At 73.1% G+C, this 57,186-nt stretch carries 44 protein-coding genes and 1 tRNA gene; 24 read left to right on the forward strand and 21 right to left on the reverse strand.

The genetic code is table 11. The annotated features are described in order from the left end of the window. Positions 1-101: 101 nt before the first annotated feature. From ACTMS2_RS25945 to ACTMS2_RS25955, 3 genes are all read left to right on the forward strand, one after another. Complete coding sequence (locus tag ACTMS2_RS25945) at positions 102-905, forward strand: TIGR03084 family metal-binding protein (RefSeq protein ID WP_441177751.1); 804 nt, start codon at positions 102-104, stop codon at positions 903-905. A 277-nt stretch (positions 906-1,182) separates the two neighbouring features. After that, positions 1,183-2,760, forward strand: a complete 1,578-nt coding sequence (locus ACTMS2_RS25950) for a GMC family oxidoreductase (RefSeq protein WP_357723136.1) — start codon at positions 1,183-1,185, stop codon at positions 2,758-2,760. A 34-nt stretch (positions 2,761-2,794) separates the two neighbouring features. Further along, complete coding sequence (locus tag ACTMS2_RS25955; RefSeq protein WP_441177752.1) at positions 2,795-3,979, forward strand: acyl-CoA dehydrogenase family protein; 1,185 nt, start codon at positions 2,795-2,797, stop codon at positions 3,977-3,979. A gap of 515 nt (positions 3,980-4,494) precedes the next feature. On the opposite strand, the gene ACTMS2_RS25960 is transcribed toward ACTMS2_RS25955, so the two are convergent. The 5 genes from ACTMS2_RS25960 to ACTMS2_RS25980 form a co-directional block, all read right to left on the reverse strand. After that, positions 4,495-6,126 (reverse strand): DHA2 family efflux MFS transporter permease subunit, encoded by a 1,632-nt coding sequence (locus ACTMS2_RS25960; RefSeq protein ID WP_441177753.1) that lies wholly within the window; start codon positions 6,124-6,126, stop codon positions 4,495-4,497. Then, positions 6,110-7,201, reverse strand: coding sequence for a carboxymuconolactone decarboxylase family protein (locus ACTMS2_RS25965; RefSeq protein WP_441177789.1), 1,092 nt, complete (start codon positions 7,199-7,201; stop codon positions 6,110-6,112). The genes ACTMS2_RS25960 and ACTMS2_RS25965 overlap by 17 nt, the downstream gene beginning before the upstream one ends. A gap of 178 nt (positions 7,202-7,379) precedes the next feature. Then, complete coding sequence (locus ACTMS2_RS25970; protein WP_441177754.1) at positions 7,380-9,014, reverse strand: FAD-dependent oxidoreductase; 1,635 nt, start codon at positions 9,012-9,014, stop codon at positions 7,380-7,382. After that, positions 9,011-9,580, reverse strand: a complete 570-nt coding sequence (locus ACTMS2_RS25975; protein ID WP_088999814.1) for a DUF5987 family protein — start codon at positions 9,578-9,580, stop codon at positions 9,011-9,013. The genes ACTMS2_RS25970 and ACTMS2_RS25975 overlap by 4 nt, the downstream gene beginning before the upstream one ends. Before the next feature lie 323 nt (positions 9,581-9,903). Further along, positions 9,904-10,965: an SDR family NAD(P)-dependent oxidoreductase gene (locus tag ACTMS2_RS25980; RefSeq protein ID WP_441177755.1), complete on the reverse strand. Its 1,062-nt coding sequence runs from the start codon at positions 10,963-10,965 to the stop codon at positions 9,904-9,906. A gap of 190 nt (positions 10,966-11,155) precedes the next feature. Here ACTMS2_RS25980 and ACTMS2_RS25985 point away from each other — a divergent pair, with 190 nt between their 5' ends. From ACTMS2_RS25985 to ACTMS2_RS26025, 9 genes are all read left to right on the forward strand, one after another. Then, entirely contained in the window at positions 11,156-12,229 is a 1,074-nt protein-coding gene (locus tag ACTMS2_RS25985; protein WP_441177756.1) for a carboxymuconolactone decarboxylase family protein, read from the forward strand. A 113-nt stretch (positions 12,230-12,342) separates the two neighbouring features. Beyond that, positions 12,343-12,921, forward strand: coding sequence for a hypothetical protein (locus ACTMS2_RS25990; protein WP_231926041.1), 579 nt, complete (start codon positions 12,343-12,345; stop codon positions 12,919-12,921). Then, on the forward strand, positions 12,879-13,517 hold the full coding sequence (locus ACTMS2_RS25995) for a copper resistance CopC family protein (RefSeq protein WP_441177757.1): 639 nt from the start codon (positions 12,879-12,881) through the stop codon (positions 13,515-13,517). Before ACTMS2_RS25990 ends, ACTMS2_RS25995 begins: the two co-directional genes overlap by 43 nt. A 117-nt stretch (positions 13,518-13,634) precedes the next feature. Then, on the forward strand, positions 13,635-14,630 hold the full coding sequence (locus ACTMS2_RS26000; protein ID WP_441177759.1) for a DUF1702 family protein: 996 nt from the start codon (positions 13,635-13,637) through the stop codon (positions 14,628-14,630). A gap of 217 nt (positions 14,631-14,847) precedes the next feature. Beyond that, positions 14,848-15,810, forward strand: a complete 963-nt coding sequence (locus ACTMS2_RS26005) for a DUF1702 family protein (RefSeq protein ID WP_441177760.1) — start codon at positions 14,848-14,850, stop codon at positions 15,808-15,810. A 73-nt stretch (positions 15,811-15,883) separates the two neighbouring features. Then, positions 15,884-21,706, forward strand: a complete 5,823-nt coding sequence (locus tag ACTMS2_RS26010) for a type I polyketide synthase (RefSeq protein ID WP_441177761.1) — start codon at positions 15,884-15,886, stop codon at positions 21,704-21,706. A 3-nt stretch (positions 21,707-21,709) separates the two neighbouring features. Further along, positions 21,710-22,150 (forward strand): acyl-CoA thioesterase, encoded by a 441-nt coding sequence (locus ACTMS2_RS26015; RefSeq protein ID WP_088999821.1) that lies wholly within the window; start codon positions 21,710-21,712, stop codon positions 22,148-22,150. 20 nt (positions 22,151-22,170) lie between these two features. Further along, on the forward strand, positions 22,171-22,704 hold the full coding sequence (locus tag ACTMS2_RS26020; protein ID WP_441177762.1) for a flavin reductase family protein: 534 nt from the start codon (positions 22,171-22,173) through the stop codon (positions 22,702-22,704). Next, entirely contained in the window at positions 22,701-24,062 is a 1,362-nt protein-coding gene (locus ACTMS2_RS26025) for a cytochrome P450 (RefSeq protein WP_441177763.1), read from the forward strand. The genes ACTMS2_RS26020 and ACTMS2_RS26025 overlap by 4 nt, the downstream gene beginning before the upstream one ends. A 268-nt stretch (positions 24,063-24,330) precedes the next feature. Here the strand turns inward: ACTMS2_RS26025 and ACTMS2_RS26030 are convergent, their stop codons facing one another. Continuing rightward, on the reverse strand, positions 24,331-25,107 hold the full coding sequence (locus ACTMS2_RS26030; protein WP_363626466.1) for an AraC family transcriptional regulator: 777 nt from the start codon (positions 25,105-25,107) through the stop codon (positions 24,331-24,333). Between the two features lie 400 nt (positions 25,108-25,507). Between ACTMS2_RS26030 and ACTMS2_RS26035 the strand changes: the two genes are divergently transcribed. From ACTMS2_RS26035 to ACTMS2_RS26050, 4 genes are all read left to right on the forward strand, one after another. Next, complete coding sequence (locus tag ACTMS2_RS26035) at positions 25,508-26,203, forward strand: MerR family transcriptional regulator (protein ID WP_284040366.1); 696 nt, start codon at positions 25,508-25,510, stop codon at positions 26,201-26,203. Positions 26,204-26,654: 451 nt separating this feature from the next. Continuing rightward, complete coding sequence (locus tag ACTMS2_RS26040) at positions 26,655-28,559, forward strand: CRTAC1 family protein (RefSeq protein WP_441177791.1); 1,905 nt, start codon at positions 26,655-26,657, stop codon at positions 28,557-28,559. Further along, on the forward strand, positions 28,556-29,611 hold the full coding sequence (locus ACTMS2_RS26045) for an enediyne biosynthesis protein (RefSeq protein ID WP_441177764.1): 1,056 nt from the start codon (positions 28,556-28,558) through the stop codon (positions 29,609-29,611). Before ACTMS2_RS26040 ends, ACTMS2_RS26045 begins: the two co-directional genes overlap by 4 nt. Positions 29,612-29,706: 95 nt before the next feature. Continuing rightward, a complete protein-coding gene (locus tag ACTMS2_RS26050) occupies positions 29,707-30,648 on the forward strand; it encodes a hypothetical protein (protein ID WP_441177765.1) in 942 nt (313 codons plus the stop codon). Between the two features lie 46 nt (positions 30,649-30,694). On the opposite strand, the gene ACTMS2_RS26055 is transcribed toward ACTMS2_RS26050, so the two are convergent. From ACTMS2_RS26055 to ACTMS2_RS26085, 7 genes are all read right to left on the reverse strand, one after another. Further along, the gene (locus ACTMS2_RS26055; protein ID WP_441177766.1) at positions 30,695-32,350 is read right to left on the reverse strand and encodes a CotH kinase family protein; all 1,656 of its coding nucleotides are present in this window, start codon (positions 32,348-32,350) and stop codon (positions 30,695-30,697) included. Further along, complete coding sequence (locus tag ACTMS2_RS26060) at positions 32,350-33,027, reverse strand: DUF4956 domain-containing protein (protein ID WP_441177767.1); 678 nt, start codon at positions 33,025-33,027, stop codon at positions 32,350-32,352. The genes ACTMS2_RS26055 and ACTMS2_RS26060 overlap by 1 nt, the downstream gene beginning before the upstream one ends. A 7-nt stretch (positions 33,028-33,034) precedes the next feature. Further along, positions 33,035-33,955 (reverse strand): polyphosphate polymerase domain-containing protein, encoded by a 921-nt coding sequence (locus tag ACTMS2_RS26065; protein WP_441177768.1) that lies wholly within the window; start codon positions 33,953-33,955, stop codon positions 33,035-33,037. 165 nt (positions 33,956-34,120) lie between these two features. After that, positions 34,121-34,789, reverse strand: coding sequence for a lysoplasmalogenase (locus tag ACTMS2_RS26070; RefSeq protein ID WP_441177769.1), 669 nt, complete (start codon positions 34,787-34,789; stop codon positions 34,121-34,123). Then, complete coding sequence (locus ACTMS2_RS26075) at positions 34,786-35,637, reverse strand: sterol desaturase family protein (RefSeq protein ID WP_441177770.1); 852 nt, start codon at positions 35,635-35,637, stop codon at positions 34,786-34,788. The genes ACTMS2_RS26070 and ACTMS2_RS26075 overlap by 4 nt, the downstream gene beginning before the upstream one ends. Continuing rightward, complete coding sequence (locus tag ACTMS2_RS26080; protein WP_441177771.1) at positions 35,634-36,359, reverse strand: FadR/GntR family transcriptional regulator; 726 nt, start codon at positions 36,357-36,359, stop codon at positions 35,634-35,636. The genes ACTMS2_RS26075 and ACTMS2_RS26080 overlap by 4 nt, the downstream gene beginning before the upstream one ends. A 120-nt stretch (positions 36,360-36,479) precedes the next feature. After that, positions 36,480-36,554 (reverse strand) — tRNA-Glu (locus ACTMS2_RS26085). A gap of 71 nt (positions 36,555-36,625) precedes the next feature. On the opposite strand from ACTMS2_RS26085, the gene ACTMS2_RS26090 reads away from it, so the two are divergent. Both ACTMS2_RS26090 and ACTMS2_RS26095 read left to right on the forward strand, forming a co-directional pair. Next, positions 36,626-37,177 carry a PadR family transcriptional regulator gene (locus ACTMS2_RS26090; RefSeq protein WP_441177772.1) on the forward strand — a complete coding sequence of 184 codons (552 nt, stop codon included), beginning with the start codon at positions 36,626-36,628 and terminating at the stop codon, positions 37,175-37,177. A 26-nt stretch (positions 37,178-37,203) separates the two neighbouring features. Further along, positions 37,204-38,925 carry an acyl-CoA dehydrogenase gene (locus ACTMS2_RS26095; protein ID WP_441177773.1) on the forward strand — a complete coding sequence of 574 codons (1,722 nt, stop codon included), beginning with the start codon at positions 37,204-37,206 and terminating at the stop codon, positions 38,923-38,925. A 61-nt stretch (positions 38,926-38,986) separates the two neighbouring features. Here the strand turns inward: ACTMS2_RS26095 and ACTMS2_RS26100 are convergent, their stop codons facing one another. From ACTMS2_RS26100 to ACTMS2_RS26135, 8 genes are all read right to left on the reverse strand, one after another. After that, positions 38,987-40,429 carry a hypothetical protein gene (locus ACTMS2_RS26100; protein WP_441177774.1) on the reverse strand — a complete coding sequence of 481 codons (1,443 nt, stop codon included), beginning with the start codon at positions 40,427-40,429 and terminating at the stop codon, positions 38,987-38,989. Positions 40,430-40,599: 170 nt separating this feature from the next. Then, on the reverse strand, positions 40,600-41,991 hold the full coding sequence (locus ACTMS2_RS26105) for a pectate lyase (protein WP_441177775.1): 1,392 nt from the start codon (positions 41,989-41,991) through the stop codon (positions 40,600-40,602). A 74-nt stretch (positions 41,992-42,065) separates the two neighbouring features. Next, positions 42,066-43,451, reverse strand: coding sequence for a pectate lyase family protein (locus ACTMS2_RS26110; RefSeq protein WP_441177776.1), 1,386 nt, complete (start codon positions 43,449-43,451; stop codon positions 42,066-42,068). Between the two features lie 171 nt (positions 43,452-43,622). Then, positions 43,623-44,867 (reverse strand): Gfo/Idh/MocA family protein, encoded by a 1,245-nt coding sequence (locus tag ACTMS2_RS26115; RefSeq protein ID WP_441177777.1) that lies wholly within the window; start codon positions 44,865-44,867, stop codon positions 43,623-43,625. After that, positions 44,864-46,354 carry a mannitol dehydrogenase family protein gene (locus ACTMS2_RS26120; protein ID WP_441177779.1) on the reverse strand — a complete coding sequence of 497 codons (1,491 nt, stop codon included), beginning with the start codon at positions 46,352-46,354 and terminating at the stop codon, positions 44,864-44,866. The genes ACTMS2_RS26115 and ACTMS2_RS26120 overlap by 4 nt, the downstream gene beginning before the upstream one ends. Next, entirely contained in the window at positions 46,345-47,649 is a 1,305-nt protein-coding gene (locus tag ACTMS2_RS26125; RefSeq protein ID WP_441177780.1) for an enolase C-terminal domain-like protein, read from the reverse strand. The genes ACTMS2_RS26120 and ACTMS2_RS26125 overlap by 10 nt, the downstream gene beginning before the upstream one ends. Further along, complete coding sequence (uxaC, locus tag ACTMS2_RS26130) at positions 47,646-49,070, reverse strand: glucuronate isomerase (RefSeq protein WP_441177781.1); 1,425 nt, start codon at positions 49,068-49,070, stop codon at positions 47,646-47,648. The genes ACTMS2_RS26125 and uxaC overlap by 4 nt, the downstream gene beginning before the upstream one ends. Positions 49,071-49,100: 30 nt before the next feature. Next, positions 49,101-50,429: a Gfo/Idh/MocA family protein gene (locus ACTMS2_RS26135; RefSeq protein WP_441177782.1), complete on the reverse strand. Its 1,329-nt coding sequence runs from the start codon at positions 50,427-50,429 to the stop codon at positions 49,101-49,103. A 239-nt stretch (positions 50,430-50,668) separates the two neighbouring features. On the opposite strand from ACTMS2_RS26135, the gene ACTMS2_RS26140 reads away from it, so the two are divergent. Genes ACTMS2_RS26140 through ACTMS2_RS26165 form a run of 6 tightly spaced genes read left to right on the forward strand, consistent with a single transcriptional unit; the run spans position 50,669 to position 56,570 of the window. Further along, on the forward strand, positions 50,669-51,796 hold the full coding sequence (locus ACTMS2_RS26140; RefSeq protein ID WP_441177783.1) for a LacI family DNA-binding transcriptional regulator: 1,128 nt from the start codon (positions 50,669-50,671) through the stop codon (positions 51,794-51,796). A gap of 19 nt (positions 51,797-51,815) precedes the next feature. Next, positions 51,816-53,165, forward strand: coding sequence for an ABC transporter substrate-binding protein (locus tag ACTMS2_RS26145; protein WP_441177784.1), 1,350 nt, complete (start codon positions 51,816-51,818; stop codon positions 53,163-53,165). A gap of 27 nt (positions 53,166-53,192) precedes the next feature. Continuing rightward, positions 53,193-54,173, forward strand: a complete 981-nt coding sequence (locus ACTMS2_RS26150) for a carbohydrate ABC transporter permease (RefSeq protein WP_441177785.1) — start codon at positions 53,193-53,195, stop codon at positions 54,171-54,173. After that, a complete protein-coding gene (locus tag ACTMS2_RS26155) occupies positions 54,170-55,066 on the forward strand; it encodes a carbohydrate ABC transporter permease (RefSeq protein WP_392567298.1) in 897 nt (298 codons plus the stop codon). The genes ACTMS2_RS26150 and ACTMS2_RS26155 overlap by 4 nt, the downstream gene beginning before the upstream one ends. Continuing rightward, complete coding sequence (locus tag ACTMS2_RS26160) at positions 55,063-55,701, forward strand: hypothetical protein (RefSeq protein WP_441177786.1); 639 nt, start codon at positions 55,063-55,065, stop codon at positions 55,699-55,701. Before ACTMS2_RS26155 ends, ACTMS2_RS26160 begins: the two co-directional genes overlap by 4 nt. Next, positions 55,698-56,570: a PmoA family protein gene (locus ACTMS2_RS26165; RefSeq protein ID WP_441177787.1), complete on the forward strand. Its 873-nt coding sequence runs from the start codon at positions 55,698-55,700 to the stop codon at positions 56,568-56,570. Before ACTMS2_RS26160 ends, ACTMS2_RS26165 begins: the two co-directional genes overlap by 4 nt. Positions 56,571-57,186 lie beyond the last annotated feature (616 nt).

The following is a 57,186-nucleotide window of genomic DNA, read 5'->3' on the forward strand; positions in this document are numbered from 1 at the left end:
CGTCCCGAGCGGCGAGCGGACATCCACCGGCAGCCTGCGACCACCGTGGCGGCTCGCGGTGCCGCGCACTCCTCGTCTGGCCCCTCAGGAAGGACAGAGACGTGACCGCCTCCCAGAACGTGATAGCCGCCCTGACGGCGGACGGCGAAGAGCTCGACAGCCTGGTCGCCGGCCTCGACGCCGACGGCTGGGCGCTGCCGACGCCCGCCCCCGGCTGGACGATCAGCCACCAGGTGGCCCACCTCGCCGCCACGTTCCGCCTCGCCGGGCTCGCCGCCGGCGCCCCGGCCAGGTTCACCGCGATGCTCTCGCAGCTCGGCGCCGACTTCGACGCCAACGTGGAGCAGGCGTTGGCCGAGTTCCTGGCGGACCCGCCGGAGGTGCTGCTGACCCGGTGGCGGGCCGAGCGCGACAAGGCGATCGAGGCCCTGGCCGCCGTACCGCCGAAGCAGATGGTGCCCTGGCTGGTCAACCCGCTGCCGCCCGCGGTCCTCGCCAGCGCCGGGATGATGGAGCTGTTCGGGCACGGCCAGGACATCGCCGACACGCTGGGCGTACGCCGCCAGGTCACCGACCGGATCCGCCACCTCGTCGCGTTCGCCGTGCGGGTCTGGGACTTCGGTTACCTGGCCCGGGGCCTGACGCCGCCGGACGAGGAGTTCCGCTTCGAGCTGACCGCCCCGTCCGGAGCCCGGTGGGACTTCGGGCCGCTCGACGCCGAGCAGCGGATCACCGGCCCGGCCCACGACTTCTGCCTGCTGGTCACGCGGCGCCGGCACCGCGACGACCTCCGGCTCACCGCCTCCGGCGCGCTGGCCGACCACTGGCTGGACATCGCCCAGGCGTACCGGGGACCGGCCGGGGCCGGTCGTGCCCCGGGCCAGTTCGCCCTGGCCGGTCGCTGACCGCCTCCTGCCCCGGCAGCCCGCCGTCGTCGCCCCGGCCGTCCCGGTCCGGGGCGACGCACGCCCGACGCGTCCTCGACGACGCCCGTCGCGACGGCGACCGTTTGTCGTCGCCGTTGCCGAAATGGCCGTCCCGCCGCCTCCTTTCCCCATCGCGACAGGGCCGGAACAAACAATTCGGACGATCGGACGGACGTCCCGCAGGAAAGCATTCTCGGAGGCGAACTCGGCGGCCCGTCGGCTCATCCTTGACCCAGCGCATTCTAAGGAGGAGTGAATGTACGACTATGTCGTCGTCGGCGGAGGAACCGCCGGTTGTGTGCTCGCGGCGCGGTTGAGCGAGAATCCGGAGGTGACGGTCTGCCTCATCGAGGCGGGGCCGGCGGACAAGGCGCCGAACATTCACATCCCGGCCGCCTTCGGCAAGCTCTTCCGCACCCACCTCGACTGGGACTACGACACGCACGACGAGCCGTTCCTCGACCGCCGTCGCGTCTACCTCCCGCGCGGGCGGGTGCTCGGCGGCACCAGCTCGATCAACACGATGGTCTACATCCGGGGGAACCGGCTCGACTTCGACGGCTGGCGGCAGCCGGGCTGGAGCTTCGACGAGCTGCTGCCGTACTTCAAGCGCTCGGAGGACAACGAGCGGGGCGAGTCGACGTACCACGGGGTCGGCGGCCCCCTGGCCGTCTCCGAGGGCCGGGCGAACAACCCGATGTCGAAGGCGTTCGTGGAGGCCGCGGCCGAGGCCGGGCACGCCGTCAATCCGGACTTCAACGGCGCCGAGCAGGACGGGTTCGGGTTCTTCCAGGTCACCCAGCGGGACGGCCGCCGTGCGAGCGCCGCGACCGCGTTCCTGCACCCGGCGCTCGACCGGCCGAACCTGACGGTCGAGACGAACCTCCAGGTGCACCGGGTCCTGTTCGACCACGGGCGGGCCGTGGGGGTCGTCGGTCACCGCCTGGACGAGGAGATCACGGTCCGGGCGGACCGCGAGGTGATCCTCGCCGGCGGCGCCTACAACAGCCCGCACCTGCTGATGCACTCCGGCGTCGGCCCCGCCGACCTGCTGGGCGCGCTCGGCATGCCGGTCGTGCTCGACCAGCCGGCGGTGGGCCAGGGGCTCCAGGACCACGCCCTGGTGCCGCTGATCTTCACGCACTCCCACCCGATCAGCCTGCTCGTCGCCGGGGCACCGGCCAACGTGGAGCAGTTCATGGCGGAGGGCCGGGGACCGTTGACGTCCAACGGCCCGGAGTCCGGCGGGTTCGCCCGGACCCGGGACGACCTGCCGGCTCCCGACGTGGAGTACCTGGGCGCGCCCGTCATGTTCGCCGACAGCGGCCTCGGCACGCCGACCCACCACGCCTTCTCGTACGGTCCGTCGATCCTCACCCCGCGCAGCCGGGGCTACGTCACCCTGGCCTCCGACGACCCGACGGCGAAGCCGAAGATCGTGCACAACTACTTCGCGGACGAGGCCGACATGCAGGTCGCGATCGACGGGGTACGGATCGGTCTGGAGATCTCCCGGCAGAGCGCCCTGAAGCCCTACACGGAGGCGGCCTACCAGCCGCCGGCGTCGGAGTCGGACGACGACCTGCGCACCTACGTCCGCCAGTACGCGCACTCCATCTACCACCCGGCCGGCACCTGTGCCATGGGCACCGTCGTCGACGCCGAGCTGCGGGTACGCGGCGTGGACGGGCTGCGGGTGGTCGACGCCTCGGTCATGCCGACGCTGATCCGCGGCAACCCGAACGCCGCGGTGCTCGCCATCGCCGAGAAGGCGGCCGACCTGATCAGCGGGGCCCCGCCGCTGCCCGTGAGCACCGCCGCGCTCGCTGCCTGACCGTAACGACACGACTATCTCGAAGGAGGACCGGGTGGAGGTCACCCAAGCACCGTCCAGGACCGAACTGGTCAAGCGGGCCACCGAGCTGGTGCCGCTGCTACGCAAGCACGCCAGCTGGTCGGAGGAGAATCGACGCCTGCACGACGAGGTGGTCGACGCGATGGCGGAGGCCGGCTTCTTCAAGATGCGGGTGCCCACCCGGTACGGCGGATACGAGTCCGACACCCGTACGCAGGCGGAGGTCACGGCCGAACTGGCCCGTGGCGACGGCTCGGTCGGCTGGACCATGTCGGTCTGGACGATCCCCGGCTGGATGGTGGGCATGTTCCCGGACGCGGTCCAGGACGAGGTCCACGCCACGCCTGACGTCCGGGTGTGCGGCACGCTGAGCCCGTCCGCGATGGCCACCCCCAAGGAGGGCGGCCTGGTGGTCAACGGCCAGTGGGGCTTCATCAGCGGCGCCCAGCACAGCCACTGGCAGGAGATCATCGCCATGGCGCCGACGCCGGACGGCGCCGGGCTCTGGCCGGTGATGGCGCTGGTGCCCATGTCGGACCTGGAGATCGTCGACGACTGGTACACGGCGGGCATGCGCGGTTCGGGCAGCGTCACCACCGTCGCCCGGGACGTCTTCGTGCCCCAGGAGCGGGTGCTTCCGCTGCCGGCGGTCCTGCAGAACCAGTTCGCCTCCGTCCTGAACGCCGACCTGCCGATGTACCGCACGACGCTGCTCGGCGTGGCCGCCGCCTCCTCCGTGGGCACCGTGGTCGGGCTGGCCAGGGCGGCCCGGGAGGTCTTCTTCGAGCGGCTGCCCGGCCGGAAGATCACCTACACCGAGTACGACAGCCAGCGCGAGGCCCCGATCACCCATCTCCGGGTCGCCGAGGCCGTCATGAAGATCGACCAGGCGGAGTTCCACGCCCACCGGGTCACCGGGCTGGTCGACGACAAGGGCCTGTCCGGCGAGCCCCTGACGCTGGAGGAGCGGGCCCGTTCCCGGGCCGACGTCGGCGCCGTCTGCCAGCTCGGCAAGGAGGCCGTGGACATCTTCAACATGGCCAGCGGCGGCTCGTCCATCTACAACAGCGTGCCGATCCAGCGCATCGCCCGCGACACGCAGGTCGTGAACATGCACGCGCTGATGCTGCCGGAGACCAACTACGAGCTGTACGGCCGGGTCCTCTGCGGTCTGGAGCCCAACTCGCCGTACATCTGACGCACGGGCCCGACCGGTGCACGGCGCGGGCGCGGCGGACGACGAGGTCCGCCGCGCCCGCGCCGCTCGTGTCGGGTCCGCCGCGGTGGCGCCCGCCGAACCCGTCGTCCGGGTCCGGCGGGCGCCCTTTCCGTGCGCCCTGGAAGCGTTAGAAGTGGCGGCCGGAGACCGCGCCTGCGGCCTTTCCGGCTTCACGAACGACGGCTTCGCCTCACACGTGCGCGAATGCGGCGGGGATTCGTGTGAACGGGGTGGGGCTCGGCGGTTTCGCGCGACGGCGGACCGGACCCCGGAAACGCCGTCCGTGCGCCATTTCCGCGACGGCGATTCGTCGACCGCCGCGTCAGACAGCGCCACCGTGGAAGGGGATGGTGCGCGACGTCGTGCGCCTGGGGACGGCCACGCCTCCCGCCCCGCGCGCGCTCGACCTCACCACGGGAAGAACCGTCGGGCTCCCGGCCCGACGGTTCTCCCTGACAGTTTCCGGCCCGGCTGCGGCTCGCCGCGACCGGAGGTCACACCTCGTGAGATGGCGACCGTCGCAGGCGCAGCGCGAACAGGCTGCCGAGCAGCAGGACGCCCACCACCACGCCCAGCGCCGGCCGCACGGCCGGCAGGAAGGCGTCGGCGAAGGCGGCCTGCGCCGCCTCCCGGTACCGGTCGGCGAGCTCCGGCGGGGTCCCGGCCGGCACGACGAAGCCGCCGGCCTGGCCGGCGCCCAGCTTGACGCCCTCGCCGGCGGCCCCGCCGAATCCGTGCAGGAAGTCCGCCCGGGCCTCGGGAGGCAGCTGCGCCGCGCCCGCCCGGGCGGCCTCGGGCAGGGCGTCGGCCAACCGGTGTTGCAGGACGGCCCCGACGACCGCCGCGCCGAGCGCCCCGCCGACCTGGCGCGCCGTGTTGAGCACGCCCGCGGCGGCGCCGGCCAGGTGGGCGGGGACGTGGCGCATCGCCTCGGTGGTGGTCGGCGCGATGGACGCCCCCATGCCGACGCCGACGGCGATCAGCGGTACGACGAACGTGCCGGCCGTGGAGTGCGGCGTGACCAGCAGTGCCATGCCCAGCACGCCGAGCGCGTACACGGTGAGCCCGCCGGCGAGCAGCCGCCGGCCGCCGAGGCGGTCGGTGAGCCGCCCGGCGACCGGCGCGACGGCGCTGAGCACCACCGTCCAGGGCAGCGCGGCGAGGCCCGACTCCAGCGGGCTCATGCCGAGCAGCGCCTGCGTCTCGATGACGAAGACCAGCAGGAAGCCGTACAGCCCGAAGGAGCTGACGAGCGTGATCACCGTCGCCGGACCGAAGTTGGCGAGGCGGAACAGCGCGGGCGGGACGAGCGGCTCCCGCTGCCGGCGCTCGCGCAGCGCGAACACCACCGCGCACACCGCCGTGGCGACCAGGATCGCCGGGATGCCGACGGGCCCGTGTACCGTGCCCCAGTCGTGCCGTTCGCCCTCGATGAGGGCGTACATGAGGCCCACCAGCGCGGCCGTGGCCAGGAGCACGCCGACCACGTCGAGGTGACGCGGCCGGCGGGTACGCAGGTCGGGCACGAGCCACCAGGCCAGGGCGACGCCCGCCGCGCTGAGCGGCACGTTCAGATAGAAGATCCACTCCCAGCCGAGCTGGGTGATCACGAGGCCGCCGAGGGTGGGGCCGCTGACGGCGGCCACGCCGGCGACGGCGGTGAAGATCCCGAAGGCGGCGCCCCGCCGCGAAGCCGGGAAGATGCCGGAGATCAGGACCAGCGCCTGCGGCAGCAGCGCGGCGGCGCCCACGCCCTGCACCACCCGCGCGGCGATGAGCTGCTCCGGTGACTGGGCGGCGCCGCAGAGCACCGAGGCCACCGCGAACACCGCCATGCCGGCCATGAAGACGGTACGCGGACCGAACAGGTCGCCGAGGCGCCCGGCGACGATCAGCAACGACGCCAGCGCCAGCAGGTAGCCGTTGAGCACCCAGAGCATGCTGTCGATGCCGGTGTCGAGGGACCGCATCATGTCCGGCACGGCCGTGTTGACGATGCTCGTGTCGAGCAGGATCAGGAAGTTGCCGAGGCACAGCACCAGCAGGGCCGCCCACGGGTTGACGGGCCTCGCCCGCGGCGGCGTCACCGGGTCGACGGCCCGCCCCGGGTCACGCCTCGCCCGCACGCGAGGCCTCCTCCCCGACGGCGGCGTCGGCGCCCGGCCCGCCGGCCGGGGGTGGCCCGAGGCCGCCACCGGACAGCCGCGCCCCGATCCGGCGGGCCGCGGCCAGGCTCGCCCAGGCCGTGACCGCGACCAGCGCGGCGTCGTCGGCGCCGCCGTCGCGACAGGCGGCGATGTCGGCGTCGGTGACCCGGTACGGCGCGAGCGCGGTCAGCAGCGCCAACCGGGCGGCGGGTCGCTCGGGCGGCGACAGCTCGGCGACCACGGCGTCGAACCACCGCCCGCCCGGCTCCGGGGGCGGCGGGTCGGCCACGCAGGCCAGGACCCGCCGCCGGACGTGCTCCGGCAGGGCGGCCGCGCCGGCGTGACGAACGGCCTGGCCGGCCCGGGCGAAGGCGGCGGCCACGTGCGGCTGCCCGACGGCCCAGGCCAGGTCGGCCTCCGGTGGCGCGGGCGGCAGCAGCTCCAGGGAACGACCGGGGGGCCGGCCGGAGCGGGCCAGCGCCCCCATGATGCGGGCGGCCGTGCGCCGGACGCCGGCACGGACCCCGGCCGGCGTGGGCGGCAACGGGGAGTCCTGGAGGAAGACGCTCACCATCCGGTTCAGGTAGTGGAAGGCCACCGCCACGCCGATCAGTTCCGGTCCGTGCTCGGCGGGGAACGGCGGGGGCCGGCGGCGCGCGGGGCTGTCGTCCCCGCTGTGCCGGGCCCAGTCGGCCAGGGCCCGCAGCCGGGGGTCGCCGATCCCGCCGACCCCGGCCGTCAGCCACCCGCCCGCGTCGCCCAGCAGCCCGGCCGCCGTCGCGCCGTGCACCTCCACGCAGTACGGGCACCGGTTGCTCTCGGAGACGGCGGCGGCGACCACCTCCTTCGCGTCGCGGCCGACCAGCCCTTCGGCGAGCAGCGTCTCGCGCAGCATCAGCCAGCACGCGCGCAGCACGTCGGGGGCGGGGGAGTGCAGCAGCACCGGGGGCGCGAGGACGCCGAAGTCGTCGGCCATCTGCCCGTAGACCCGCGCGACGGGCCCGTCGGCGGCGTCCGGGGCGACCGGCGTCACGTGCCGGACGTGGGTCAGCATGGTGCGGCTCGTCACCCGAGCCAGTCGCCTGCCCATCGGTTTCCTTCCTGGTAGGGCGGGCCGGGGCCGGGGGCGGGGCGCGCCCCCGGCCCGTCGTGGACGTAGGCGTGTGTCGAAGTCCCCGGCCGGACGCCGCCTGGACTCCGCCTCGGCTCGACCGAGGACTTCGACACACGCCCTAACCGGGTACGACCTGGGGCACCGCGGTGACCGTCCCGTCGGGCAGCGAGCCGTGGTAGGTGACGTCTATGCCACGCTCCTGCGCCGCCCGGACGATGCCGGGCACGGCGCGTTCGGCCAGCGCGGCGATGGTGAGGGCCGGGTTGACGGTGAGCGCGCCCGGCACCGCCGAGCCGTCGGTGACGAAGATGCCGGGGTGCTGGCGCAGCTCGTGCCGGTCGTCGAGGGCCGACGTCGCCGGGTCGTCGCCGATCCGGCAGGACGACAGCGGGTGCACCGTGTACGCGCCGACCACGTCGTTGGTCCACGGCATCACCCGGGCCAGCCCGTCGCGCTCCAGGATGTCCCGGGCGTCCGCGTCGGCGGCGGCCCAGCCCCGCAGCGTGTTGGCGGTGGGCCGGTAGCGCAACGGACCCCGGCCCAGCATCTGCTGGGAGATGCGGTCCGCGTTGCCGGTCGCCGGCGGCGGCCCGAAGACGCCCTCGTTGTCGTCCTCCGACATCGTGAACAGCGTCAGCCACGACTGCCAGCGGCGCAGCATGTCCTTCTTGGCCAGGCCGAACCAGCTCGGGCCCTGCGCGTCGGGCACCTGGGCGAGGATCGTGCCCAGCCCCAGCGGGAAGAAGAGCTGTTCGAGCGAGTACCGCTCGTACTCGGGCAGGTCCGGGTCGAGCCGGTCCCACGTCGCCACCGTCGGCCCGCGGCCGATCTGGTTGGCGTCGTAGCCCCTGCCGTCGGGCCGGCTCAGGCCGAGCACCTCCCGGACCCGGTCGTCGTCGAAGACGGCCGTGTTGAGCCGCTCCCCGTTGCCGGAGAAGTACCGGCCGACGGCGGTGGGCATGGTGCCCAGGGTGGGCTCCGAGCGTTGCAGGATCACCGGGGTGGCCCCGGCCCCGGCGGCCACGATGACGATCTTGGCGTCGATCGTCCCGCTGTCGTGCAGGATCCGGTAGTCCTCCGCGTCGACGATGCGGTAGTGCACCCGGTACCCGCCGTCGTCGGTGCGGGAGAGGTGCTGCACCTCGTGCAGCGGCCGGATCTCGGCGCCGTGCGCCAGGGCCGCCGGCAGGTAGTTGAGCAGCAGGGAGCGCTTCGCGTCGAAGCGGCACCCGGCCATCATCCAGTTGCAGTTGGTGCACTTGTCGACGTCCACCGCCGACGGCACCGGGTTGGCCGTGCGCCCGGCGTGCGCGCAGGCCGCCGCGAACAGGCCGCCGGCGTACGGCACCTTGTCCCAGCTCTGCATGGTCACCGGCAGCGACTCGCAGACCCGGTCGTACCAGGGGTCGAGCGTGGCGCGGGTGATGGCCGCCGGCCACATCCGGCGGCCGATGCTGCCCTGCCGCTCGAAGATGAACCGGGGCGCGCGCGGCATGGTGGCGAAGTACACGACGCTGCCGCCGCCGACGCAGTTGCCGCCGAGCACGCTCATCCCGTCGCCCACGGTGAAGTCGAAGATCCGGGTGTACGACGAGCCGAGCTTGAAGTCGTGGTCGAACTCCTCGCTGGACAGCCACGGGCCCCGCTCCAGGACCACCACGCGCGCCCCGCCCGCGGCCAGGTGGTAGGCGGGGATCGCCCCGCCGAAGCCGCTGCCGATCACCACGACGTCGGTGCTTGCGTTACTGGTCATGCCGGGCTCCCTGTGGGCGTGGTGTGCGGGTGCAGTCGCGACAGCGGGCGTCCGTACGAGTACTCGGGGAAGCGCCACAGCCCGTCGGCGTCGGGCTTGGTGATGCCGATCGCCAGCAGCCCCGGGTGCCCGGCGGCGAGGGCGTCGACGGTGTTCATGTGCGCGGCGCTGTCGTAGGCCATGTTGCTGAACAGGGCGAGCCCCACCCACATCTCCTTCTCCGGGTTGTCCGGGGCGAGCAGGTGGCTCAGCAGCGCGGTGCGGTGGTCGAACGCGAGCGCGACGAAGGGCGGCACGCTCGGATCGAGGGTCAGCCCGTTCGTCTCGGCGTACCCGCTCGCGTGGGCGTTGAGGGCCTCACTGAGCGTGCCCAGCATCAGCGACAGCCCGCCGGCCGGGTCCTCCATCAGGGCCAGCGCCCCGGACTCGACGGCGCCGCCGTCGGTCGAGACGCCCGCGATCGCCCGGTCGTCGGCGGACCGCTTCGCCCCGGGGATGATGGTGTCGGCGAACGCCTCCAGCGTCAGCACGCGCGCCTGCTGTTCCTCTGGTGTCTCCGGTTGCACGGCGGCTACCTCCTTTTGGGGCGGGCGCGTCGGTTTCCGGTCCCGCCAAGACGTTTTTCGGGCAGCCTTGACCGCCGCCCGGTAAGCGACGGAATCAAGGAATGAAATGGTGGTCGCCCGGAGTTTTCCGTGCGGTGTGGATGGTGCGTGAAGTTCTGCATCATCGTGGCGACCGACGCAGGTGGAACGCATCTTCCGTTTTGCTCAGGCCGAGGTCGCGATGGCCGCGGCGATTGGCGGAAAATTGCGCGCGGGAAGGGCGGGCTGCAATTTCCACGCGCGCGTCGTACGTGCGGCGGCCGGGCCCGGTTCCGGGCAGGGGGTCAGGCCGGTTCGGCGGCCCGGTGCGGCGCGGCGGCCGCCGGGAGCGCGGCGCGCCCGGCCTGGCGGCGGCTCAGCCGCCCCGTCCGGTGCAGCCAGCGCACGGTGTCGGCCAGCGTCTCGTCCAGCGACCGGCCCGCCGGCCCGAGCAGTTGCTCCGTCGGCGTGCCGTCCATCGGGCGGGCGGTGGCGCACAGGTAGATGGCGCCGTGCTCGGCGGGCAGGTGCACGGGCGACAGCCGCTGCGCCGCGCTGACCAGGTGCCCCATTGGCAGCAGGGCCCGCGCCGGCAGCCGCAGGGTGGGCAGGGCCCGCCCGGTGACCCGGCGCAGCGCGTCGACGAACTCGCGGGTCGTCACGTACCGGCCGGGGGCCGGGAAGCGGCGGGGGCCGCGCCCCGGTTCGAGCACCGCGGCGTGCAGCCGGGCCACGTCCCGCACGTCGCCGACGGGGAAGCCGCCGGTGGGCCACATCGGCATCAACCCGCGCAGCACGTTGCGTACCCGCGTCGTCTGGTCGCCCAGGTGCGGGTCGTCGGGCCCGAGCGAGGCGAGCGGGTACGTGACGACCACCGGCGCCCCGTCGTCCTGGTGCCGGCGCGCGACGTGCTCGGCGGCGGCCTTGCTGCGCAGGTACGCCTCCCGGGGCGCGCCGACCGGCGAGTCGACGGTCAGCGGCGAGCGCGCGGCCGGCAGCAGCACGCCGAAGGTGGAGACGTGGACGATCGGGTCGAGGCCCGCCGCCCGCGCCGCCCCGAGCACGACCTCGGTGCCGCGCAGGTTGACCGCCCGCATCCGCGCCCGGTCCCGGGAGTCGAAGCTGTACACGCCGGCCGCGTGCAGGGCGGCGGCGCAGCCGTCGGCGGCCCGGGTGACGTCGGCGGGGTCGGTGACGTCGCCGACGACCAGCTCCACCCGCCCGGCGTCGGCGCCCAACGCGGTCAGCACCCGTCGGGCGCGGGCCGCGTCCCGCACGAGCATCCGGACCCGGTGGCCGGCGTCGAGGATGGCCGCCGTCGAGTGGGAGCCGATGAATCCGGTGCCACCGGTTACCAGGACCAGCATCGCGACTCCCGCGGGTGGGGGACTGGGTCGTCGCCCATCATTCGCGGACGCCGCCGACCCCTCCTTCTCCCAGGGTGCTCAACCGGCGTCGATCGCGTTGCCCGCGCCCCCGCCTTCCCAATACTGGCATTGCCGCAGTCGTGGGAGCCGTCGTCGTGACCGCCCGGCGGCGCAGAGCAGGAGGCAGATCATGATCGCTCGTCGGGTGGCCTCGTCGGTGGTCCAGCGTCAGGTCAACTACGTCACGCCGGTTCCTCAGGGGTCCGCGCGGGGCCTGGTGGCGGCCGTCTACGCCCAGGTGGCGCAGGAGATGCAGCTGGTGGTGCCGCCGGCGCAGCTGCACTCCCCGTCGCCGGAGGTGCTGGCCGCGTACTGGATGGTCATGCGGGAGCCGCTGCTGCCGACGGAGAACGTGGACCGGGCGACGAAGGAGGCGGTGGCGGCCGCCGTGTCGGTGGCGAACATCTGCCCGTACTGCGTGGACATGCACAGCGTCGGGCTCTACGAGCTCTCCACCGAGCACGACGCGGAGGCGATCGTGGCCGACCGGCTCGCCGAGATCACCGACCGGCGCATCCGCGAGGCGGCGGAGTGGGGTCGTACGGCCCACCAGCCGCAGACCGCGCGCCCGGTCCTGCCGTTCGCGGAGCGGGACCGCCCGGAGCTCGTCGGCGTGGTGGTGGGCTTCCACTACGTCGCCCGCGTGGTCAACGTGTTCCTCGCCAACTTCCTGCTCCCGCCCGGGCTGACACCGCGGGCGCGGCGGCGCCTGAAGCGCGGTATCGGCTGGTTGTTGCAGGGGACGCTGCGCGACGCCCGGGAGCCGGGTCGCTCGGTGGAGCTGCTGCCGCCGGCGCCGCTGCCGGCGGAGGCGGCCTGGGCGGCGGGCAGCCCGCACGTGGCCGGGGCGATGGCCCGCGCCTACGCGGCGTTCGAGGCGGCCGGCGAGCGGGCGGTCCCGCCGGCGGTGCGGGAGCTGGTCCTCGAACGCCTCGACGCCTGGCGGGGGGAGGAGACCGGCCTGAGTCGACAGTGGTGCGAGCGGTTGATCGCGCCGCTGCCCGAGCCGGAGCGCGCCGCCGGCCGCCTGGCCCTGCTGACCGCGTTCGCCTCCTACCAGGTCGACGAGGAGGTGGTCACCGAGTTCCGCCGCCACCGGCCGGGTGACGCGGCCCTGGTCGACGCGGTGGCCTGGGCCAGCTTCGCCGCGGCCCGCCGGATCGGCGCCTGGTACGCCCCCGCCGGCTCGCCCGGGCCGGTCTGACGGATCCGCGACCCGAACTGAGCACGCAGGAAGACGCGTCGGCGTGTCGGTGTCGACACGCTGGGTGAGGGCGTGGCGTTCTCGCGCGCCCGTGACCCTTCCAAGGAGGCAACGTGACCAGCTACCAGGCGACCCTGCCCGGATCGTCCGGGCGTTGGGCGGCACTCAACGGCACGCACCACCGGGCCGCCCTGAACGCGTTTCTCGTGATCGTGCTGGCGCACTGGGCCGAGCACCTGGTGCAGGCGTACCAGATCTGGGGCCTGGGCTGGTCGCGGCCGGAGGCGCGCGGCGTGCTCGGCATGCCGTTCCCGTGGCTCGTCAGCTCCGAGTGGCTGCACTACGGCTACGCCATCGTGATGCTCGTGGGGCTGTGGATGCTGCGCCCCGGCTTCGTCGGGCGCAGCCGGAGCTGGTGGACCGCCGCCCTGGCGCTCCAGTTCTGGCACCACATCGAGCACCTGCTGCTGCTGTTGCAGGCGCAGACCGGCCGGCACCTGTTCGGCAGCCCCGTGCCCACCAGCCTGCTCCAGGTCGTGATCCCCCGGGTCGAGCTGCACCTGTTCTACAACACGGTCGTCTTCGTGCCGATGGTGATCGCGATGTACCTGCACCTGCGGCCCTCCGCGGCGGAGGAGGAGCTGATGGCGTGCAGCTGCCGGCAGCCCGGGGCCGCCGCGCAGCCGGCATGACCAGCGTGGACGGTGCCCGCCCGCCCGCGCCTCCCGCGCCGGCCGGGAGGGTGCAGCGGGCGGCGATCGTCGTGGCGGCCGGTGTCGTGCTGTCGATCGTCGCGCTGCTGGCCTTCGGCAGCCCGGCCGCGAGCCGGCGGCTGATGCTCCAGCCGGGCGACGGGTCGGTCGTCGGGTCGGCGCCCGCCGAGGTGACGCTCACGCTCGGCGGAGCCGAGTCGGCCGGGGACCCGCACCTGGCCGTCACCGGACCGACCGGGGCGGTCGTCTCGACCAGGAGGCCGGCCGTCCGCGACGGCCGCCTGGTCGTGCCGGTACGCGACGCCGGGCCGGGCGCCTACCGCGTTGCCTACCGCGTCCGGTTGCCCGACGGCCGGCAGGTCGCCGGCCTGGCCGGCTTCACGGTGACCCCCGGAGCCGCACCGGCCGGGCCCGTCGCCACGCCGGTCGGGGAGGCGGCCGCCGGCCACGACCACGCCCGGATCGACGGCATCAACGGCGTGCTCCTCCTGCTGGACCTGGGCCTCGTCGGGGTGGCCCTGCTGCTGATGTTCCTCCGCCCGCAGCGGGGGAGAGGACCCGTCACCGGCCCGTGACCCCGGGCGCGGGCGGATGAGCGCACAGCAGAAGAGGCGGCCCCGGCCGGCGCGAGGTGACGATGAAGTCACCCGCCGGCCGGGGCCGGCGTCGTCGTACCGACAGGGGGATCTGCCATGCCGACGGTACTGGGCTCCGTACGTCGACTGCTGATGGCGCCGACGCTCGCGGACGTCACCTTCGCGCGTCGGGGCTTCCCCGGCCCCGCCACGGAGGTCACCCGCCGGCTGGAGGCGGTTCCGCAGTCGGTGATCTGCGGATTCGAGTGGGGCATCGACACCCGCGACCCGTGGGAGCTGGAGCGCCGGCTCGCGCTCGTCGACCGGGAACTGCTCGGCTTCGCCTACGAGGGCGCCACGATGGCCTGCACCATCCTCGACGTGATGGGGCCCCGGCGCGGCACCCGCACCCGCGACCTGCTGCGGGGGCCCGGCGCGCCCCACCTCTTCCTCGCCTACATCGGCATCGGTTTCGCGATGGCGCGCCTACCGCGCCGCTTCTGGCGGCACGTCGTGCCCGACCTCACGGGCAACCCGTACCACCCGACGATGACCTGGCTGGCCGTCGACGGCTACGGGTTCGACCGCGCCTACTTCGACCTCGACCGGTGGGTGACCCGGCAGGAGCGGCTGGCGGCGTACCCGTGGCAGGGCCACGGCGACTACTTCCCGCGGGCCACGGACCAGGGCCTCGGGCGGGCGCTGTGGTTCATCCACGGCGCCCGCACCGCCGACGTGGCCGGGGCCGTGCGGGCCTTCGCCACCGACCGGCACGGCGACCTGTGGAGCGGGGTGGGGCTCGCCGCCACCTTCGCCGGGGGTGCCGACGCCGAGGCGCTCGTCGCGCTGCGCGCCGCCGCCGGTCCGTGCGCGCCGGACCTGGCCCAGGGCGCGGTCTTCGCCGCCAAGGCCCGCAGCCACGCCGGCTACGTGCCGGCGCACAGCGAGGCGGCGATGCACGCCCTCGGCGGGCGCTCCGTGGCCGCCGTCGCGGCGCTCGCCGACGACGTGGCGGTCCGCGCGGAGGACGCCGGGCGGCTGCCCGCGTACGAGGTCTGGCGGCGCAACGTCCGCGCGCACTTCGAGCCGGCCGACGTCGGTCACGACCGCTGAGCCGTCCGCGTCGTCCGCCCGGCGGTACGCGACCCCGGCGCGGACCGGGCCTCGTCGCGCCCGCCGTGCCGGCGCGCGGCCGGCCTCGGACGTGAACGCCTCGAATAATTGCGATGAATGCGCAAGGGTGAAGAAATCAACCCTTCCCACTTTTGCCATCATCGAAATGGATGTCCATCCCGGCAACGAAAACACCGACCCTTTGGGGGAACGTGCCATGCAGAGCCTGCGTGATCTGCGGCGCAGAATCCTGACGCCAAATATCTCCGAGACGAAATTGGACGTGCGCGGCTTCCACGTGCGCGACGAGGAATCGAAGACGCTGCTCGAAACCGTCGGCGCCTCATTCCTGGCCGGTTACGGATACGCCGCCGAGGCGCCGACGACCGCAGCGGCCGAACAGCGTCTGGAAACGGTGCCGACGCGTTTTCGTGGCTTCGCGTACGAGGGCGCCGGGATGGGCTTCGCCGTCCGGGACGCGCTGCGGCCGGGCCGCCCCCGGCACGTGGCGAGCCTGCTCGCCGGCCGGGGCGACGCGCACGTCTACATGGTGTACGTCGGCGTGGGCTGGGCGATGGCCCGGGTGCCCCGGTTCCGCTGGGGCCAGCTGTACGCCCCGGACCCGCTGCTGCGGTGGCTGGTGCTCGACGGCTACGGCTTCCACCAGGCGTACTTCCACACCGACCGGTACGTGTACGGGCAGTACCGCCACCCGCGGTTCCCGTGGCCGGCCGAGGGCCCGCGCGAGTACGCCGACCGGGTCATCGACCAGGGCATCGGCCGGGCCACCTGGTTCGTCGGTGGCACCGACGTGGACCGGGTGACGGAGATCTTCGCCGCGTTCCCCGCGCACCGGCGGGCCGACCTGTACGCCGGGGCCGGCCTCGCCGCCACCTATGCCGGCGGAGCCCCCGAGGCGGACCTGCACCGGTTCCGCGACCGTGCCGGCGACTACCGCGTGGACCTCGCCCAGGGCAGTGCCTTCGCGGCCGGGGCCCGGGTACGCGCCGGCCTGGTCGCCCCGCACAACGAGGTCGCCACGCAGGTGTTCTGCGGCATGTCCACCGCCGAGGCGGCGAAGGTCACCGACGTGACGCTGCCCCGCGGCCAGGACGGCGCCACGCCCGCCTTCGAGCGGTGGCGCCAGGCCATCGCCGCGGAGTTCGAGGGGCGGTGCTGACCGTGACGCCCCTCCCACCGGCCGTTCCCGCGCCCCGGCGGTCCACCACCGCACGCAACGAAGGAGAGACCTCGTGACCAGGATCGCTGTCGTGGGGATGGCGTGCCGCTACCCGGACGCCACGTCACCCCGCGAACTGTGGGAGAACGCCCTCGCCGGGCGGCGGGCCTTCCGCCGGCTGCCCGCCGAGCGGATGAGTCTGGACGACTACTGGGATCCGGACCCGGCCACACCCGACCGCTTCTACGCCCGCAACGCCGCGGTCATCGAGGGCTACGAGTTCGACCGGATCGCCTACAAGATCGCGGGCAGCACCTACCGCTCGACCGACCTCACCCACTGGCTCGCCCTCGACATGGCGGCCATGGCGCTGGCCGACGCCGGCTTCCCGATGGCGGAGGGCCTGCCCCGCGAGCGGACCGGCGTGGTCGTCGGCAACACGTTGACCGGCGAGTTCTCCCGGGCCAACCAGCTGCGGCTGCGCTGGCCCTACGTGCGCCGCATGGTCGCCGCCGCGCTCAAGGAGCAGGACTGGGACGACGACCAGCTCACCGCGTTCCTCGACGAGTTCGAGGCGACGTTCAAGGGCCCGTTCCCGGAGGTCGACGAGGACACCCTCGCGGGTGGACTGTCGAACACCATCGCCGGGCGCATCTGCAACCACTTCGACTTCAAGGGCGGCGGCTACACCGTCGACGGCGCCTGCTCCTCGTCCCTGCTCTCCGTCGCCACCGCGTGCAAGACCCTCTCCGACGGCGAGGTCGACGTGGCGATCGCCGGCGGCGTGGACCTGTCCATCGACCCGTTCGAGATCATCGGCTTCGCCAAGACCGGCGCGCTGGCGCGCGGCGAGATGCGCGTCTACGACCGTGGCTCGAACGGCTTCTGGCCGGGCGAGGGCTGCGGCATGGTGGTGCTGATGCGCGAGGCCGAGGCCCGCCAGGCGGGGCACCGCGTCTACGCCACCATCGCGGGCTGGGGCATCTCCTCCGACGGCAAGGGCGGCATCACCCGACCGGAGGTCGCCGGCTACCAGCTCGCCCTGCGCCGGGCGTACGACCGGGCCGGCTTCGGCATCGAGACCGTCGGGCTCTTCGAGGGCCACGGCACCGGCACGGCGGTCGGCGACACCACCGAACTCCAGGCGCTGTCGCTGGCCCGGCGCACCGCCGACGGAAACTCCCCGCAGGCCGCCATCAGCTCGATCAAGGGCATGATCGGGCACACCAAGGCGGCGGCCGGCGTCGCCGGGCTGATCAAGGCCGCGATGGCGGTCCACCACGAGGTCCTGCCGCCCGCCATCGGCTGCGTCGACCCGCACGAGATCCTCACCGCCGAGCAGTCCGCGCTGCGCGCCCTGCGCAAGGCCGAGGCGTGGCCGCGCGGCGTGCCCGTACGCGCCGGCGTGACGGCGATGGGCTTCGGCGGCATCAACACCCACATCGTGCTGGAGAACGGGCAGCCGCGTCGCTCGTCGCGGCTGGACAGCCGCTTCCGCAACCTCGCCGCGTCGATGCAGGACGTGGAACTGCTCCTCGTCGACGGTGGCAGCCCGCAGGAGCTGCGCGAGCGGTTGCAGCGCCTCGTCGACTTCGTGCCCACGGTGTCGTACGCCCAGTTGGGCGACCTCGCCGCCACCCTGCACCGCGAGCTGCGCGACCTGCCCTACCGGGCGGGCGTCGTGGTCTCCTCGCCGGAGGACGCCGAGCGGCAGCTGGGCCGCGTCTGCGACGCCCTCGACGCCGGCGAGGCGCGCCTGTTCTCCGCCGACGGCCGCTGCTTCCTGGGCCACGTGAGCGGGCCGGGCCGCATCGGCTTCCTCTTCCCCGGGCAGGGCTCCGGCCGGGGCACCTCGGGCGGCGCGCTGCGCCGGCGCTTCGCCGACGTGGAGGAGGTCTACCAGCGGGCGGCGCTGCCCACCAGCGGCGACATGGTCGCGACCGCGGTGGCCCAGCCGAGGATCGTCACCGGCTCGCTGGCCGGCCTGCGGGCGCTGTCGCTGCTCAACCTCGACGCGACCGTCGCCGTCGGGCACAGCCTCGGCGAGATCGCCGCCCTGCACTGGGCCGGCGTGCTCGACGAGGAGGCCCTGCTGCGGGTCGCGGGGATCCGTGGCCGGACGATGGGGGAGCACAGCGCCTCCGGCACGATGGCCAACATCGGCGCCCCGCCCGAGCGGGTGGCCGGGCTCGTCGGCGACCTGTCCGTGGTGATCGCCGCGTACAACGGGCCGGAGCAGACCGTGATCGCGGGTTCGGAGGCCGCGGTGGAGGACGCCTGCGAGCGGGCCCGCTCCGCCGACCTTCGGACCACCCGCCTCTCGGTGTCCCACGCGTTCCACTCCCCGCTGGTCGAGCCGGCCGCGGACGCCCTCCTCGAGGCGCTGGCGGGGGAGCGGTTCGGGCCCGTCACCCGGCGGGTCGTCTCCACGGTCACCGGCGAGCCGCTCGCCCCCGACACCGACGTCGCCGCCCTCCTGCACCGCCAGATCACCGACCCGGTGCTGTTCAGCCAGGCCGTGGCTCTCGCCGCCAAGGAGGTCGACCTCTTCGTCGAGGTCGGTCCGGGGCAGGTGCTCTCCGGCCTGGCGTCGGCCAGCACCGACCTGCCGGCGGTGGCGCTGAACACCGACGACGAGTCGCTGGCCGGCCTGCTGCGCGTCGCGGCGGCCGCGTACGTGGTCGGCGCCGGCGGCGTGGAGGGCGCCCTCTTCCACGACCGGCTGGTCCGGCCGCTCGAGGTGGGCCAGAACTTCCGGTTCTTCGCCAGCCCCTGCGAGTCCGCCCCGGTGGTGAACCTGCCCAAGGGCACCGGTGTGCGGGCGACGGCTCCGCCGGTGGCGGAGGGGCAGCGGCCGGAGCCGGAGCAGCCGGCGGGCGAGTCGAGCCTGCAACTGCTGCGCCGGTTGGCCGCCGAGCGGGCCGAGTTGCCGCTGGAGATGGTGCACGACGGCAGTCAGCTCCTCGACGACCTGCACCTCAGCTCGATCACCGTCGGCCAGCTGGTCAACCAGGCGGCGCAGCAGCTCGGCGTGCCGGCCGCGCAGACCCCGACGAACTTCGCGACGGCCACCGTCGGTCAGCTCGCCGAGGCCCTGGAGCAGCTCGCCCGCACCGGCCGGGACGCCGACGCGTCCGGCCCGGCCTTCGTGCACGGTGTGGCCGACTGGTGCCGGGCCTGGTCGGTCGACCTCGACGAGGCGCCGTCCCCGGCCGCCGCGGGGACCGAGGCCGACGGGCCCTGGCAGCTGTTCGCCCCGGCCGGGCACCCGCTCGCCGAGCCGCTGCGCGCGGCCCTGCAGAGCGCCGGTGTCGGCGCGGGTGTGCTGGTGTGCCTGCCGCAGCCGTGCGCCGAGGCCGACCTCGAACTGGCCCTGCGCGGCGCGCAGGCGGCGACGGCCGCCGCCCCCGGCACCCGCTTCGTCCTTGTCCAGCAGGGGCCGGGCGCGGCCGGGCTGGCCAAGACGCTGCGGCTGGAGGCGCCGCACGTGCGGACCACCGTCGTGCACACCGCGCCGGTGCCGCAGGCCGTGGCGAGGGTGACCGCGGAGGTCGCCGCCACCGACGGCTTCGCCGAGGTCCACCTCGACGCCGACGGGCGCCGGCGGGTGCCCACCCTGCGCGGGCTGCCGGTGCGGCCGGCCGAGACTCGGCAGCCATTGGGCGCCGAGGACGTCCTGCTGGTCACCGGCGGTGGCAAGGGCATCACCGCCGAGTGCGCCCTGGCGATGGCCGTGGACAGCGGCGCCCGCCTCGCCGTGCTCGGCCGCTCGGATCCCGCCCAGGACGAGGAGCTGGCCGCGAACCTCGCGCGGATGGCGGACGCCGGCGTGCGGGTGCGCTACGCCCGGGCCGACGTGGCCGACGCCGCGCAGGTACGCCAGGCCGTCGACGGGCTGGTCGCCGAGCTGGGACCGGTCACGGCGGTGCTGCACGGCGCGGGCCGCAACGAGCCGGCGGCGTTGACGGGCCTCGGCATGGACGAGTTCCGCCGCACCTTCGCGCCGAAGGTCGACGGCCTGCGCGCCGTGCTCGACGCGGTCGACGCCGACCGGCTGCGCCTGCTGGTGACGTTCGGCAGCATCATCGGCCGGGCCGGCCTGCGTGGCGAGGCCCACTACGCGACCGCGAACGACTGGCTCGCCGAGCTGACCGTCGACTTCGGCCGGCGTCACCCGGACTGCCGCAGCCTCTGCCTGGAGTGGTCGGTCTGGTCCGGCGTCGGCATGGGCGAGCGGCTGTCCGTGGTCGAGGCGCTGACCCGCGACGGCATCACCCCGGTCACCCCCGACCAGGGGGTTGCGATGCTCCGGCGCCTGCTCGCCGACCCGCACGCGCCGTCGGTGGTGGTCGTCAGCGGGCGGACCGAGGGCATCGACACCGTCCGGATGGACCTTCCGGAGCTGCCGCTGCTGCGCTTCGTGGACCGGCCGCTCGTGCGCTACCACGGCGTCGAGCTGGTCACCGAGGCCGAACTCAAGCCGGTCGCCGACCTCTACCTGGACCACCACCGGCTCGACGGCAACCTGCTGTTCCCGGCGGTGTTCGGCATGGAGGCGATGGCCCAGGTCGCCGCCGCGGTGACCGGACGGACCGACACGCCGGTGGTCGAGCGGGCCGAGTTCCTGCGGCCCATCGTGGTGCCGCCGGACGGCAGCACCACCATCCGGATCGCCACCCTCGTGGTCGACGACGACGTCGTGGACGCGGTCGTCTACAGCGCGGAGACGGAGTTCAGCGCCGCGCACTTCCGGGCGCGGCTGCACTTCACCGGGACGCGACCGCCGGCCGGCCCGCCCGAGCAGGTGCCCGCCGGGCTGCCGGCGGTGCCGCTGGACCCCGCCACCGACCTGTACGGCGACATCCTGTTCCAGGGTGGACGGTTCCAGCGGCTGCGCCGCTACCACCGCTCGGCCGCCCGGCACGTCGACGCCGACGTCGTCACGGCTCCGCAGACGCGGTGGTTCGCCGACTACCTGCCCGACACCCTGCTGCTGGGCGACCCCGGCGTGCGGGACGCCCTCATGCACGGCAACCAGGTCTGCGTCCCCGACGCGACCCTGCTGCCGGCCGGGATCGAGCGGCTCCACCCGGCGGGGCCCCGGCTGACCGAGGCGGAGGAACTCCGCTACTGCGCCGAGGAACGCAGCCGCGACGGCGACACCTACGTCTACGACATCGCGCTCCGCTCCTCCGACGGTGCGATCGTGGAGCGGTGGGAGGGCCTGCGGCTGCGGGCGGTGCGCAAGAAGGACGGCCGCGGGCCGTGGGTGGCCCCGCTGCTCGGGTCGTACCTGGAGCGGACCGTGGGCGACCTGGTCGGCGGTGACGTCGCCGTCGCGGTGGAGCCGGCCCCGACGGAGCGGACCGGACGCGGCGAGGCGGCCGGGCAGGGCACGCCGGACGAGACCCGCCGGCGGCGGGCCCGCACCGCGGTGGCCGCCGGCCGGGCCGCCGGCGGACCGGTCGAGGTCGCATACCGGCCGGACGGCCGCCCCGAGCTGGCCGACGGCCGGTCGCTCTCGGCCGCCCACGCCGAGAACCTGACGCTGTGCGTGGTCGGCACCGGGCCGCTCGCCTGCGACGTCGAGGCGGTACGCGCCCGGGAGGAGTCGGTCTGGCAGGGGCTCCTCGGCACGCACGTCGACCTCGCCCGGCTCTGCTGCGCCGACGGCGGGGAGTCGCTGGACGCGGCGGCGACGCGGGTGTGGGCGGCGATCGAGTGCCTGCGCAAGGCGGGGCTCTCGCACCGGGCGCCGCTGGTCGCGGTGCCCTCGGACCGGGCCGGCTGGCTGGTCTTCGCCTCCGGCGACCTGCGGATCGCCACGCTCGTCACGACCGTGCGGGACCTGCCCCAGCCGATGGCGTTCGCGATCCTGACGGAAGGACGGGGCTAGGCGATGGACAAGTACTTCGAGTACCTGCACACGGTGGGCTTCGAGGAGACCAACCTCGTCGGCAACGTGTACTACGTCAACTACCTGCGCTGGCAGGGCCGCTGCCGGGAGATGTTCCTGAAGGAACGGGCCCCGGACGTGCTCGCCGACGTACGCGAGGACCTGAAGCTGTTCACCCTCCGCGTCGACTGCGAGTTCTTCGCCGAGATCACCGCGTTCGACGAGCTGTCCATCCGGATGCGCCTGGTGGAGCTGGCGCAGACCCAGCTGGAGTTCAGCTTCGACTACGTCAAGCTCGACCGGGACGGCGGCGAGACGCTGGTGGCCCGGGGCCGGCAGCGCATCGCCTGCATGCGCGGCCCGAACACCCGCACCGCGCCGGCCAGGGTGCCGGAGGCACTGGTGACGGCGCTCGCGCCGTACACCTCGGCGCGGCGCTCCTGACGGCGCGAGAAGGAGACGTCGTGGACGTACAGCGAACACTCACCGTCGGGACGCCCGACGTGACGGCACTGCGGCGGGCGTACGGCGCGTTCGCCACCGGCGTCACGGTGGTGACCGTCGGCGGTGCCACCCCGCACGGGATGACCGCCAACTCGTTCACCTCCGTGTCGCTCGACCCGCCGCTGGTGCTGGTGTGCGTCGACCGCAACGCGGTGATGCACGCCTGCCTCTCCCGGACGCGCGAGTTCGCGGTCTCGGTGCTGACCGACGACCAGGAGAAGGTGGCCCGGTACTTCGCCGACGGGCGGCGGCCGCTCGGCGGCGAGCAGTTCGACCAGGTGGAGTGGCGCCCCGGCGCGACGACGGGCGCCCCGCTGATCAGCGGGGCCCTCGCCCACTTCGAGTGCGAGGTGTGGCGCTCCTACGACGGCGGCGACCACACCATCTTCCTCGGCCGGCTGCTCTCCCTGGAGCGCCGCACGGACGGGGAGGCACTGCTCTTCCTCTCCGGCCGCTTCCGTCAGGTCGAGCAGGAGCGGAGTGAGGCGGCATGACGACCATCCAGGGCGGGGCCCGGCGTACGCCGCCGGGCCCGCCCCGCCCCGCCGCCCTGCACATGCTGATCCTGATGGGCCGGGACCGGCTGCGGATGATGACCCTGGCGGCGGAGCGGTACGGCGACGCGGCCCGGCTGCCGGTCGGGCCCAAGCAGCTCTACTTCTTCAACCATCCCGACCACGCCAAGCACGTGCTGTCCGACAACAGCGCCAACTACCAGAAGGGCATCGGCCTGGTGCACGCCCGCCGGGCGCTCGGCGACGGGCTGCTCACCAGCGAGGGCGAGCTGTGGCGCAAGCAGCGCAGGGTGATCCAGCCGGCGTTCCAGAACCGGCGGCTCGCCCAGTACGCGGGCGTGATCGGCGAGGAGGCCGCGCTGCTGGTCGAGCGGCTGACGGAGCGGGCCGACGGCCCTCCGGTCGACGTGCTGGAGGAGATGACCACGCTGACCCTCGGGGTGCTCGGGCGGACCCTGCTCGACGCCGAGCTCAGCGGCTTCCACGGCGTCGGCGCGTCGTTCGCGGCCGTGCAGGACCAGGCGATGTTCGAACTGGAGACGCTCAGCGCCGTGCCGCCGTGGATTCCGCTGCCCCGGCAGCTGCGGTTCCGGCGCGCCCGCCGGCACCTCCAGCGGGTCGTCGACGAACTCGTCGCCGGCCGGGGCCGGGACGTGGACGGGCGCGACGACGTCCTGTCCCGCCTGATCGTCTCGACCCGGCTGGAGAAGGATCCGCGGGTGGCCCGCCAACGGCTGCGCGACGAGCTGGTCACGCTGCTGCTGGCCGGGCACGAGACGACCGCCAGCACGCTGGGCTGGAGCCTGCACCTGCTCGACCGGCATCCCGAGATCCGCCGGCGGGTCCGCGAGGAGGCCGTGACGGTGCTCGGCGACCGGCTGCCCGAGTACGAGGACCTGCACCGGCTGCGGTACACGACGATGGTGGTGGAGGAGGCCATCCGGCTCTATCCGCCGGTCTGGCTCCTGCCCCGCAAGGCCCAGCAGGACGACGAGATCGGCGGCTACCACGTGCCGGCGGGGGCCGACATCCTCATCTCCCCGTACACCCTGCACCGGCATCCCCGGTTCTGGGACGAGCCGGAGCGGTTCGACCCCGACCGCTTCGACCCGGCGCGCAGCACGGAGCGCCCCCGCTACGCGTACATCCCGTTCGGCGCCGGCCCCCGGTTCTGCGTGGGCAACAACCTGGGCATGATGGAGGCCACCCTCGTCCTGGCCATGCTGCTGCGGGACGTGCGTCTGGCGGGGGTGCCCGGCCGTCCGGTGGTGCCCGAGCCGATGCTGTCGCTGCGGGTGCGCGGCGGCCTGCCGATGACGGTGCACAAGGTTGACTGAATTCCGTGCCGGACCCGCGGGCGCCACGGCGCCCGCGGGTCCGGCACGCGCCCACCCGGCGGCCCGGGGCGGCCCCCCGCGCGGGGGCGACGACGGAGGCGCTCGCAGCACCTGGTCCCGCCGGGCCGCGCGTCGGGCCTCATGGCGGGACCCCGGCCGCCGGCGCCCGTCAGGGGCGTCGGCGGCCGGGGTCCTCGTGTCCGGCCCCGGGAGGCGGCGGTGCGCGGTGCCGCCCGGGGGGTACGCGGTGCTCCCGCCGCTGGCGGGGTCAGGCCGCGTACATCTGGGACCGGTTCTCCCGCTGGGCCTGGCGTTCGCTCGCGGCCTTGCGGCTGTCGAGCAGCGCCAGGAGGACCGGCGGGTCGATCTTGGACACCTGTTTGAGGTGGGCGTCGGCGGTCAGGGTCTGACGTCCGTGCACGACCAGCGGGCCCACCGCGGCCACCATCATCGTGTCCTGCTCGAGCCGGAGCACGTCGCCGGAGACCGAGTGGCACAGCAGGTACCAGGTGCCGTCGGGCACGTTGGTGAAGTGGTACGCGCCCGGCGACTCGAGGATGGCGCAGCGTACCGGTGGGCCCTCGGGGATGCGGTGCTGGAACAGGCCCAGGAAGATGAGCCCGGGCGCCGGCCCGCGTGCGGGCGCGGTGACCTGCCCGGTGATGGTGCCCTGCGTCTGACCCGTCGGACGCTGGGTGGGGATGCGGGGAGTGAAGCCGCCCATCCGCCGGTAGGTGGTGGGTGGCAGGCCGACGCTCCTCGTGAACCGGGTGCTGAAGGTTCCCACGCTGTTGTAGCCCACCCGCAGGCTGATGTCCGTGACGTTCAGCCTCGTCGTGGTCAGCAGCCGCTTGGCCTCCTGGAGGCGGATCGCGGACAGGAACCGTCCCGGCGAGATGCCGGTCACACGCTGGAAGATCCGTGTGAAGTGGAACTTGCTGAACATGGCTGCGCGCGCCATGTCATCCACTGTCAACTGTTCGGATAAATTGCTGCGCATGGTGTCGATGGCCCGTTCCACTGCCTGTTCTGCGCTGTCGTGCATTTGTCTCCCCCGGATTGCGGACAATCCCAATGAGTGGATGTGGTGAATCGACTGAAGTCAATAAGGATGCCAGTCGGTCACCATTCCCCGCTAACCGCAGTTGATGCTAGCCGAGCCCTGGCGGGCCGGTCAACACTTTCTGCGTTCGGAGCGTAGCGCGGAGTGACGGAGGGGGGCTTATCAATTCATGCGCAGAATCGGTGCGTGCCACTATCGGCCCAGGTGAAGATCGTTCGGATTGCTAATTGTATTGTGGAACTCGCCAGTATCTGTGCTGCCGGGCTGTCGATCCTTAGCGTACTTTTTCGGACATCGGTGGCCCGTTCCGATGCGTGCCGATCGAGGGGGCCGCGCCGTCGCCGCCGGCCCCGCCGATCCAGACGGCGACGAGTGTCGATCAATGGCTAATGATCGATCTCTATGGCAAGATTGCCCAAACGTTCGCCAGGGCGGAGGACGCGTGCGTATCTCGGAGCTCAGTAGACAGAGTGGCGTGTCAGTCCCGACGATCAAGTTCTATCTGCGTGAGGGTCTGCTCCCCGCAGGCCTGCCGACCGGTCGCAACCAGGCCGACTACAGCGAGCGGCACCTGCGGCGGATCCGGCTGATCCGGACCCTGACCGGCATCGCCGGGCTGGACCTGTCGTCCGTCCGGGAGATCCTGGCCGCCATCGACGACGAGGACCTCACCCTGCGCGACGCCTACCAGGTCCTCGATCAGGCCCTCTACCTCGACGGGTCCGAGACCCTGGGCCGCGAGGCGGTGGACTGCGCGCGCGAGGAGGTGGCGGACCTCGCCGAGGCGCTCGGCTGGTCGCGCGAGTCCAGCCTCTCCGGCGGGGAGGTACTGGCGCACGTGCTGGCCGGGCTGCGCAGCCTCGGCTGTGAGGCCGAGGTGTCCTTCTTCACCTCCTACGCCCGCGCGGCCGAGCAGCTCGTGGTGTCGGAACTCGACCTGGTCGCCGCCGAGGGCGGTACCGAGAAGGGCCCGGCGATCGTGCGCAGCGTCCTGTTCGGCGTCGCCCTGTCCGCCCTGCGCCGCATGGCGCACGAACACCACGTCGCGCTTCGATTCCCGTTGAATACGGTTGAGTGAGGGCGTCGAACGGGTGAGATGGCGGATCCGCCCCGCCCGAAACGCGCACGGCGCAGTCGGCCACTGAGCAACCTTTGAGAAGAACTCGGGCCGTGGTCCCGCCACGATAAGTGGGCCGGTGGCGACTTTCGCAGCCGGTTCGCCAGGCATCGTGAAGGGACGCACGACATGCCGCGATCGGCTGGGAATGGGCGGCGCCGGCAACGAACGCCGTAGCGCCGCGTGGAGGATGGCCCGTTCCGTCGGCAATGAACTGTCCATGAATGACAGGAAAAGAACGCGCCGCCGGACGATTCATTCATTTCTCAGTCGCCGACACTGCCCGTCGCCAGACCCGGCCGCAGCACGGTGAATCCGCCGCTGCGCGGCACGGGTGGTGGCCGAATCTGGAGGGGAACCCTTGCCATCCCAACCCGTCGGCGCGATCCGCCGAATCATTCCCGCTGTCTTCGTGCTGGTCCTCGTGGCGGCGTTCTTCGCCGTGGCCCGGCTGCCCAGCGCGTCGGCCGAGGAGCGTCAGACGCTGGCGTCGCGGTTCGGCTTCACCGAGCTGCCGATCGCGCTGCCGCCCGGCCTGCCGGAACGCAGCGTGCGGCCGGTGAACCCCGAGTACGAGCACATCCGCGCCTGGGTGTCCTCGGTCGGCGCCGCCGTCGCGGCGAACGACCTCGACGGCGACCTGATCGCCAACGATCTCTGCCTGGTCGACACCCGCAGCGACAGCATGATCGTCACGCCGTCGCCCGACGGGCCCGCCCGGTATGCGCCCTTCGTGCTGGACCCCGCGCCCCTGCCCACCCACAAGGCGATGGCGCCGATGGGCTGCGTGCCCGGCGACTTCAACGGCGACGGCCGCACCGACCTGCTCGGCTACTACTGGGGTCGGACGCCGGTGCTGTTCCTGCACCGCGCCTCCGCCACGGGGCCGCTGACCAAGGCGACCTTCCACCCCACCGAGCTGGTCGGTCAGCCGTCCTCCTCCAGCGGCGAGTACCAGGGCAAGCTCTGGAACACCAACGCGGTCGCGGTCGCGGACTTCGACGGTGACGGCCGGCCGGACATCGGCGTCTTCAACTACTTCCCCGACAGTCAGGTGCTCGACCCGGCCGGGCAGCCCAACGTCGAGATGAACCACTCGCTGTCCCGGGCGCAGAACGCCGGCGGGGCGCACGTGCTGCGCTGGACCGCCGCCACCAGCGGCGACAACCCGAGCGCCACGTACGTCGAGCAGTCCGCGATCCCGCCGGAGTACGCCACCGGCTGGACCCTCGGCGCCGGCTCCGCCGACATCGACGGCGACTTGCTGCCCGAGCTGTACCTGGCCAACGACTTCGGTCGGGACCGCTTCTTCCACAACGTCTCCACGCCGGGCCAGATCCGCTTCGCGATGGCGGAGGGCCGCCGCGGCGCGCTGACCCCGAAGTCCATGGTGGTCGGGCACGACTCGTTCAAGGGCATGTCGATCGAGTTCGGTGACCTCGGCGGTACCGGCAAGTTCGACATGTTCGTCAGCAACATCACCACCTCCTGGGGCCTGGAGGAGAGCAACTTCGTCTGGCGCAACAACTCGTCGAGCCTGGCCGACGCCCGCAAGCGGTTGAGCGAGGGCAAGGCCGTCTTCGACAACAAGGCCGCCGAGCTCAACATGGCCTGGGTCGGCTGGGGCTGGGACGCCAAGATGGCGGACTTCGACAACAGCGGCGAGATGTCGGTGGTCCAGACCGCCGGGTTCGTCAAGGGCGAGATCAACCGTTGGTCCTGGTTGCAGGAGCTGGCCATGAGCAACGACCTCATGCTCCGCAACCCCGGCATGTGGCCCAAGGCCGAGCCGGGCGACGACATCGCCGGCTCCGAGCCGTTCGCGTTCTGGGTCCGGGAGAAGAACGGGCGCTACGCGAACATCAGCGCCGAGCTCGGCATGACCGACAGCACCCCGAGCCGCGGCGTGGCCGTCGCGGACACCAACGGCGACGGGGGCCAGGACTTCGCCGTGGCCCGGCAGTGGGGCGCCCCGTCGTACTACCGCAACGACAAGCCCGGCAGCGACAACTTCCTGGGCCTGCGCCTGTGCCGGCCCGGCGAGGACGGCCGGGGCTCGCCCGCGTACGGCGCCCAGGTCCGGGTGAAGACGGCGGACGGCCGTATCCGCGTCGCGCAGCTCGACGGTGGCAGCGGCCACTCGGGCAAGCGCAGCTTCGACGTCTTCTTCGGCCTCGGCGACGCCGGCGACAAGCCGGTCTCGGCGGAGATCGCCTGGCGCGACCTCAACGGTGGCGTGCACAAGCAGACCCTCGACCTCGCCGCGGGCTGGCACACGATCATGCTCACGGACAAAGCCCAGGAGATGCCCAAATGACCGACGTCCGAGACAGCGCCCGTACCGGCAGTGACGTGCGGGGGGTGGGGGGCACCGCGGTCGCCGACGCTCCGCTCGGCCCGGCGCCGGCCGTCACGTTCGACCGCAACGCGTCGGTGGCGGCCACGCCCGGGGCGCCCCCGCGGGTCGACCGGCGGGACCCCCGCTACCTGGCCCTGCGCAACTTCGCCATCTCCATGAGCGTCTTCAACATCCTCGGGTACACGGTGCTCGGCTTCGAGCAGCCCTGGACCTGGCCGCTGCTCGCCCTGGCGGTCGGTTACGCCACCGAGATCGCGGTCGAGCTGGTCACCGCCCGGGCCAACAAGCGCCCGCCCGCCTTCCTCGGCAACGGCGCCTGGGGGATGTACACGTTCCTGCTGCCCACCCACATCACCGCGCTCGCCGCGAACATGTTGCTCTACGCCAACGACAACTTCTGGCCCATCGCCTTCGCGGTGGTCGTCGCCATCGGCCAGAAGGCGATCTTCCTGGCGCCGATCAAGGGCCGCATGCGGCACTTCATGAACCCGTCGAACTTCGGCATCACGGTGACCCTGGTGGCCTTCTCCTGGGTCAACATCGCCCCGCCGTACCACTTCACCGAGGACGTGCCGGACATGATCCGGATCCTCGTGCCACTGGTCATCCTGACGGCCGGCACCGTGCTCAACGGGGTGCTCACCAAGAAGATCCCGCTGATCGTGGGCTGGGTCGGCGGCTTCGTGATCCAGGCGCTGGTGCGGCACTTCATCTGGGACGTCGCGCTCTGGGCGGCCCTGCTGCCGATCACCGGTGTCGCGTTCGTGCTGTTCACCAACTACATGATCACCGACCCCGGTACGACGCCCACCTCGGGTCGGGCCCAGTTCATGTTCGGCGCGAGCGTCGCCGGCGTGTACGGCGTGCTGATCGCCTTCAACGTCGTCTACACGCTCTTCTTCGCCGTGACGATCGTCTGTCTCGCCCGGGGCCTGCTCTGGTGGGGCATCTGGCTGCGCGACCGCTCCCGGCGTGAGAGTGCGCCGCAGGTGCGGCCCGCCGTCACCTGACGACCGTCGGTCCGTCGCCGGCGCGACCCCGGGAGGGTCCGCCGGCGACGGACCTCGTCCCGACCGACCCACATGTCAGAGAGGAGAGCGAGGCGATGAGCGTGCACCACAGCCCGCAGGCCCCATTGCGAGGTGTGCCGCCGGAATCCGTACCCCGGCCGGTGGCCCGCCCCGGGCGGACGGCGGTGATCAGCGCCGCGGCGGGCGTGCTGCTCGCCGTGCTCTGGTCGTTCGAGCTGGTGGACTCGGTGATCGGCGACACCGTCGCCGACACCCTGCTGGGCCACGACGCGAAGGGCACCGCCATCACCGGCACCGCGGCGGGGCTGCTGTTCGCCTTCGTGTCCGGCTTCGCCGGGACCTTCACCGCCTGCAACATCGCGATGGCGGCCTCCGTCGGCCCGATGAGCCAGGCCGGCGCGGCCGGGCACCGCTACGGCGTACGGTCGCTGCTGCGTCCCGTCGCCTGGCTGACGGTCGGCATGCTGGCGGTGTCGGCGACCTACGGCGCGCTCGGGGTGCTGCTCGGCGAACGGCTGCCGCAGCTGTCCACCGACACCGTGGGCGGGATGCCCGTACGCCTGATCCAGTCGTCGGTGGTCTTCGGCCTGATCGGCCTCGCGCTGACCTACCTGGGGCTGGCGGCCCTGGGCCTGCTGCCGGACGTCTTCGCGCGCCGGCCGGTGGCGCGGGTGGTCGTCATGGGCGCCCTGGTCGGGGGGTTCCTGGTCGGTCGGCCGTACCCGCTGTTCAACAAGCTGTTCCACTGGGCCGTCGACACCGGCAACCCGGCGTACGGCGCGCTCGCCTTCGCCCTCCAGTCGCTGGGCAACGTGCTGATCGTCGCGGTGCTCTTCGCGGTCCTCATCCTGGCCAGCCGGGGCCGCTTCCTCGCCTGGATGGCGTCGCCGCGCCGCGCCGCGACGGTGACCGGCGCGCTGCTGGTCGCACTGGGCGTCTTCACCGTCGTCTACTGGGACCTGCGCGTGCCGGCGATCTTCGGGGTGGGGTGGTTCCCGACGATGCCCTACAACTGACCGTCGCGGTGGCGGGCCCGGCCACGCGTCCGGGCCCGCCACCGGGTCAGCCCCTCGTGATCACCTCGTCCGTGGCCAGGTGCGAGGTGCGCTCCCGGATCAGCGTGCGCAGCCGCTGCGCGTCGGTGGCGAGGCTCTGGGCGTCGTGCCCGTCGATGGTCGAGACCACTCCGGCCAGGTCGTCCAGCGCCGTGAGCGCCGTCGCGTCGGCGTAGATCTCGCGGTACAACTCGCGGTATGCCTCCTCGTAGCCGGCCTTGAAGGCGGCGCTGGCGAGAAAGCGCTCCTTGAGCCGGTGGCCCCCGCCGGGCCCGCCGCCGGCCCGATCCCCGTCGCCCTGCCCAGGCATGCGGTCCTGCGCCCGCGCGCCCTCCGGTGCCTGCCCGGCCTGCGGGGTCTGGCCGGCTTCCGGCGCCTGGCCGGCCTGTGCGGGCTGGCCGCCGGGTGGCCGGAACTGCCCACCCGGGAAACCGCCGCCCATCGGGCCCGTGTCGTGCGGCCCCTGGTCGGCACTGCCGCTGAAGGTCAGGTTGTAGTCCCAGCCGACAACCGTGAACTTCCTCGTCGCCAGGTCGTACCACAGGTAGTAGTTGCGCCCTGGGCCCGCCATGTCGTCGAAGTTGAGCAGGAGGTTCTGCGCCGCGACGTAGCGCGCGAAGGACTCGACGTCGACGTGGCCGGCCAGGTGCGCGTCGAACTCGGCGTCACTGCTGTCCGCGACCCACCGCACCAGGTCGATGACGGGCTGGAGATCCTGGTCGCCCTTGCCGGTGACCTGGCTGAAGTCGTCCTGGTACTCCGTGGGGTCGTCGCCCTGGTAGGTGAAGCTCCCGGTGGCCAGGGACTTGTAGAGCACGCCGTCGCCGTCGAGCCCGTCGGCGAAGGTGCCGTCCGGGTGCTCCACCACGAGCCGGGCCGTGGCCGGCCGGTCGTTGACGACGAACCGCGAGTACGCGTAGCCCTGGGACGCCTCCCCGGCCCCGGCGAGCACGCGCAGGGACACGGCCTCGTTGAGTACCGTCGACCCGCCGCCCATGCCGCCGACGCGCAGGGCGATCTCCCGGTGCCCCTGGTAGCGGCGGCCCTCGACGAACTCGTCGAACCGGATGAGCCAGGGCAGCGTCTCGGGCTCCTCGGTCCGGAGCCCGGTACGCGCGACGCCCCCGCCGGGTCGGGCCGGGCCGGCCGCCGGGGCGTCGCCCTGCCGCACCCCACCCGGGCGTGCGGCACCGGGCCCGCCCCCTGCCGGGTCGCCCTGCCCGCCGGGTCGTCCGCCGGCCCTGCCGATGCTCTCCCCGTCGCGGGTCAGCCCGGCCAGCGTCGAGTTGCCCTTGAGTCGTACCCCCACGCTCGGGATCGTGGTGCCGTCGATCGTCAGGTCGGCCTCCAGGTACTCCTTCTCGCCCTCCTTGGCGAAGGTGTCGACCATCCGTTCGTAGTCCGCGTCGCGGAACGTCAGGGCGATGCTGTGCGCGACCGTCGGATCGAACAGCTCCCGGGTGCCGGCGAGGTTCTGGGTCACGTCGTCGCCGGACCGGCCGCCGCCGCTGGTGACGTACGGCTGCACGCGTACCGTGCTGAACCCCACCAGCAGGACGGCGAGGAACGCGAGGCAGCCCGCCAGAAGCCGCCAGTAATGCCGGACGCGGACCGGGACCCGGCGTAGGAGGCGGCGACCCGGGCCGACGGGGGGTGCCGACATCACAGGTCCGTCTGGTCGTAGCCGGTCAGTACCGTCACCCGCTGGCCGGACGTGCGGGCGCTGAGCGCCGAGATGAGCTGGCCCGGCTCGTGGCCCTTGCGCAGCCGCACGGTGTACATCATCTCCGTGAGCGCGCCGCCGCGGATCGTCTCCATACTGACCAGCTCGAACTCGCTGGTGTGCTGGATCAGCACGTCCTGGATGGACGCGGTGTGGTCGCCGTCCGGCGGCACCTGCACCTTGACCACCTGCCGCTGCACCGAGGAGGCGAACCAGTTGAAGCGGTACATCACCAGGATGACCATGCCGATCGCGACGGCGGCGACGACGGCGAGGGTGTAGAAGCGGGTGCCGCAGGCCATGCCGACACCCATCACGAGGAAGATGAAGCCGACGTCGCGGGTCTCCTTGATGGCGTTGCGGAACCGCACCACGGACAACGCGCCGACCAGCGCGAAGGCCCGGGCGATGTTCGATCCGACCACCAACATGATCAGCGAGATGAGCATGCCGAGGACGACCAACGTCTGCACGTAGGACTGGCTGTAGGACACGTTGCGGTGGGTGAACCGGTAGACCCAGCCGATCGCGGCGCTGAGCAGGAAGGACAGCGACAGGGCGAGCGCGATGTCCGCGACGCTGAACGTGCCGGACAGGTCCTGGAAGGTGAAGTCCATGGTGGTCTCATGCCTCGCTGGGGACGGTGGTGGGGGACAGGTCGGCGGCGGGGTCGCCGTCGACGACGTGGAAGACGGAGCGGGGGGCGCGGCCGAATGCCTCGACGCTCTGGCAGTACTTGGACATCCGGACGACCGACATGTTCGACCGCGCGGCCAGGTCGGTGAGCCAGTACGGCACCCGCTCGTTGGCCTTGATCTCCAGCACCGAGAGCTTCGCCGGCACGATCAGCCGGTTCTGGGCGTCGGCACCCAGGTGGAAGTCGCGGTCGCGGCCCCGGACGCGGTGGTCGATGGTGATCCGCAGGCCCGCGTCGGCGTCCCGTCCGACGAACGCCTCGCGCTGGTAGCCGGTCATCGCGACCGGACGCAGGTCCAGCCCCGAGACCAGTTCGAGGACTTCCTCGACGAAGGCGCGCTGGGACTCGTCGTGGTCGACCGGCACGCGGCGGTCGCACAGCTCGCGGGCGAGCCGGTACGGCAGGGCGATGCGGCGTTTCTGGGTGACCCGGTTGACCCGCTGCTTGATCTCGACGTACACGGTGGTGTCGTCGGTGATGGTGGAGCGGTCGCCGTAGTGCCGGATCCGCAGCTTGCGACGGAACCGGAGACCCTCGATCTTCTCCCAGTAGAAGCGCAGCTCGGAGGTGTCGTAGTAGACGCTCCACACGCCGTAGCCGGCGATGCCAGCGTGGCTGTCGAGCTCCATCCGGCGGGCGAACTCGTCGCGCAGGGCCCGCGCGGTGCCGCTGTCGACGAGGTACTTGATCTCGTACCGGTTGAAGGCGTGCAGCCTGCTCGGCGCCCGCAGGGCGTGCCCGGCCCGGTCGGTGTCGCCGGCCGTGGCCGGCGGGACCGGGCGGCTGCCCGGATCCGGCGGCTCGTCGACGCCGGAGGGGGCGGGCCGGGCACGGAACGGAAGGCGCATGACGGGACCGATCTCTGAGGTGGACGGGGTCAGGCGCCAGCCAAACCCGCCGACCTGTGAGCGGCGTGTGGATGCCTTGTGAATCCCGGGTGGACGCCGGGTGTCCCGTACGGAGACGGCAGCGCCCGCCGGTCCGGGCAGGACCGGCGGGCGCCGTCGGATCGGTTACCGGACGCCGTCGGGCACCGGCCCCGGGCTGGCCGTGGGGCCGTCGACGGTGGCCGTGGAACGGTCCCGACGTGCGGTCACCGCCATCCAGCCGGTCGTGATGAGCAGCAGGGCCGCGATGTAGGTGGTCATCACGGCCAGGCCGTGGCCGGGGATCCGGGAGCCGGCGGCGCCCATCCCGATCAACAGGTCGGAAATCAGGAAAAGCCCTCCGCCCAGGGCCACCCGCCGGGAGACGCCGGCCGCGGCGGCGGCCATCAGGCTGAGCGCGAGGCTGTAGCCGAGCACCGGCAGCCGCAGTGGGCCGAGGGAGTTCCACAGCACCAGGTTGGCGGCCACCCAGCAGGCGAGATAGGCGGCGACCGCGACGACCGGCGGCCGCCGGTGGCGCAGGAAGGCGGTCAGGAAGGCCACCTGGGTGCCGAGGAAGCAGCCCATGCCGACGAGGAACGCCGTGTCGCCGGAGACCAGCAGCGCGATGTCGCCGCCGGTCGCGAAGACCAGGCCGACGGCCACGGGGTCGACGCGCCGGCGTACCCGCAGCAGGTGGACCAGCAGCACCGGCGCGAGCAGGGGCTTGGCCAGCCACTGAAGGAGGGTCGAGTCGGTCGCCACGCCGATCAGCTCGACGGCGGCCACCACGCCGAACAGCCAGAGGAGACTCATCGGGCCACCGCCGGGTGCGCGTGCGCGGCGGGCTGCCAGCCCGGTCGGCCGAGGACGTAGCCGAGGCGGTGCCGCCAGGACGAGGCGGCCCGGGCGTCGGCCCAGATCGCCCGGTACTCGTGCGTGGCCACCCGCAGCGGGTTGTACGTGTCGATGTTCTTGGTCAGGCCGTAGCGGACGGTGGCCCGCTCGGGCTCGAAGGTGCCGAACAGCCGGTCCCACACGATCAGGATGCCGCCGTAGTTGCGGTCCAGGTACTCGGCGTTGGCGCCGTGGTGCACCCGGTGGTGCGAAGGCGTGTTGAAGATCCACTCGATGGGCCTGGGCAGCCGGTCGACCCGCTCGGTATGCAGGAAGAACTGGTAGAGCAGGCTGACCGACTGCTGAAGGAAGATCATCCACGGCGGGATGCCGAGCAGCGCCAGGCCCAGCCAGAACGGTACGGACGTCATCGGGGTCCAGCTCTGCCGCAGGGCCGTGGAGAGGTTGAAGAAGACGCTGGAGTGGTGCACCACGTGCCCGGCCCAGAGCAGCCGTACCTCGTGGTGGGACCGGTGGAACCAGTAGTAGGCGAGGTCGTCGGCGAAGAAGAGCAGGACCCACGTCCAGACGCTGGTGGGGGAGAGTTGGATCGGCGTGACGGTGTACGCGGCGGCGTAGAGGCCGATCGTCGCCAGCTTCCACGGCACGCCGATGACCTGGCTGCCGGCGCCCATGGTCAGGCTGGTGGCGGTGTCGCGCAGCTCGTACCCGCGTTCGCCGTCGTCGGGGGCGAACCGGTAGGAGAGCGCCTCGACGACGATGAGGAGCAGGAACGCCGGTACGGCGTAGAGCACGGCGGGGATCATGCCCGGGCTTCCCTTCTCGGTGCTGCGGCGGGGGTGGTGAGGGGGGCGGTCAGCAGGGCCCGCGCCTCGCGGGCGGCGTCGGCGGCCCGGCCGGTGACGATGGCGTCGGCGAGCCGGCGGTGGCCCGCGACGTCGAGGAGTTCCGCGGCGCGCCGCTGCGGCGGCACCTCGCCGACGGCGAGCGCGCCGGCCACCAGGCTGTTGAAGGCCAGCAGGTAGGCGGTGTTGCCGGAGCCGGCGACGATGTGCCGCCAGAGCACGATGGTGGCCTCGCCCATCCCGGTGAGGTCCGGCGCCAGGCCCGCGTACTCCTCGACGGCCCGCAGGATCGCCGCCCGCGCGGCCGGGTCGCCGCGCTCGGCGCAGAGCCGGGCCGCGTCGACGCCGATGCAGGCCCGCATCTCGAGCATGTCGCGGACCAGGGTGTCCACCGGCAGGGTGTCGTGGAAGCGGGTGAGGGACAGGGCGAGGTCGAGCCCGGCGTGCACCCGCCAGTCCAGCACCCGGGTGGCGTCGCCCTGGCTGACCCGCACCAGGCCGAGCTGCTGAAGGCGGCGCAGGGCCTCCCGCACGGCGTGCCGGTTGACCCCGAAGGTGGCGGCCAGCTCCCGCTCGCCGGGCAGCGCCTCGTCGGGGCGGTAGACGCCGCTGACGATCGCGTCGCGGATCTGGCCGAAGACGTGGTCGGAGACCGAGGAGCGGGGGACGGGAGCGAACGCCATGCCGAGCAGTGTGGCCTGGCACACATCAACCCGTCAACTGGTTGGACCAGTCGGTGCCGCCGGCCGGCAGCAGGCTCAGTCGTCGATCGTGACGCTGGCGATCCAGGACGGGGGCTGCGGCGCGGACGGGCCGGATTGGAACCGGCGTCTTTCTCCTTGAGGGGGAGACGCGACGACCTCTGCGCTACCACCCGCCGCGGGACGGTGTAGGGCACCTCACGCGCCCGAGCTTGCTATGCAACTCGTTGCATAGCAAGATGGCGGGCATGGCGCTGGAACACGCGATCCTGGTCTCCCTGCTCGAACGGCCGGGCTCCGGCTACGAGCTGGCCCGGCGCTTCGAACGCTCCATCGGCCGCTTCTGGACCGCCACCCACCAGCAGATCTACCGGGTGCTCAAGCGGATGGAGGCCGACGGCTGGGTCACCGCCGAGGAGATCGGCCAGGAGGGCCGCCCGGACAAGCGGTCCTTCTCGGTGGCGCCGGCCGGCCGGTCCGCGCTGGTGGGCTGGCTGCGCGCACCCGTGCAACCCGAGGCGGTCCGGCACGAACTGGCCGTCAAGATCCGCGGAGCCGCCTTCGACGACGCCGCCGGTCGCGCCGCGCTCGTCGCCGAGGTCGAGCGCTACCGCGCCACCCACGAGGAGACGCTCGCCCGCTACCTCGCCGGCGAGCGGCGCGACTTCCCCGACCCCGCCGCACCCGACGCCGCCGCGGCGCTCCAGCACGTCGTGCTGCGCGGCGGCATCGCGTACGAGCGGATGGTGCTCGCCTGGCTCGACGACGTGCTGGCCACCCTGCGCACCCTCGACCACTGACCCACCCCACCGAAGGGAGTCCCGCCGTGGCGGACTCGCTCCTGCTCGACCCGCACACCTATGACCCCGCCCACCTCGACGACACCTCCCGCCGGCTGCTGCGGGCCACCGTCGACTGGTTCGAGGGCCGGGGCAAGAAGGCGCTGCTCGACTCCTACAACCGGCACGAGTGGTACGCCGACTTCGTGGACTTCGCCGCGAGGGAGGGGCTGTTCGCCGCCTTCTGCACGCCCGCCGCCGACGGGGGAAGGGACCCGGCGAAGCGCTGGGACACCGCGCGCAACGCGGCGCTGAGCGAGATCCTGGGCTTCTACGGCCTCGGCTACTGGTACACCTGGCAGGTCACCGTGCTCGGCCTCGGCCCGGTCTGGCAGAGCGACAACGCCGCCGCGCGCGCCCGCGCCGCCGCGCTGCTGGACGACGGGCACGTGATGGCGTTCGGCCTCTCCGAGCGCGCCCACGGCGCGGACATCTACTCCACCGACATGCTGCTCACCCCCGACGGCGACGGCGGGTTCCGCGCGAGCGGCGCCAAGTACTACATCGGCAACGGCAACGTCGCCGGGCTGGTCTCGGTCTTCGGCCGCCGCGCCGACGTCGAGGGGCCCGACGGCTACGTCTTCTTCGCCGCCGACAGCCGGCATCGGGCCTACCACCTGGTCCGCAACGTGGTGAACGCGCAGATGTACGTCAGCGAGTTCCGGCTGGCGGACTACCCGGTGCGCCCCGAGGACGTGCTGCACACCGGGCGGGCCGCGTTCGACGCCGCGCTCAACACCGTCAACGTGGGCAAGTTCAACCTCTGCACCGCCTCGATCGGCATCTGCGAGCACGCCATGTACGAGGCCGTGACCCACGCCCACAACCGGGTGCTCTACGGCCGGCGGGTCACCGACTTCCCGCACGTGCGCCGCGAGCTGACCGACGCGTACGCCCGCCTGGTCGCGATGAAGCTGTTCAGCGACCGCGCCGTCGACTACTTCCGCTCGGCGGGCCCGGACGACCGCCGCTACCTGCTGTTCAACCCGATGACCAAGATGAAGGTCACCACCGAGGGGGAGCGGGTCGTCGACCTGCTCTGGGACGTCATCGCCGCCAAGGGCTTCGAGGCGGACACCTACTTCGACAAGGCGGCCCGGGACATCCGCGGGTTGCCCAAGCTCGAGGGGACGGTGCACGTCAACCTCACGCTGATCATGAAGTTCATGGCCAACTACCTGTTCCACCCGGCCGAGCACCCGCCGGTGCCGAGGCGGCACGACGCCGCCGACGACGAGTTCCTGTTCCGGCAGGGCCCCGCCCGGGGCCTCGGCGCGATCCGGTTCCACGACTGGCGCGCCGCCTACGACACCCACGCCGAGGTGCCCAACGTCGCCCGCTTCCGCGAGCAGGCCGACGGCTTCTGCACGCTGCTGGCCACCCACGCCCCGAGCGAGGAGCAGCAGGCCGACCTCGACTTCCTGCTCGCCCTCGGCCAGCTCTTCGCGTTGATCGTCTACGGGCACCTGATCCTGGAGCAGGCCGAACTGACCGTCCTGGACCGCGACGTGCTCGACGAGATCTTCGACGTCCTGGTGCGCGACTTCTCCGCGTACGCCACGGAGCTGCACGGCCGGGCGGCGACCACCGGGGAGCAGGCCGCCTGGGCGTTGGCGCACATCCGCCGGCCGGTGGCGGACCCGCAGCGCACGGCGCGGATGTGGGCGCGGGTGGCGGGGCTCAGCGGCGCGTACGAAATGCGCCCCTGACCGGCGCGGGCCGTGCCGGCCGTCGCCCGCCGGGCGCGGGGACGGCCGGCCGGCGGCCGGGTCAGCCGGCGGTCACCACCTGGTTCGCCGGCTGCGGTGCCGGCGCGCCGGCCGGGTTCCGCTCGGCGTCGCCCGGTGCGCTGGCCGCCGCGTCGTCGGTCCCGCCCGGCGTCGCGGCGTCGGCGGCGCCCTCCGCTGCCGGGGGCACCGGGAGGGCGCGCCTCGGCCGGGCCGCCACCTGCGGGTACTCGGCGGTCTCCGCGCCGCCCGTGGCGGCCGCCATGACCGCCGCGGCGGCCAGGTCGGCCACCCGCTTCGCCTCCCGCTTGACCCGGGCGCGCACCTCCTTGGCGTGCTGCTCGGCGGAGTCCGCGGCCCGGCGCGCCTCGTCGAGGCGGCGCAGCTCGTCGGTCAGCTCCTGCCGGGTCTCGTCGAGGCGCTGCCGCAGCTCGGCGAACTCGTGCTCGATGCTCGCGCTCTCCTGCCGCGCCTGGGCCAACTGCTGCTGGGCGGTGTCCAGCTCGGACTGCATCCGGGCCAGCGCCTCCCGTCGGTCCCGGATGCCCTGCTGCGTCGCGGCGAGCTGCTGCTGGTGGGTCGCGGCCTGCTCGTCCACGTGCTGGCGTACCTTGGCCGCGTACTGCTGGGCCTCCGCGATCAGCGTCGCGATCTCCTGCTCGGCCGCGGTGCGCTGGGCGCCGAGCTCCCGCTCGGCGGACGCGAGCTGCTCGGCGATCTCCTGCTCGGCGGCGGCGCGCCGCTCGTTGATCTCCCGCTCCACGCCGGCCTGCCACTGGCCCAGCTCCTGCTGGGTCTTGGCGCGGGCGGCCTGCACCTCCTGCTGGATCTGGGTACGGGCCGAGGCGAGGAACGCCTCGGACTCGGCGCGGGCCTGCTCGACCTGCTGGGCGGTCTGCTCGTCGATCCGCTTCGCCTCCTGCAACGCGTGGTCGTGGGCGGCCTCGCCGGCCGCCCGCAGCCGCTCCGCCGCCTCCCGGATCCTGGTGAGTTCGGCCTGGGCGTTGGCGCGGCGCTCCTCGTGTTCCCGGTCGTGCTCGTCGCGCCGCGCGGCCGCCTCCTCCGTCAGCTCCCGCAGCGTCGTGGCGGCCTGCTCGCGGGCCTCGGTCAGCACCCGCTCAGCCTCTGCCTCCCGTTCGGCGGCCCGCTGCCCGGCGGCGTCGGTGATGACCCCGGCCTGCTTCTCGGCCAGGGCCAGGATCTGGTCGACCATCGGGCCGAGGTCGCGGAAGGACGCCCGGTCGGGCGGGGCCGGCCGGTCCCGCAGCTCGGTCGTCTCCGCCCGCAGCCGCTGCACCTCGACGGTCAACTCGCGCAGCTGAACCGAGGCCCGGTCCCGCTCGGCGGCCAGCGCCGACCGTTCGCCGTCGACCTGTTCGACGTAGCGGTCCACCTGTCGCTTGTCGTAGCCGCGCAGCGCGAGGTCGAAGCTCGGCCGTGGGACCGCGTCCTCGCGTGCCGCGAACGGGTCGTCGCCGTGGGACATGCATCCTCCTCCGTACGATCGCGGGCGCCGCGCCCGCGGGAGTCCGCGCCACGGGCCGTGCCGTGGCGCCACGCTACCGTCGCGGCCGTGCGCGCCCGCGAAAAGGGTGACCCCACGCGACGGCCCCGCGGAACCGGTGGTCCGCGGGGCCGCCGACGCCCTGGTACGGGCTATCGCCAGGTGATGTCCGACGCCGAGTAGAGGCAGTTGGTGCCGTCGGCGCCCTCGCCGATCTCGCTCGGCTCGCTGCCCTTCGGCACGCCCTTGTACTTCACGCAGATACGGGTCGTGCGGTTCGGATCGTTGAGGATGGTGATCCGGCTGAACCGGGCGGTGTCGCCCCAGTTCGTGTTGATGCCGGCCAGCGTCTTCGTCGACGTCGCGGTCACGTTGTCCATCACCACGTGCCGCTGGTACGAGGTCGAACAGTTGCCGCAGGCCCGGTAGAGCTTGCCGGAGGCCTCCACCCGGAAGTTACGGATGTACACGGTGCCCGAGCCGTTGTGCTGGAACACCTTGTCGCTGGCGGAGCGGGCACCGCCACCGTCCACCGTGTACGTGCTGCCGCCGCGGAAGGTCGCGGCGTCCTCGCCGACATCCTCCCACCAGACGTTGACCAGCGTGCAGTTGCCCTCGCAGTGCACGCCGTCGCCGGCCGGGGCGCCGATGATCACGTTGCGGAGGGTGGCGCCGGGGGCGAGCACGAACATCGGGTCCTGGCTCTCGCCCTGCCCACCGTCGCCGATGCCGTAGTAGCGCTTGAGCCCGCCGTCGAGGCTCACCGGGACGTCGATGGTGGCGTCGACCTTCACGTTGGCCGTCGGCGTGGGCCAGTTCGCCGGCGGGTTCGTCGGCGGCGGCGTGGTGGGCGGGGGCGTCGTGGGTGGCGGCGTGCCCGGCGGCGCGGTGGTCGGCGGTGTGGTCGGGGTGGACCCGCCGGAGGTGTCGACCGCGACGTCGTCGAAGCTGCCGCTGGCGTACGAGGTGACCAGCCCGATCCGGCCGGCGGAGGCCAGGCCGCTGGTGCCGGAGCCGACCTGCGTGCCGTCGACGAAGCCCCGGACGGTGCTGCCGGCGGTCTCGATGCGCAGCGTGTACCAGCTGCCGGCGGCGGCCCCCACGGAGGCCGAGCCGAGCGAGGTGACCTGGCTGCCGTTGACCGCCTGCAACTCGGCCCGGCCGGAGCCGAGCAGGGCCAGCCGGTACATCCTGGTGCTGCTGGCCGAGCGGGCGGCCAGGGCCACCAGGCCGCTCGACGAGCCGAACGACAGCGGCTTGACCCGCGCCTGGACCTGGTAGTCGGTCCAGCTCGTCTGGCCGGCGAACTGCCGGGCCAGCTCGCTGTCCGCGCTGGACTGCCGGAACACGCCGGAGCCGTCGCCGGCCACCGACCAGGTGCCGCCGGACTTCGACCAGCCGCCGGCGTCGCCGTCGTTGAAGTCGTCCGAGAAGACGGTGGCGGCGGAGGCCGAGGAGCCCAGACCTGCGGCCAGCACGACGGCGGTCGCCCCGGCGGTGAAGGCCGCAGCCACGGCCCATCGATGGGTGCGTCTCAGATGCACGATGTTCTTCTCCTTGCCGGGGGTTGGTGTGGCGGTCCGCGGTCCGTGGCCCGAGGAATTGCAGCCCCGACGACCTACCGGGGCAGCCGGTCGGCGCCGGCCAGCGCCGCCACGACCACCGGCACCGCGGGTGCCGGCAGCACGGGGCCGCGTCGAAGGGTCGGCGTCCAGCCGGCGTCCGGGGCCAGGTCCGGTTCGTGCGTCGCGTTGTACGCGCCCACCAGGTCGACCGGGCGGGCCCGGTCGCCGGCGGCGCGGACCCAGTTGCCCCGGGTGGTGACGGCGGTGCCGCCCCAGTCGTACAGCAGCTCGTCGGCCGCGACGCCGGCGCCGAGGCTGAAGAAGTTGTTCTCGGCGACCACGGCCGACTGCACCCCGACGCCGATCGCGTACGCGAACCCGTCGCCGCCCAGCCGGTAGTGGTTGTTCCACACGTCGACCTGGCCGAAGCGCACCCGGGGCAGCCGCTGGAGCACCCCGTCGAAGAGGTTGTGGTGCAGGCTGACCTTCAGCCGCCCGACGTCCGGGCCGACGGTGTTGGACGAGCCGATCAGCATGACCTTGTCCCGCCCGACGAACCGGTTGTACGAGACGGTCACCAGGCTCGCGGTGTGCGTGACGTCCAGCGACCCGTCGTGCACCTGGTACGGCCGGCCGAAGTGCACGGGCTGGCCGCTGTCCGGGTTGTCGCCGTCGGTGAAGGTGTTGTGGTCGATCCAGACGTGCTCGCTGCGGCGCACCGAGATCTGGTCGTACTGCGAGTTCCAGTTGCCGGCCTCGCCGTCGGTCGGCGACCAGGCGGGGAAGCAGTCCCGGGCGTCGTCGAAGGTCAGGTTCCGCACGATCGTGTTGTGCGCCCCGTCGAGCATCAGCGTCAGGCCGGTCAACCGGGCGCCGCCCAGGCCGACGATGGTGGTGTTCGGGCCGACGTTGATCTGGGTCTGCCGGGTCTGGTTGGTCACCGAGCGCACCCGCGCCGCCTCCAGCGGTCCGCTCGGCGCCACCCGCCCCCAGACCGCCGGGTCGTACGCCGCGAGGTACGCCGGCAGCGAGTACTCCGGATCGGCGAGGTCCGCGCAGTCGAGCGTGCTCCCGTCGGGCCCCTCGAAGCCGTCGACCTCACCCCGGACGTAGATGATCTTCGGGGTGGCGTTGCCCCGGTTGGTGGCGTTGTCACCGCCGAGGGCCGCGACCAGCTCGGCGCGGCTGGCGACCACGTGCACCTGCTCCGGCGTCGCCGCCGAGCCGCCGGTGGTGCCGGTCCCCTCGGCCGCCCAGCCGTCCCCGGCCGGCAGCGCCTGCCGACCCAGGTGCCGGGCGGCCCAGGAGAGCCCGCCGGTCGTGGCGGCCGCGCCGTCCGGAGCCGGAGCGGCCGCGCCGTCCGGGGCCGCCGCCGCGCTCCCGGACGTCGCCGCGAGCGCCACGGCGATCGTCGCCGCGCCCAGTGTCTGCTTCCACATCTATCGGACCACCTGTTCATCGCCTGTTCGATATGGGGCAACGGTAGGTTTGACGATTTATGCGAGTCAATGAGCAACATGTGCAGAAGTGTTGCAGTTGATCCGATCGGCCGGCATCATCCCGACCACCGTGGGTCGGGATGACCCCGCTATATCCGATATGGACCCGCGTCAGGCAGGCGGTTCAGTTGCAGTGCGTTGCGGTCCCTCCTGCCCGGTCAGGTCCCTGCGGTGCGGCGCCACCGCCCACGGCACCGCCAGCTCCGACAGCAGCGCCCCCTCCTCGGCCGCCCGGCGCAGCAGCCGGTTGATCCCGCGTACGGTCAGCACCCGCTGCGGGCCGTCGCCCGTGGCGCTGACCAGCTCGCCGCCGAGCGGGGTCGGTTCCGGTGCGGTGGTGACCGCCTCCAGCACCGTGGTGAACGGGGCGGTCCGCGCCAGCGGCGCGATCAACGGCACGCCCGGATCGGCGCGGTGGTCGAGGAGGTTCTCCAACAGCCCGCGCCGGCCGGGCACCTCGCGTGGCCCGGCGTCGCCGGGCAGCAGCAACCGGTCGGTCGGGTACTCCAGCACCGCCCGGCCGGCGGTGCCGGTCACGATCACCTCGCCGGCGACGAAGTCCTCGCCGGCCAGGGTCACCGCCGCGACGATCGGCGGTCCCGAGCGGGACGACACCCGCAGGGTCGCGGTGTCGTCCACCTCGATCGGCCGGACCCGGTAGCGCTCCACCTCGATCCGCGTCGGTCGCACCGGGGCGTCCCCGGCGGCCTCGGCGACCGCGAGGCACTGCATGACCGCGTGCGCCAGCGGGTTGGCCAGGGCGCCGTCCAGCACCGGCCGGCCGTGCAGCGTCCGCCGCCCGGCCCACGGCGCCCGCGCGTAGTAGGCGTCGGGGCGTTGCCAGGCCGCCACCGTCGCGATGCCGTTGACGGTGCCGAGCCGCCCGGCCCGCACCGCGTCGACCAGCTCCGTCAGCGCCGCCGAACCGAGCGCCTGGAAGCCCACCTGGCACGCCCGGCCCGTCGCGGCGAGGGCGGCGGCCAGCTCCCGGTGCTCGGCGGCGGAGAGCACCGGAGGCTTCTCCAGCAGCAGGTCGGCGCCCGCGGCGAGCACGTCCAGCGCGATCGGCAGGTGGGTGTGCGGCGGCGTGCAGACCACCACCACGTCCGGCCGGGCCGCGCGCAGCATCTCCCGATGGTCGGTGTGGACCGCCGTGCCGTCCGGCACCGGCGCCGCCGGGTCGTCCTCGATCGGGCGTACGTCGACCAGGGCGACCAGCCGCAGCCGCCCGGCGGCGTGCAGGGGCGCGACGACCCGCCGGTGCCAACGCCCGTGCCCGTTGGCCCCGACGACGGCGACCCGGGGCACCGCGCCGGCCGGGGGCGACCCGGCCCGTCCCGGCGCGGCGGCCGTCACCGGGCACCCGCCAGCGTCGCGGCCACCCCGTGCCGCTCCAGGGTGGCCAGCCACCCCGCCACCTCGGCGCGTACGTCCTCGTCGGCGGCCACCTCGGCGGGGAAGACCTCGCGCAGCCCGAACACCGCGTCGACCGCCCCGGCCGGGGTACGCGGGGCGGCGGCGAGCGCCGCGCGGATCTCGTCGGCCAGCGGATCGGCCAGCGGCAGGAGATGGCCGTCGTCGGCGTGGCCCTGGACGAAGCGCAGCCAGGCGGCCACCACCAGCGTCGCCCAGTGCGCCGACCGCCCGCCGGCCCGCAGGTCGGCGATCGTGTGCAGCACCCGCTGCGGCAGCTTCTGCGAGCCGTCCATCGCCACCTGGAGGGTGCGGTGGCGGATCGCCGGGTTGGCGAACCGCGTCAGCACCTCCTCACCGTACGCGACGACCGAGACCCCCTCGGGCGGGTCGAAGCTCGCCGCCACGTCCTCGGCGACCAGGTGCCGCAGCACCGTCGTCAGGTGGGGCAGGGCCAGCGCGTCGGCGATGGTCTCCCGGCCCGCCAGCGCCCCCAGGTAGGCGGCGGCCGAGTGCACGCCGTTGAGGGCGCGCAGCTTCAGCCGCTCCCAGGGCCCCGCGTCCATGGTGAGCACCGCGCCGGCCCGCTCCCAGGCCGGCCGGCCGCCCGGGAAGTCGTCCTCGATCACCCACTGCCGGTACGGCTCGGCCACCACCGCCGCCAGGTCGGTCACCCCCAGCGCCCGCTCGGCGTCGGCGAAGGTCTGCGCCGTGCTGGCCGGCACGATCCGGTCGACCATCGTGCCGGGGAAGCTGACGCACTCGCGTACCCAGTCGGCCAGTGGCTCCGGCACCCCCGCGTACGCCACCGACTGCTCGACCAGGCCGCGCAGCCGGCGGCCGTTGGCGGGCAGGTTGTCGCAGCTGACCAGGGCCAGCGGCGGTCCCTGCGCGGCGGCGCGGGCGAGCAGCCCGCGCAGCAGTAGGCCCGGCACGGTGACCGGCGCCCGGTCGGTGCGCAGGTCGGTCGCGACCTCCGCGTCCGGGCGCAGCCGCCCGGTCACCGGGTCGAGCTGGTACGCCTTCTCCGTCACGGTGAGGGTGACCACCCGGATAGCCGGGTCGGCCAGCAGCGCCACCACGGCGGCCGGGTCGCCCGCAGCGTGCCGTGTGCCCGCCAGCGCGCCGACCACCCGGGTGTGGCAGCCCTCGCCGCTGCTGGTGGTGACGCTGAACAGGTTGTCCTGCGCGGCCAGCGTCGTCACCACGTCGGGATTGCGCGGCGCCACGCCGACGATGCCCCAGTCGCCCCCGGCCCGCGCCATCGCCTCCTCGGTGTAGACGGCCTGGTGGGCGCGGTGGAACGCGCCCAGCCCGAGGTGGACGATCCCGGCGGGCGCGCTGCCCGGGCGCAGCAGCGGGCGGCTGTCGGTCGGCACCCGGCGCAGCGTGCCGAGACCGAGCCGGGCGGCGCCGGCGGTCACCGCCACACCGGCCCGTCCGGGAAGCGGAACTCGGCGATCGACTCCGGCTTCATGGTGGAGCTGTAGCCGGGGGCCGTCGGCAGCAGGTAGCGCCCCCCGCGGGTGCGCACCGGGTCGACGAAGTGCTCGTGCAGGTGGTCGACGTACTCGACCATCCGGCCGTCGAGGCTGGTGCCGACCCGCAGGTAGTCGAAGACCGCCAGGTGCTGCACGTACTCGCACAGGCCCACGCCGCCGGAGTGCGGGCAGATCGGCACCCCGAACTTCGCCGCCATCAGGATCTCGGCGAGGACCTCGTTGACGCCGCCGACCCGGCAGGCGTCGATCTGCATCACGCCGATCGCCTCGGCCTGGAGCAGCTGCTTGAAGATGACCCGGTTGGCGGCCACCTCGCCGGTGGCGACCCGGCACCGGCCGTCGGTCAGCCCGGTCACCGCGCGCGCGATCCGGGCGTGCCCGAGGATGTCGTCGGCGTGCGTCGGCTCCTCGATCCAGTACGGGTCCACCTCGGCCAGCGCGGCCATGTTGGTGATCGCCTCGTCGACGTCCCACACCTGGTTGGCGTCCATCATCAGCAGCGCGTCCGGCCCGATCTCCTCCCGGATGATCCGCGCCCGGCGCAGGTCGTCGGCGGGCGGACCGCCGACCTTCATCTTCATGGCCCGCCACCCCTCGGCGTACGCCTGCCGGGTCAGCGCCCGGACCTTGTCGTCGGGGTAGCCCAGCCACCCCACCGACGTGGTGTACGACGGGAAGCCGTCGCGCTCCAGCCCGGCGCGGCGCTCGTCCAGCCCGACGAGCCCTTTGTCGAGGATGGCCGCCGCCTCGTCCGGGGTGATGGCGTCGGTGATGTGGTGGAAGTCGACGCTGGCCACCAGCTCCTCGGTGGGCAGCTCGGCGAGCAGCTGCCACATCGGCTTGCCGGCCAGCTTGGCCCGCAGGTCCCAGACCGCGTTGACCAGCGCGCCGGTGGCCATGTGGATGACCCCCTTCTCCGGGCCCAGCCAGCGCAGCTGCACGTCGGCGCTGAGCGAGCGCCAGAACGCCACGGGGTCGGCGAAGATCTCCTCGACGGTACGGCCGGTCACGTGGTGGGCGAGGGCCCGGATCGCCGCGCAGGTCAGCTCGTTGCCGCGACCGTTGGTGAAGGTGAACCCGGCCCCGGTGACGCCGGCGTCGGTGCGCAGCTCGACGTAGCTGGCCGAGTAGTCGCCCCGGTTGATCGCGTCCGATCCGTCGCCGGCGGCGGCGGTCGGGAACCGCACGTCGTGCACGTCGACGGCGGTGACGGTGACACTCACAGGACATCTTCTCCGATCTTGAAGACCTTCTTCGGCAGCCGGTACGCCAGGTCGACGATGGTCTCGGCGGCCTCGTCCTCGCCCAGGCGGTGCTCGGTGACCAGCCGGGCCAGGTAGGCGGCGTCGACCCGGCGGGCCACGTCGTGGCGTACCGGGATGGAGCAGAACGCGCGGGTGTCGTCGACGAACCCGGCGGTGTTGTAGAAGCCCGCGGACTCGGTGACGGACTCGCGGAAGCGGCGCAGCACCTCCGGCGAGTCCAGGAACCACCACGGCGCACCCAGGTACAGGGCGGCGTACCCGCCCGCCAGCGGGGCGAGTTCCCGGCTGAAGGTGTACTCGTCGAGGGTGTAGAGCACCACCCGCAGCCGCGGGTCGTTGCCGTACGCGTCCAGCAGCGGGGTCAGCGCGTGCAGGTACTCGGTGGCCTGCGGCAGGTCGCCGCCGACGTCGCGGCCGTGGCGGGCGTACAGCCAGCGGTTGTGGTTGCGCACCGCGCCGGGGTGCAACTGCATGACGAGCCCGTCGTCCAGCGACATCCGGGCGAACTCCAGCAGCATGTGCGCCCGGAACGTCTCCGCGTCGGCCGCGTCGGCGAGCCCGCGCAGGCCCTTGTCGTACAGGCGCGCCGCCTCGTCCGCGCCCAGCGCCAGGGTGCGCGCCGTCGGGTGGCCGTGGTCGGTCGAGGTGGCGCCCGCCGCGATGAAGGCCTCCCGCCGTTGGCGCAGCGCCGCCAGGTAGCCGGCGTACGTGCCGGTGTCCTCGCCGGTGATCTCGCCGAGCCGGGCGACGTTGCCGGCCCAGCCGTCGAACTCCATGTCGGCCACGTTGTCCGGCCGGAACGTGGTGATCACCCGTCCGCCCGGCCCGCCCCAGCCGTCGGCGGCGAGCTTGGCGTGCTGGCCGAGGTCGTCCAGGGGCGACTCGGTGGTGGCGAGCACCTCGATGCCGAACCGCTCGAACAGCGCCCGGGGCCGGAACTCCGGCTCGGCGAGGCGGGCCGCGAGCTCGTCGTAGACGGCGTCGGCGGTGGCCGGCGAGAGCGGAGTGCGCACCCCGAACACGTCGGTGAAAGTCTGCTCCAGCCACAGCCGGGAGGGGGTGCCCCGGAACAGGTGCCAGTGCGCGGCGAAGCGCCGCCAGATGGTGCGCCCGTCGGGCTCCGTGGGGCTGCCGTCGACGGTGGGCACGCCCAGCTCCGCCGGGGGGACGCCCTGGCTGAGCAGCATCCGGGTGAGGTAGTGGTCGGGCACGATGAGCAGCCGCGCCGGGTCGGGGAACGGGCGGTCCTCGGCCAGGATCGCCGGGTCGACGTGTCCGTGCGGGGAGATGATCGGCTGGGGCGCGGCGAGCGCGTACAGCCGGCGGGCCACCGCGCGCTGCGTGGGGTCGGCGGGGAAGAGCAGGTCGGTCGTGGGCACGGATGGGGCTCCTCGGAAGGTGTGCGCGGCTCAGGGGAGGTCGAGCAGGTCGGCGACCCGGACCGGGGCGCCGGTGGTGAAGGACCGGTTCGCGGCCAGCCCGGTGAGCAGGGCGAGGGCGCCGTCGCGGGCGGTGGCGGCCCGCCCCATCGGGTCCGCTTCGCCGCCGATCAGCACCCGCGCCATCCGGGCGTCGGCGCCGCCGTGCCCGGAGCGGGTGTGCCCCACCACGGGCACGACCCGTGGCGGCGCCCAGAACGGCCGCAGGGTCAGCGTGGCGGAGCCGGCCTCGGCGGCGGCCTCGTCGCCGTGCAGCGCCGCGCCCTTGAGCGCCCCGGCGGACGCCGGGCTGACGTGGTCGCTCTCCACGACCTCCAGCTCGAGGCGGCCCCGGCTGCCGTTGACCATCACCCGGTAGCCCTCGTAGGGGGCGTACGCGGTGAGGTGGTAGGTCATCGTCGCCCCGGTGGAGTAGCGCGCCAGCACCGCCATGTCGTCCTCGATGTCCACGCCTGGGGCGAAGACGTTGCGGTCGCGCCGGTAACCGTCCTCGGCCTCGGCGTCGAGGTAGAGCTCGCGTAGCTTCGGGTGCGCGTCGAGGCGCAGCGCGAACGGGTCGTCGGCGGCGGCGGGGGAGCCGTGCGCCCGGTCGTAGTCGCGCGCGTAGCCGTGCCGGCGGCCGGCCTCGCCGTAGAAGAACAGCCGGCCGGACGCGTAGACCTCGACGGGGGTGGCGTCCAGCCACCAGTTCACCAGGTCGAAGTGGTGGCCGGCCTTGTGCACCATCAGCCCGCCGGAGTGCGCCTTGTCGCGGTGCCAGCGGCGGAAGTAGTCGGCGCCGTGCCGCACGTCGAGCAGCCACTCGAAGTGCACCGAGCCCACCTCGCCGACGGCGCCCTCGGCGAGCAGCTCGCGCAGCCTCTCGTGCAACGGGTTGTAGCGGTAGTTGAACGCGACCCGCACCTGCCGGCCGGTGTCGGCGACCGCGTCGAGGATCCGCCGGCAGCCGGCGGCGTCGACGGTCATCGGCTTCTCGGTGATGACGTCGCAGCCGGCGCGCAGCGCCGTGTCGATGTGCCCGGCGTGGGTGTCGTCCACGCTCGTCACCACCAGCACGTCGACGCGCTCCCTGCCGAGCATGGCGGCCAGGTCGTCGGCCCGGTACGTCGGCACCGGCGGGTGCCCCAGCTCGCCGAGCCACCGGTTGTGGGCGTCCATGCGGGCCTGGTTGACGTCGGCGAACGCGACGAGTTCGGCGGTGTCGGCGTGGTCGCGTACCAGCGCCCGGACGAACATCTCGGCGCGCGAGCCGGTGCCGACGAGGGCGTGGCGGACCCGCTGACCGGTGCTGGACGACATGGCGACCGCCTCCCGTGTTGCTGCAAAGGTTTGCAGCGAAATAACCACGAGCCGCCTGGCGACGTCAACGATCGATGCCAAACCAGCGGCATAGATCCGATTTGATACGCATTTGAGCGCATGGTGGGAGCGTGGCCGAAACGGATCCGTAACCATCGGCCGTTGACACCGGCACAACCGTTTGCATTAATTGGCGGCACCTGACGTGACCCCAGCCACACTGGACGAAGGGCCCCGCCGTGCCAGCCACCATCCGAGACGTCGCCCGGGCCTCCGGCGTGCACATCTCCACGGTCTCCCGCACGTTCTCGGCCCCGCACCTGGTCAACCCGGAGACCCGGGGCCGGGTGCTGGCCTGCGCCGAGGAGCTCGGCTACCGGCCCAACCGCGCCGCCCGCGCCCTGATCACCGGCCGTACGCACAACATCGGGCTGATCATCGCGGACATCGCCAACCCGTTCTTCCCGCCGCTGATCAAGGCGGCGGAGAGCCAGGCCCGCCAGCGCGACTACCACGTCTTCGTGGCCGACACCAACGAGGACCCGATCGCCGAGGAGGAGCTGGTCCACGCGCTGGCCAAGCAGGTGGACGGGGTGCTGCTGTGCAGCCCGCGGATGAGCAACAGCATGATCGAGCAGCTCAGCCGCGAAGTGCCGCTGGTGGTGATCAACCGGCAGGTCGCCGGCCTGCCGTGCGTGACCATGGACGTCGGGCAGGGCGCCCGGTCGGCCGTCGAGCACCTGCTCGGCCTCGGCCACCGGAGGATCGCGCTGCTCAGCGGGCCGCGCGGCTCGTGGACCAGCCGGGAGATCCGCCGGGCGGCCGGCGTCGCGGCGCGGGCCGGCGGCGCCGAGTTCACCGTGCTCGGGCCCAACCAGCCCACCGAGACCGGCGGCGCGGCCCTCGCCGAGCAGGTCCGCCGCAGCGAGGCCACGGCGGTCCTCGCCTACAACGACCTGATGGCGATCGGCCTGATCGAAGGGCTCGACACCCTCGGGTTGCGCGTCCCGCAGGACGTGAGCGTCGTCGGCATCGACGACATCGCCCTCAGCCGGCTCACCCGGCCCAAGTTGACGACGGTGGCCACGCCCAACGCGGCCGCCGGCCGGACGGCCGTCGACATGCTCCTGCAACACGACACCGTCGCCGCCCGCGGCTCACGCGGCGGTCGGGGTGTCACGAGCGACGACCGTCGTACCACCGCACAGGTAATGCTCCAGACCGAACTGGTCATCCGCGACTCGACCGCCGCCGCGCCGGCGGACGGTCGGAACCGTCCCGACGCCGGGTTGGTCGTCCCGGGCCCGCATCGCCTTGCGGGCCCGGGTCGCCCGACCGCGGCCACCGGTGGCGTCGTCGCCTCCTAACGCCAAGGAGTGAGCGCACATGCACCCCGCAACGCCCCCCACCACTGGCACGCAGGCCGTGCCCGTTCACCGTACCCCCGTCCGCCGACGGCGGTTGATCCGCGGCATGCTCGCCGCGGTCGTCGCCCTGCCCCTGGTCCTCGGCGCCGCCGGCTGCGGCGGCGACGAGGAGGTCAGTACCGACCCGAACGCCCCCGTCAAGCTCTCGGTCTTCTGGTGGGGCGGTGAGGCCCGGGCCAAGCTCACCGAGGAGGCCCTCGCCCTCTACACCAAGAAGCACCCGAACGTCACCTTCGAGAAGACCTGGCAGGCCAACCAGGGCTACTTCGACAAGCTGGCGACCCTCACCGCCGGCGGCAACCCGCCGGACCTGTTCCAGATCGACGACAACTACCTGGCCGAGTACGCCTCCCGCAGCACCACCCTCGACCTGACGCCCTACAAGGACTCCGGCGACCTCGACGTGTCGAAGTTCCCGAAGAGCCTGTGGCAGTACGGCGTGGTCGACGGCAAGCTCGCGGGCCTGGCCTCGGGGGAGAACACCCAGGGCCTGGTCTACAACAAGACGCTGCTGACGAAGAACGGGCTGCCCGAGCCGACCACCGGGATGACCTGGGAGGAGCACATCGCCTGGGCCGAGCAGGTGGCGAAGAAGACCAAGGTGCCCGGCACCCAGGACCCGAGCGCCGACTACAAGGCGTTCTGGGTGTGGCTGCGCCAGCAGGGCAAGGACCTCTACAAGGGCAGGGAGCTCGGCTTCACCGCCGAGGACGTGACGAAGTGGTTCGACCTGTGGAAGGGCGCCCGGGACCGCGGCGCCACCCCGACCCCCGACGTCATCCACGAGGGCAACGCCACCGACATCACCAAGCAGCTCGTGGTCACCGGCAAGGCCGGCACCAGCTGGGTCTGGGTCAACCAGATGCCGGAGCTGAAGAAGAACACCAAGGACGAGCTGGGTGTCATCGCCTACCCGGGTGACCCGAGCGCCCAGTGGGCCCGAGCCTCCATGTACTGGTCGGTCTTCAAGGGCAGCAAGCACAAGGACGTCGCGGTCGACGTGATCAACTTCCTGGCCAACGACCCCGAGGCGGTCAAGATCCTCGGCACCGACCGGGGCCTGCCGTCCAACCTGGACCTGCGCCGGGTGGTCAGCGACGACGTCACCGACCCGGCGATGAAGCAGTCGATCCAGGTGGAGTCCGACCTGGCGCAGAAGTTCGGCGAGGCGCCGCAGGTGCCGCTCAAGGGGCACAGCAAGGTCCGCGCCGAGCTGATCAAGGCCGCCGAGAACGCGCAGTACGGCCGGATCAGCTCCGCCCAGGCGGCGGAGCAGTTCATCGCCGCCTGCAAGTCCGCCATCGCCTGACCTGACGCTACGGAGAGGAACCGGCTCGTGGCTCTGACCACGGCGCCCGACCCGACCCGACGTACCGGATCCGTCCCGACCCCCGCCGACAGGCGCGGGGTCGGGCGGGCCCGGCACGGCGACGGTCTGGCCGGCTACGTCTTCCTGTCGCCCTGGCTGCTCGGCCTGATGGCCGTCACGGCGATACCCATGCTCCTGTCGCTCTACCTGAGCTTCACGAACTACGACATCCTCACGCCCTTCTCCGAGGTGGAGTGGGTCGGATTCGCCAACTACGAGCGGATGTTCACCGCCGACCCGTCGTACTGGCACTCGGTGCGGGTGACGCTCACCTTCGCCCTGGTCGCCGTGCCGCTGAAGCTGGCCGCCGCGCTCGGGGTGGCCCTGCTGCTCAACCGCGCCTGGCGGGGCGTCGGGCTGTTCCGCGGCCTGTTCTACCTGCCGTCGCTGCTCGGCGGCAGCGTCGCGCTCGCCATCGTCTGGGTCAACATGTTCAACCGCGAGGGCGCGTTCAACTCGCTGCTGGCCGTCTTCGGCATCGAGGGCAAGCCGTGGGTCAACGACCCCGACTGGGCCCTGGAGACCCTGATGGTGCTCGCCATCTGGCAGTTCGGCGCGCCCATGGTGATCTTCCTGGCCGGTCTCAAGCAGGTGCCCACCGAGCTCTACGAGGCCGCCTCCGTCGACGGCGCCGGCAAGTGGCGGCAGTTCGTCGCCGTCACCCTGCCGATGCTCTCGCCGGTGATCTTCTTCAACCTGGTGCTGGAGACCATCAACGGCTTCCAGGGCTTCACCGCCGCGTTCGTGCTCAGCAACGGCACCGGCGGCCCGGTCGACTCCACCCTGATGTACACGCTGAACCTCTACATCACGGGCTTCACCGACCTGGAGATGGGCTACGCCTCGGCGATGGCCTGGGTCTTCCTGGTCGCCATCGCGATCATCACAGCGATCTTCTTCAGCACCGGGCGGTTCTGGGTGCACTACTCCGACGGGGAGGACCGGTGACGGCGACGGCAACCCCGGTGACGCCGGCGGCGACCGGCCCGCGGCGTCCGCGCCGCGCGGGCGGCGGACAGGCCCTGCGCCTGCTCATCCTGATCGCGATCGTCGCGGTCGTGCTCTACCCGCTCTTCTGGATGATCGGTACGTCCCTGAAGAGCCAGGAGGAGATCGTCAACAACATCGGCCTGCTGCCGAACGAGTTCACCCCCGGCAACTACGCCGACGGCTGGACCAACTTCGACTTCAGCTTCGGCCGGTTCTTCCTCAACAGCGCGATGGTCAGCCTGCTGACCGTGATCGGCAACGGCGTCTCCTGCCTGCTCGCCGCGTACGCCTTCGCCCGGCTGCGGTTCCGGCTGCGCGGCGTCTGGTTCGCCGTCATGATCGGGACGCTGCTGCTGCCCGGTCACGTGCTGATCGTGCCGCAGTACATCCTGTTCCGCAGCCTCGGCCTGGTCGGTGGCGAGTGGCCGTACCTGCCGCTGCTGATCCCGCAGTTCCTGGCCACCGAGGCGTTCTTCGTCTTCCTCATGGTGCAGTTCATGCGGGGTATCCCGCGCGAACTCGACGAGGCCGCCAAGATCGACGGGGCGAACGCCTTCGGCATCTTCCGGCACGTGATCCTGCCGCTGAGCCGGCCGGCGCTGGTCACCACGGCCATCTTCTCGTTCATCTGGACCTGGAACGACTTCTTCCGCCAGCTCGTCTTCCTCTCCGACCTCGAGGACTACACGGTGCCGGTGGCGCTGACCCTGTTCATCGACTCGACGAGCCAGAGCGCCGTCGGCCCGATGTTCGCCATGTCGGTGCTGTCGCTGCTGCCGGTGTTCCTGTTCTTCGTGGCCTTCCAGCGCATGCTGGTGGAGGGCATCAACACGAGCGGGCTCAAGGGATGAGGCCGCACCCCGACGCCGGGCCGGGCCCGGACGACGCGCCGGCCCGCCGCGACTGGCGCGACGTGCTCACCGACGCCACGGACCTGGCCGTGCTCGGCATCGCCCTGACCCTGGCGGCGCTGCCGGTGGTCACCGCGGCGGCGTCCGTCGCCGCGGCGAGCGCGGCGGTGCACGACCGGTACAGCACCGGATCCTGGCCCTCGGCCCGGCAGAACCTGACCCGCTACGGCCGGGCCCTGCTGCCCGGTGCCGGGGTGAGCCTGCTGGCGGTCGCCGCCCTCTGGCTGCTCGCCCTGGACGTCGCCGCGCTGGCCGTCGGCCGGGTTCCCGGCGGGGCACCGCTGCTCCTGGTCACCGTCGGTGTGGCCGCCGCCCTGGCCGGGTACGCCGCGCTGGTCGTGGTCGAGGTCGGCCGCCGCGGCGGCCACGGGTGGCGCGCCGCCGCCCGCGCCGCGGCCGTCGCCTGCCGTGCCCGCCCCGGCACCTGGGCCGCCGCCGGCGGGGTCGGCGTCGTCGCCGCGCTGCTCGCGGTGATGGTCACCCCGGTCGCGGTGCCGATCCTCGCCGGGTACGTGGTCGCCGCCCTGCACGCGGTCGCCCGGCGGACCGTGCTCAGCCCGGTGGGTCAGTCGTGACCGGGCGCGTCGGCCCCGCCGGGACCGAGCCCGACCGGCAGCTCAGCGTGGACGGCGTGCCGGTGGCCCGGTACGTCGTCGACCCGGCGGTCGACCCCCGGCACGGCCCCCGCCCGTACCTGCACCCCGTACGCACCCTCGGCGGAACGGTGGTCACCGACGCGTTTCCCGCCGACCACGTCTGGCACCTCGGCGCGTCCCTGGCCGTGCAGGACGTCGACGGCACCAACCTCTGGGGCGGGCGCACCTACGTCCGCGACGCCGGCTACACGTGGCGCGACGACCACGGCCGGATCGCGCACACCGCGTGGGACGTCCGCGACCCGCGACGGCTGGCGCACCGGTTGGAGTGGCGTGACCGGGACGGCTCGGTGCTGCTCACCGAGCGGCGGGAGCTGGCCGCGCGGCGGGTCGGCGAGCGGGCCTGGGCTCTCGACGTCGACTACACGCTGACCGCCCCCGTCGACCGGGAGGTGAGTCTGGGCAGCCCGGCGACCAACGGGCGCCCGGGCGGCGCCGGTTACGGCGGCTTCTTCTGGCGGGCGGCGAGCGCGACACCCGCGCGGGTGTGCACCGCCACCGCCGAGGGGGAGGAAACGGTAAACGGCAGCGCCGCCGCGTGGCTGGCCTTCTCCGGCACCGCCCCGGACGGGGCGGCGTACACGCTCGTGCTGGCGGGGCTGGGGGAGGGCGACCGGTGGTTCGTCCGCACCGCGATGTATCCCGGCGTGTGCGTGGCGTTCGCCTTCGAACGACCGCGGGTGATCGGCGCGGGTACGAGCCGCGTCGGGCGGCACCGCGTGGTCGTCGCGGACGGTGCGCTCGACCGGGCGGAGGCCGCCGCGTTGGCGGCCGGCGAGGCGGTGTGACGGGGGCCGCCCGCCCCGGATTTGACGATCTTGTCGCGTGGGCGTAACTTCCTCTCTGTCAGCGCGGAACGGACGAAACGGGGCGATGCTCCGGGAGGCCGGGCGCGGCAACGAGCTTCGGGCCCGGGGGTGTCGCACCCGCCGGTGCCCGGAACGGGCGGTGCCCCGGATCAGCCGCGAGGCGGATTTGGTGAGGCGGAACCGACCGGGTAAGGTTCACGGTCGGCAGGGAGCCGGGCGAGCTCGCGGGCAACCGCGGAGCGGCCGGTCTGCCAACTTCCCGAAAATCGTCGGTGAGAGCCGACGTTGTCGGGATGCCCGGAAATGGGATTGAAGTGGTGCGGATCGCTGCGAAGCGGTTTGACGCGGCGGAAGTCACCGGGTAACGTAGTAAAAGTGCCCGGCGCGGGAAGCGGCGGGGACGCGAACGAAATGCCCCGGGTCGGGGGCTCCACGGTGTGGGGTTTCCGGGCGGTGTGTGGTTGTTCTTTGAGAACTCAACAGGGTGCTTGATAAGCCAGTGCCAATTATGATTTATACCCTGGACTGGTCAGGCTTCGGTTTGGCTGGTCTTGGATTCCTTTGGCAACACTTTTTGTTGTCGGGACAGTTTTTC

The organism is Micromonospora sp. SD12 (genome assembly GCF_052068495.1).
Classification (GTDB): Bacteria; Actinomycetota; Actinomycetes; order Mycobacteriales; family Micromonosporaceae; genus Micromonospora; species Micromonospora echinofusca.

Bases quoted from the DNA above. Each gene is read 5' to 3' on its own strand.
- ACTMS2_RS25950 (WP_357723136.1), top strand. From the start codon at position 1,183: ATGTACGACTATGTCGTCGTCGGCGGAGGAACCGCCGGTTGTGTGCTC.
- ACTMS2_RS25965 (WP_441177789.1), bottom strand. From the start codon at position 7,201: ATGCTGACCCACGTCCGGCACGTGACGCCGGTCGCCCCGGACGCCGCC.
- ACTMS2_RS25970 (WP_441177754.1), bottom strand. From the start codon at position 9,014: ATGACCAGTAACGCAAGCACCGACGTCGTGGTGATCGGCAGCGGCTTC.
- ACTMS2_RS25980 (WP_441177755.1), bottom strand. From the start codon at position 10,965: ATGCTGGTCCTGGTAACCGGTGGCACCGGATTCATCGGCTCCCACTCG.
- ACTMS2_RS25985 (WP_441177756.1), top strand. From the start codon at position 11,156: ATGATCGCTCGTCGGGTGGCCTCGTCGGTGGTCCAGCGTCAGGTCAAC.
- ACTMS2_RS26000 (WP_441177759.1), top strand. From the start codon at position 13,635: ATGCCGACGGTACTGGGCTCCGTACGTCGACTGCTGATGGCGCCGACG.
- ACTMS2_RS26005 (WP_441177760.1), top strand. From the start codon at position 14,848: ATGCAGAGCCTGCGTGATCTGCGGCGCAGAATCCTGACGCCAAATATC.
- ACTMS2_RS26015 (WP_088999821.1), top strand. From the start codon at position 21,710: ATGGACAAGTACTTCGAGTACCTGCACACGGTGGGCTTCGAGGAGACC.
- ACTMS2_RS26025 (WP_441177763.1), top strand. From the start codon at position 22,701: ATGACGACCATCCAGGGCGGGGCCCGGCGTACGCCGCCGGGCCCGCCC.
- ACTMS2_RS26030 (WP_363626466.1), bottom strand. From the start codon at position 25,107: ATGCACGACAGCGCAGAACAGGCAGTGGAACGGGCCATCGACACCATG.
- ACTMS2_RS26035 (WP_284040366.1), top strand. From the start codon at position 25,508: ATGGCTAATGATCGATCTCTATGGCAAGATTGCCCAAACGTTCGCCAG.
- ACTMS2_RS26045 (WP_441177764.1), top strand. From the start codon at position 28,556: ATGACCGACGTCCGAGACAGCGCCCGTACCGGCAGTGACGTGCGGGGG.
- ACTMS2_RS26050 (WP_441177765.1), top strand. From the start codon at position 29,707: ATGAGCGTGCACCACAGCCCGCAGGCCCCATTGCGAGGTGTGCCGCCG.
- ACTMS2_RS26055 (WP_441177766.1), bottom strand. From the start codon at position 32,350: ATGTCGGCACCCCCCGTCGGCCCGGGTCGCCGCCTCCTACGCCGGGTC.
- ACTMS2_RS26060 (WP_441177767.1), bottom strand. From the start codon at position 33,027: ATGGACTTCACCTTCCAGGACCTGTCCGGCACGTTCAGCGTCGCGGAC.
- ACTMS2_RS26065 (WP_441177768.1), bottom strand. From the start codon at position 33,955: ATGCGCCTTCCGTTCCGTGCCCGGCCCGCCCCCTCCGGCGTCGACGAG.
- ACTMS2_RS26070 (WP_441177769.1), bottom strand. From the start codon at position 34,789: ATGAGTCTCCTCTGGCTGTTCGGCGTGGTGGCCGCCGTCGAGCTGATC.
- ACTMS2_RS26075 (WP_441177770.1), bottom strand. From the start codon at position 35,637: ATGATCCCCGCCGTGCTCTACGCCGTACCGGCGTTCCTGCTCCTCATC.
- ACTMS2_RS26080 (WP_441177771.1), bottom strand. From the start codon at position 36,359: ATGGCGTTCGCTCCCGTCCCCCGCTCCTCGGTCTCCGACCACGTCTTC.
- ACTMS2_RS26090 (WP_441177772.1), top strand. From the start codon at position 36,626: ATGGCGCTGGAACACGCGATCCTGGTCTCCCTGCTCGAACGGCCGGGC.
- ACTMS2_RS26100 (WP_441177774.1), bottom strand. From the start codon at position 40,429: ATGTCCCACGGCGACGACCCGTTCGCGGCACGCGAGGACGCGGTCCCA.
- ACTMS2_RS26110 (WP_441177776.1), bottom strand. From the start codon at position 43,451: ATGTGGAAGCAGACACTGGGCGCGGCGACGATCGCCGTGGCGCTCGCG.
- ACTMS2_RS26135 (WP_441177782.1), bottom strand. From the start codon at position 50,429: ATGTCGTCCAGCACCGGTCAGCGGGTCCGCCACGCCCTCGTCGGCACC.
- ACTMS2_RS26145 (WP_441177784.1), top strand. From the start codon at position 51,816: ATGCACCCCGCAACGCCCCCCACCACTGGCACGCAGGCCGTGCCCGTT.
- ACTMS2_RS26160 (WP_441177786.1), top strand. From the start codon at position 55,063: ATGAGGCCGCACCCCGACGCCGGGCCGGGCCCGGACGACGCGCCGGCC.